Annotated in this window: 41 protein-coding genes (1 of these 41 running past the window's edge); 22 read left to right on the forward strand and 19 right to left on the reverse strand. The window is 65.8% G+C overall.

Annotated elements, in window-relative coordinates; translation table 11 throughout:
- From VM621_RS08900 to VM621_RS08915, 4 genes are all read left to right on the forward strand, one after another.
- On the forward strand, positions 1-104 hold the final stretch of the coding sequence (locus VM621_RS08900; RefSeq protein WP_325468611.1) for a carbohydrate porin. Its footprint begins 1,285 nt before the window's first position; 104 of the gene's 1,389 nt are visible here — the last part of the coding sequence; its start codon lies off the left edge, out of view; the stop codon is at positions 102-104.
- Positions 105-378: 274 nt separating this feature from the next.
- The gene (locus tag VM621_RS08905) at positions 379-717 is read left to right on the forward strand and encodes a hypothetical protein (RefSeq protein WP_325468612.1); all 339 of its coding nucleotides are present in this window, start codon (positions 379-381) and stop codon (positions 715-717) included.
- Positions 718-847: 130 nt separating this feature from the next.
- The gene (locus tag VM621_RS08910; RefSeq protein ID WP_325468613.1) at positions 848-1,537 is read left to right on the forward strand and encodes a carbonic anhydrase; all 690 of its coding nucleotides are present in this window, start codon (positions 848-850) and stop codon (positions 1,535-1,537) included.
- Positions 1,538-1,552: 15 nt separating this feature from the next.
- On the forward strand, positions 1,553-3,070 hold the full coding sequence (locus tag VM621_RS08915; RefSeq protein ID WP_325468614.1) for a SulP family inorganic anion transporter: 1,518 nt from the start codon (positions 1,553-1,555) through the stop codon (positions 3,068-3,070).
- A gap of 333 nt (positions 3,071-3,403) precedes the next feature.
- On the opposite strand, the gene nth is transcribed toward VM621_RS08915, so the two are convergent.
- The 4 genes from nth to VM621_RS08935 form a co-directional block, all read right to left on the reverse strand.
- Complete coding sequence (gene nth / locus VM621_RS08920; protein ID WP_325468652.1) at positions 3,404-4,018, reverse strand: endonuclease III; 615 nt, start codon at positions 4,016-4,018, stop codon at positions 3,404-3,406.
- Positions 4,019-4,038: 20 nt separating this feature from the next.
- Complete coding sequence (locus VM621_RS08925) at positions 4,039-4,647, reverse strand: RnfABCDGE type electron transport complex subunit B (RefSeq protein ID WP_325468615.1); 609 nt, start codon at positions 4,645-4,647, stop codon at positions 4,039-4,041.
- Between the two features lie 25 nt (positions 4,648-4,672).
- A complete protein-coding gene (metG, locus tag VM621_RS08930) occupies positions 4,673-6,781 on the reverse strand; it encodes a methionine--tRNA ligase (protein ID WP_325468616.1) in 2,109 nt (702 codons plus the stop codon).
- A gap of 278 nt (positions 6,782-7,059) precedes the next feature.
- On the reverse strand, positions 7,060-7,512 hold the full coding sequence (locus tag VM621_RS08935) for a DUF2147 domain-containing protein (protein WP_325468617.1): 453 nt from the start codon (positions 7,510-7,512) through the stop codon (positions 7,060-7,062).
- A 164-nt stretch (positions 7,513-7,676) separates the two neighbouring features.
- On the opposite strand from VM621_RS08935, the gene apbC reads away from it, so the two are divergent.
- The 3 genes from apbC to VM621_RS08950 all read left to right on the forward strand — a co-directional run bounded on the left by apbC (position 7,677) and on the right by VM621_RS08950 (position 9,983).
- Entirely contained in the window at positions 7,677-8,762 is a 1,086-nt protein-coding gene (apbC, locus tag VM621_RS08940) for an iron-sulfur cluster carrier protein ApbC (RefSeq protein WP_325468618.1), read from the forward strand.
- 57 nt (positions 8,763-8,819) lie between these two features.
- A complete protein-coding gene (gene dcd / locus VM621_RS08945) occupies positions 8,820-9,386 on the forward strand; it encodes a dCTP deaminase (RefSeq protein WP_325468619.1) in 567 nt (188 codons plus the stop codon).
- An 87-nt stretch (positions 9,387-9,473) separates the two neighbouring features.
- Positions 9,474-9,983 carry a hypothetical protein gene (locus tag VM621_RS08950; RefSeq protein WP_325468620.1) on the forward strand — a complete coding sequence of 170 codons (510 nt, stop codon included), beginning with the start codon at positions 9,474-9,476 and terminating at the stop codon, positions 9,981-9,983.
- A gap of 288 nt (positions 9,984-10,271) precedes the next feature.
- Here VM621_RS08950 and VM621_RS08955 read toward each other — a convergent pair whose 3' ends face one another.
- Entirely contained in the window at positions 10,272-10,685 is a 414-nt protein-coding gene (locus VM621_RS08955; RefSeq protein WP_325468621.1) for an HIT domain-containing protein, read from the reverse strand.
- The gene (locus VM621_RS08960) at positions 10,682-11,353 is read right to left on the reverse strand and encodes a dienelactone hydrolase family protein (protein ID WP_325468622.1); all 672 of its coding nucleotides are present in this window, start codon (positions 11,351-11,353) and stop codon (positions 10,682-10,684) included. The genes VM621_RS08955 and VM621_RS08960 overlap by 4 nt, the downstream gene beginning before the upstream one ends.
- A 549-nt stretch (positions 11,354-11,902) precedes the next feature.
- Here VM621_RS08960 and VM621_RS08965 point away from each other — a divergent pair.
- The 3 genes from VM621_RS08965 to VM621_RS08975 all read left to right on the forward strand — a co-directional run bounded on the left by VM621_RS08965 (position 11,903) and on the right by VM621_RS08975 (position 14,623).
- Complete coding sequence (locus VM621_RS08965) at positions 11,903-12,337, forward strand: DUF4288 domain-containing protein (RefSeq protein ID WP_325468623.1); 435 nt, start codon at positions 11,903-11,905, stop codon at positions 12,335-12,337.
- 157 nt (positions 12,338-12,494) lie between these two features.
- Positions 12,495-13,811: a 30S ribosomal protein S12 methylthiotransferase RimO gene (gene rimO / locus VM621_RS08970; RefSeq protein WP_325468624.1), complete on the forward strand. Its 1,317-nt coding sequence runs from the start codon at positions 12,495-12,497 to the stop codon at positions 13,809-13,811.
- A 5-nt stretch (positions 13,812-13,816) separates the two neighbouring features.
- Positions 13,817-14,623, forward strand: coding sequence for a DUF3025 domain-containing protein (locus tag VM621_RS08975; RefSeq protein ID WP_325468625.1), 807 nt, complete (start codon positions 13,817-13,819; stop codon positions 14,621-14,623).
- On the opposite strand, the gene VM621_RS08980 is transcribed toward VM621_RS08975, so the two are convergent.
- Positions 14,620-15,255, reverse strand: a complete 636-nt coding sequence (locus VM621_RS08980) for a response regulator (protein ID WP_325468626.1) — start codon at positions 15,253-15,255, stop codon at positions 14,620-14,622. The two genes, VM621_RS08975 and VM621_RS08980, sit on opposite strands and share 4 nt — an antisense overlap.
- A 106-nt stretch (positions 15,256-15,361) precedes the next feature.
- On the opposite strand from VM621_RS08980, the gene VM621_RS08985 reads away from it, so the two are divergent.
- Positions 15,362-18,889 carry an ATP-binding protein gene (locus tag VM621_RS08985; RefSeq protein ID WP_325468627.1) on the forward strand — a complete coding sequence of 1,176 codons (3,528 nt, stop codon included), beginning with the start codon at positions 15,362-15,364 and terminating at the stop codon, positions 18,887-18,889.
- A gap of 13 nt (positions 18,890-18,902) precedes the next feature.
- Here VM621_RS08985 and greB read toward each other — a convergent pair whose 3' ends face one another.
- The 3 genes from greB to VM621_RS09000 are packed head-to-tail and all read right to left on the reverse strand — an operon-like array spanning position 18,903 to position 22,167.
- Positions 18,903-19,403, reverse strand: a complete 501-nt coding sequence (gene greB / locus VM621_RS08990; protein ID WP_325468628.1) for a transcription elongation factor GreB — start codon at positions 19,401-19,403, stop codon at positions 18,903-18,905.
- On the reverse strand, positions 19,400-20,662 hold the full coding sequence (locus VM621_RS08995) for a hypothetical protein (RefSeq protein WP_325468629.1): 1,263 nt from the start codon (positions 20,660-20,662) through the stop codon (positions 19,400-19,402). The genes greB and VM621_RS08995 overlap by 4 nt, the downstream gene beginning before the upstream one ends.
- A gap of 2 nt (positions 20,663-20,664) precedes the next feature.
- Positions 20,665-22,167, reverse strand: a complete 1,503-nt coding sequence (locus VM621_RS09000; RefSeq protein ID WP_325468630.1) for a helicase HerA-like domain-containing protein — start codon at positions 22,165-22,167, stop codon at positions 20,665-20,667.
- A 133-nt stretch (positions 22,168-22,300) separates the two neighbouring features.
- On the opposite strand from VM621_RS09000, the gene VM621_RS09005 reads away from it, so the two are divergent.
- Entirely contained in the window at positions 22,301-23,845 is a 1,545-nt protein-coding gene (locus VM621_RS09005) for a transglycosylase SLT domain-containing protein (protein ID WP_325468631.1), read from the forward strand.
- A 10-nt stretch (positions 23,846-23,855) separates the two neighbouring features.
- Here the strand turns inward: VM621_RS09005 and VM621_RS09010 are convergent, their stop codons facing one another.
- The 3 genes from VM621_RS09010 to VM621_RS09020 all read right to left on the reverse strand — a co-directional run bounded on the left by VM621_RS09010 (position 23,856) and on the right by VM621_RS09020 (position 26,389).
- On the reverse strand, positions 23,856-24,302 hold the full coding sequence (locus VM621_RS09010) for a hypothetical protein (protein ID WP_325468632.1): 447 nt from the start codon (positions 24,300-24,302) through the stop codon (positions 23,856-23,858).
- Positions 24,303-24,429: 127 nt separating this feature from the next.
- A complete protein-coding gene (gene asd, locus VM621_RS09015; RefSeq protein WP_325468633.1) occupies positions 24,430-25,284 on the reverse strand; it encodes an archaetidylserine decarboxylase in 855 nt (284 codons plus the stop codon).
- Between the two features lie 163 nt (positions 25,285-25,447).
- Positions 25,448-26,389 (reverse strand): LysR family transcriptional regulator, encoded by a 942-nt coding sequence (locus tag VM621_RS09020; protein ID WP_325468634.1) that lies wholly within the window; start codon positions 26,387-26,389, stop codon positions 25,448-25,450.
- A 125-nt stretch (positions 26,390-26,514) separates the two neighbouring features.
- On the opposite strand from VM621_RS09020, the gene VM621_RS09025 reads away from it, so the two are divergent.
- On the forward strand, positions 26,515-27,249 hold the full coding sequence (locus VM621_RS09025; RefSeq protein ID WP_325468635.1) for an SDR family oxidoreductase: 735 nt from the start codon (positions 26,515-26,517) through the stop codon (positions 27,247-27,249).
- A gap of 8 nt (positions 27,250-27,257) precedes the next feature.
- Positions 27,258-27,470, forward strand: coding sequence for a tautomerase family protein (locus VM621_RS09030; RefSeq protein WP_046968935.1), 213 nt, complete (start codon positions 27,258-27,260; stop codon positions 27,468-27,470).
- Between the two features lie 265 nt (positions 27,471-27,735).
- On the opposite strand, the gene VM621_RS09035 is transcribed toward VM621_RS09030, so the two are convergent.
- The 6 genes from VM621_RS09035 to VM621_RS09060 form a co-directional block, all read right to left on the reverse strand.
- On the reverse strand, positions 27,736-29,688 hold the full coding sequence (locus VM621_RS09035; protein ID WP_325468636.1) for a CocE/NonD family hydrolase: 1,953 nt from the start codon (positions 29,686-29,688) through the stop codon (positions 27,736-27,738).
- A gap of 10 nt (positions 29,689-29,698) precedes the next feature.
- Complete coding sequence (locus VM621_RS09040; RefSeq protein ID WP_325468637.1) at positions 29,699-32,716, reverse strand: TonB-dependent receptor; 3,018 nt, start codon at positions 32,714-32,716, stop codon at positions 29,699-29,701.
- Positions 32,717-32,820: 104 nt separating this feature from the next.
- Positions 32,821-33,576: a DeoR/GlpR family DNA-binding transcription regulator gene (locus VM621_RS09045; protein ID WP_325468638.1), complete on the reverse strand. Its 756-nt coding sequence runs from the start codon at positions 33,574-33,576 to the stop codon at positions 32,821-32,823.
- Positions 33,566-35,224, reverse strand: a complete 1,659-nt coding sequence (locus tag VM621_RS09050; protein ID WP_325468639.1) for an ABC transporter permease subunit — start codon at positions 35,222-35,224, stop codon at positions 33,566-33,568. Before VM621_RS09050 ends, VM621_RS09045 begins: the two co-directional genes overlap by 11 nt.
- Positions 35,221-36,222 carry an ABC transporter ATP-binding protein gene (locus tag VM621_RS09055; protein WP_325468640.1) on the reverse strand — a complete coding sequence of 334 codons (1,002 nt, stop codon included), beginning with the start codon at positions 36,220-36,222 and terminating at the stop codon, positions 35,221-35,223. The genes VM621_RS09050 and VM621_RS09055 overlap by 4 nt, the downstream gene beginning before the upstream one ends.
- A gap of 28 nt (positions 36,223-36,250) precedes the next feature.
- Positions 36,251-37,252, reverse strand: coding sequence for an ABC transporter substrate-binding protein (locus VM621_RS09060; protein WP_325468641.1), 1,002 nt, complete (start codon positions 37,250-37,252; stop codon positions 36,251-36,253).
- Between the two features lie 170 nt (positions 37,253-37,422).
- Here VM621_RS09060 and hisN point away from each other — a divergent pair, with 170 nt between their 5' ends.
- The 8 genes from hisN (at position 37,423) to VM621_RS09100 (ending at position 47,515) form a co-directional block, all read left to right on the forward strand.
- On the forward strand, positions 37,423-38,214 hold the full coding sequence (hisN, locus tag VM621_RS09065; RefSeq protein WP_325468642.1) for a histidinol-phosphatase: 792 nt from the start codon (positions 37,423-37,425) through the stop codon (positions 38,212-38,214).
- A 7-nt stretch (positions 38,215-38,221) separates the two neighbouring features.
- Complete coding sequence (locus VM621_RS09070; protein ID WP_325468643.1) at positions 38,222-40,351, forward strand: phosphocholine-specific phospholipase C; 2,130 nt, start codon at positions 38,222-38,224, stop codon at positions 40,349-40,351.
- A gap of 90 nt (positions 40,352-40,441) precedes the next feature.
- Positions 40,442-41,362 (forward strand): 50S ribosomal protein L3 N(5)-glutamine methyltransferase, encoded by a 921-nt coding sequence (gene prmB / locus VM621_RS09075; protein WP_325468644.1) that lies wholly within the window; start codon positions 40,442-40,444, stop codon positions 41,360-41,362.
- 18 nt (positions 41,363-41,380) lie between these two features.
- Positions 41,381-42,496 (forward strand): chorismate synthase, encoded by a 1,116-nt coding sequence (aroC, locus tag VM621_RS09080; protein ID WP_325468645.1) that lies wholly within the window; start codon positions 41,381-41,383, stop codon positions 42,494-42,496.
- Positions 42,489-43,490, forward strand: a complete 1,002-nt coding sequence (locus VM621_RS09085) for a D-glycerate dehydrogenase (protein WP_325468646.1) — start codon at positions 42,489-42,491, stop codon at positions 43,488-43,490. The genes aroC and VM621_RS09085 overlap by 8 nt, the downstream gene beginning before the upstream one ends.
- A gap of 31 nt (positions 43,491-43,521) precedes the next feature.
- Positions 43,522-44,550 (forward strand): aspartate-semialdehyde dehydrogenase, encoded by a 1,029-nt coding sequence (locus VM621_RS09090; protein ID WP_325468647.1) that lies wholly within the window; start codon positions 43,522-43,524, stop codon positions 44,548-44,550.
- Complete coding sequence (locus tag VM621_RS09095) at positions 44,550-44,840, forward strand: hypothetical protein (protein WP_325468648.1); 291 nt, start codon at positions 44,550-44,552, stop codon at positions 44,838-44,840. Before VM621_RS09090 ends, VM621_RS09095 begins: the two co-directional genes overlap by 1 nt.
- 170 nt (positions 44,841-45,010) lie before the next feature.
- The gene (locus VM621_RS09100) at positions 45,011-47,515 is read left to right on the forward strand and encodes a FimV/HubP family polar landmark protein (protein WP_325468649.1); all 2,505 of its coding nucleotides are present in this window, start codon (positions 45,011-45,013) and stop codon (positions 47,513-47,515) included.
- Positions 47,516-47,943: the final 428 nt, after the last annotated feature.

Raw genomic sequence — 47,943 nt, forward strand, 5'->3', positions numbered from 1 at the left:
AGCTGGCGCTCGTCTACAAGCACAACAAGCTGGACGGCCCCTACGCAACCCCGTACCACTACAAGACCAACGAAGTGGGCTTCTGGGGCATGCTTAGCTTCTAACGAGCATCGGAACGGAGTTCTCCTCAAGGACGAACAAAACGGCGGGCGCAAGCCCGCCGTTTTTCTTTGTGTTGCGAATAGTCTCAGGCGGGTGAATCCCGTCCGGACGTCCAAATGCTGAACCGTCGTAGCGATAATTTCCTTTGAGAATCGGCGCGAGCCCTTGGCGCCCAAGGCCTTCGCGCTGGAAAGGCGTACAAGTCTGAATCTGCTGCACCGCCGCACTTGCGGTTGCCACGATGCCTCGCGTAGGTTCGGCGCCATGGGTACGTCGATGACATCCTCCTTGCGCCGCTTCGCGAACACGATTTTCGTGTTCCTCGCGTTGTTCGTCGCTTGCGTCGGTGTCCAAGCCGAACCCTGCACCTCTGCCACGGATCACCCGGCCGGCGTCGAGTTGTTGGCCCTGGCGGCCGACGACGCCTCCCAGTCGGCAGATGACGACGCCCTGCCTTCGCTCGAAGACAACAGCGGCAGCCTTGACGACACCTTCGACGTGCCACCCGAGCACGCGCTGGCCGTGCCGCGCCTTGCGGCCGCCGGTCACCCGAGCGTCGCCCCGGCGCCGCACGCGCATCACCCCAGTCTCGACCTGCGTCCTCCCATCGCCTGATCGAGCCCGCGCACGCGTTCTGCGTGCGCCCCGTGACACCTCCTATCAATGTCCCGCGCGCCGGTACGAGCCGGCCGCCAGCGAGCGTGCGCGCTCGCCACCTTATCCTCGCCACAGAGAGAGCATCGCCATGGAACGTCTCATCCAGGGTTTCGAAGAATTCCGTCGTGACATGACCTCGGAGCATCGCGAGCTGTTCGCCCGCCTTGCGTCCGTCCAGACGCCGCACACCATGTTCATCACCTGCGCGGATTCGCGCATCATGCCGGAGCTGATGTTCAACGCTCAGCCGGGCGACCTGTTCGTGTACCGCAACGTCGGCAACATCGTCCCTCCCTATGCGCAGCACGTGAGCGGTGTCGTGGCCGCCATCGAGTACGCGGTCACCGCGCTCAACGTCCAGCACATCGTCATCTGCGGTCATTCCGACTGCGGCGCCATGAAGGCGCTGCAGAATCCGGCCGCGCTGCGGGGTAAGCCATCCGTGGAGCAGTGGCTCAAGCACGCCGACGTGGCCCGCTACGTGGTCGAGAAGAACCGCCCGACCATCCATGGCGCCGAAGGTCTGCGTTACCTCACCGAGGAAAACGTGGTCGGACAACTGGAGAACATGCGCACCTTGCCTGCCGTCGCCGCCGCCATGGCCAACGGCAGCCTGCGTATCCACGGCTGGATCTATGACATCGCCAAGACGGAGATCACCGCCTTCGATCCGATCGAAGGGCGCTTCCGCCCGCTGGATTCGAGCGACGCCAACGTGCCGGACGCCACGCCGCACGCGCGCTTCTCGATCCCGCAGCCGGTCGCGTCCGCCGCTTAACTCAGGAAGCTTTTCATGCGCGCTTATTTTTCCCAGGGCCTGTTTGGCCGCGACCTCCTCGGATCGGTGGTCGTTTTTCTTGTCGCTCTGCCGTTGTGCATGGGTATCGCGATCGCCTCGGGCATGCCGCCCAGCGCAGGACTGATAACCGGCATCGTCGGTGGTCTTATCGTAGGTGCCATCGCCGGCTCGCCGCTTCAGGTCAGCGGGCCGGCGGCCGGCCTCGCGGTCCTGGTGTTCGAACTGGTGCGTGAGCACGGCGTGGCCGCCCTCGGCCCCGTCGTGCTGCTGGCCGGCCTGATCCAGGTCGTCGCCGGCCTGTGCAAGGTGGGCGTATGGTTCCGCATGACCTCGCCGGCCGTCGTGGCCGGCATGTTGTCCGGCATCGGTATCCTCATCGTGGCGTCGCAGTCGCATGTGCTGCTCGATGCCATTCCCAAGGCGCGTGGCCTGGAGAACTTCGCGGCGCTTCCCGCGGCGGCGTGGGAATCGGTGACCGGCGCCGCCGAAGGGCAGGCACCGGCTGCTCTGCTGATCGGCCTGGGCACCATTGCCATCATGCTGTTCTGGGAAAAGCTGCGGCCCGCGAAGCTGCGCTTCGTTCCTGGCGCGTTGCTCGCCGTGGTCGCCATGACGGCCGCCGCGCAGTTCGGCGGCTTCGACGTCAAGCGCGTGGACGTGCCGGCCAACCTCTTTGCGGCAGTGAGCCTGCCAAGCATGGGCAGCTTGTTCGGCCTGTTCGATTCGTCGTTGTTGATCGCGGCGGTCACCTTCGCCTTCATCGCCAGTGCGGAAACGCTGCTCTCGGCGGCAGCGGTCGATCGCATGCACCAAGGCGTTCGCACCAACTACGACCGTGAGCTCGCCGCGCAGGGCGTGGGCAACATGATCTGCGGCTTCCTCGGCGCGTTGCCGATGACCGGTGTGATCGTGCGTAGCGCGGCGAACGTGCAAGCAGGTTCGGCGACGCGCATGGCGACGATTCTGCATGGTGCCTGGCTGCTGGCCTTTGTCATGTTGCTGCCCTGGCTCATGCGGATGACCCCGGTGTCGTGCCTGGCCGGTATCCTGGTCTACACCGGTGTAAAGATGGTCAACCCGAAGCAGATCAAGGACCTCGCCGCCTACGGCAAGGGCACGGCGGCCGTCTACGTCGCTACCACCGTGGCCATCGTCGCCACCGACCTGCTCACCGGGGTCATCGTCGGGTTTGGTCTCTCGCTCTTCCGCCTCGCGCTGCTCTCGTCGAAGATGCGCATGGACGTGGAACACCACGACGAGCCGGGCAAGGCCACCCTGCATTTGGAAGGTTCGGCCACCTTCCTGAAAGTGCCGAGCATGGCCCGCACATTGGCCACGGTGCCGCCGAACACGCGCCTGAGCGTCGTGATGGATCGATTGCAGCACGTGGACCAGGCGTCGCTGGAGTTACTGCGCGAGTGGGGGCAGAACGCCTCCAAGCGAGGTTGCGAACTGATCGTCGACTGGAAGGAACTGAACCGGCGCGTCGAGGGCTCTCGGCAGGCCGCCTAGTGCAGGAGCGCTTCACTGTGGGAGTTGCCTCACTGTGGGAGCTGCCACACTGTGGAGCCGCCACACTGTGGAGCAACTCCATTGTGGGAGCTGCGTGCTTCATTGTGGGAGCCGCTTCAGCGGCGATGCTTGCTTGCCGAAGCCCCGCTCGCGGCCGCGTTATCGCCGGCGTAGCCGGCTCCCACAGGGTGCCGGCTCACAAAGGGTGCCGGCTTCCACAGGGTGCCGGCTCACAAAGGGTGCCGGCTCCCACAGGATACCGGCTCCCACAGGATACCGGCTCACAAAGGGCCGTTGCTCATGCGAAGCCGGCCCCTCACCGCGCTGCGGGTATCAGTCCGGCTTCGTCTTGTGCTTGTAGGCGCACAGATCGACGATCGCGCAGTTCGGGCACTCGGGCTTGCGCGCCTTGCACACGTAACGCCCGTGCAGGATCAGCCAGTGATGCGCGTCCTGGATGAACTCCTTCGGGATCACCTTTTCCAGCTTGTCTTCGACTTTGCGCACATCGGCACCGGGCGCAAGACCGGTGCGATTGGCGACGCGGAAAATATGCGTGTCGACCGCGATCGTGGGCTGGCCGAAGGCGGTGTTGAGCACCACGTTCGCGGTCTTTCGCCCGACCCCGGGCAGGGCTTCGAGGGCCTCGCGTGTCTGCGGGACCTCGCCGTTGTAGCGGTCGACGAGGATCCGGCTCATGGCGATCAGGTTCTTCGCCTTGTTGTTGTAGAGCCCGATGCTGCTGATGTAGGTCTTGAGCTTATCGAGGCCGAGATCGAGGATCTCCTGCGCGGTGTTCGCCACGGGAAAGAGTTTGCGCGTGGCCTTGTTCACGCCCACGTCGGTAGCCTGCGCCGAGAGCGCTACGGCGGACAGCAACTCGAATGGCGTCGTGTAGTCGAGTTCGGTTTTCGGGTGCGGGTTCAGTTCGCGAAGGCGGCTGAACATCTCGACCACGTCGGCCTTCTTCACGGAGTGTCCTTCTTTCGTGCCTTGGCGCGCGCGATGGCTTCGAGCACGGCGTTGCGTGCGGTGGGTGCGGCGACGTCGTTCTTGCTCGTGGCCAGCTGTGCCTCGCGTGCGGCGCGCTCGCGGCCCAGGCGCGCTTCACGACGGACGAAGTGACGGCGTGCGGCGTCGGCGTGGCCGCGATCGTCCGCCTGTGCAAGCGGCATTGGATCCAGCGTGATGCAATCGACCGGACACGCAGGAACGCACAGTTCGCAGCCGGTGCACAGGTCGTCGATCACGGCGTGCATCATCTTCGCCGCGCCGACGATGGCGTCGACAGGACAGGCCTGGATGCATTTGGTGCAGCCGATGCAGTCCGCTTCGATCACGCGTGCCAGCGTCCGCGGCTTTTCGATGCCGCGCGAGGTGTCCAACGGCACCATCGGACGATCGAGCAGGGCGGCCAGGCGTGCGATGCCGGCGCGCCCGCCGGGCGGGCAGCGATCGATCCCGGCATCGCCGGCGGCGATGGCCTCCGCGTACGGGCGACAGCCATGGAAACCGCACTGCTCGCATTGGGTCTGCGGGAGCAGCGCGTCGATCGTCTCGGCGAGCGTTGGCGTCATGGCTGGCGCGTAGTCGAGCGGTGGATCAGCGGACGGTGGCGCCCGGTGCCGCGCCCTGGTCGGCATCGAGCAGGAACAGGTCGGCGCCGCCGTCGCCCGCGGAGAGGATCATGCCTTCGGACAGGCCGAAGCGCATCTTGCGCGGCGCGAGGTTGGCTATGAAGACCACGTTGCGACCCACCAGCTTTTCTGGCTCGCCGTAAGCGGCGCGAATGCCGGAGAAGATCTGACGCTTGCCGAGGGGACCGCCGTCGAGTTCGAACCGCAGCAGCTTGTCGGAGCCCTCGACGAACTCGCAGGCGAGTACCTTGCCGATGCGCAGGTCGAGCTTGGCGAAGTCGTCGATCGAAATGGTGGCGGCCGTGTCGGCGGCGGGGGTGGTATCGGTCATGGGCTGGGAAGCTTCTTTGGATTTGAACGGTTTCTTGGTGGCCGGTGCATTGGCCTTCGCCTGCTCGGCGGGGGTCAACGACTCTTTCGACCCCTCGACCATCGCTTCGATCCTCTTCGGATCGAGACGGCCGAACAGCGGCGAGAATGCGTTGACCGTGTGTCCGTGCAGTTCGCGTCGGGCGTCGGCGAAGTCCGCGATCGGTGCGCCGAGGAAGGTTTCGGCGGCGGCGACCGTGGTCGGCAGGATGGGCTTGAGCATGCCCGACAGCAGGCGGAACGCGTTGATCGCGAACGAGCAGACCTGCTGCAACTCCTCGCGGCGTGATTCGTCCTTGGCGATCACCCATGGCGCCTTGGCCGCGATGTAGCCGTTCACGGCATCGGACATGGCAACGAACCGGCGGGAGACTTCCGCGAATTCGTCCGCTTCGTAGACGGCTTCGATGCCGTCGTACTGGGCAAGCAGGTCGCGCCAGATCGCGGCGGCCTCGTCGTCGAATCGATCGGCCAGCTTGCCCGCGAAGTGGGTGTGCAGGAATCCGGCGGTGCGACTGGCGATGTTCGCCCACTTGCCGACGAGGTGCGAGTTGACCCGTTCTTCGAAGGACTTGAGGTCGAGGTCGACATCGACCGGCGTGGCGCTGAGCATGGTCGCGAAGTAATAGCGCAGCGCTTCCGGATCCAGGCCCGATGCGAGATATGTGCGCGCCTGGATGAAGGTGCCACGCGACTTCGACATCTTCGCGCCGTTGACGGTCAGGTAACCGTTGACGTGCAGCGCCGTCGGCACGCGCATCCGCGCGCCATGCAACATCGCCGGCCAGAACAGCCCGTGGAAGTTGATGATGTCCTTGCCGATGAAGTGGTGCATCTCGGCCGTGCTGTCGGGGCCGAGGAAATCGTCGAAGCGCAGGTCCGTGCGATCGCACAGCGCCTTGAACGAGGCGAGATAGCCTACCGGCGCGTCGAGCCACACGTAGAAGAACTTGCCCGGCGCGTCGGGAATGGGAAAGCCGAAATAGGGCGCGTCGCGTGAGATGTCCCAGTCGCGCAGGCCGCCGTCGAGCCACTCGGCGAGTTTTGCCGACACGCTGCTGTGCGCCACGGCCTTGCCACCGGTGAGCTTGCCGGCGAACCAGTCACGCAGCAGTTGCTCGAACTTGCCCAGTTCGAAGAAGTAGTGCTCGGAGTCGCGCAGGATCGGCGTGGCGCCGGACATCACCGAATACGGGTTGATCAGGTCGGTGGGCGCATAGGTGGCGCCGCAGTTCTCGCAGTTGTCGCCGTACTGGTCGGGCGTGCCGCAATTCGGGCAGGTGCCCTTGATGTAGCGGTCCGGCAGGAACATGTCGCGCTCGGGATCGTACAGCTGCTGGATGTCGCGACGGGCGATGTAGCCGGCGTCGCGCAGGCGAGTGTAGATCGCGGTCGCGAGTTCGCGATTCTCGGGCGAGTGCGTGGTGTGGTACTGGTCGTAGCTGAAGTGGAAGTCGGTGAAGTCCGCTTCGTGACCGGCACGTATGTCCGCGATGTAGGCGTCGGGCGTCTTACCGACCTTCTCGGCGGCGAGCATGATCGGCGTGCCGTGGGCGTCTTCACCGGCGACATACCAGACCTCGTTGCCCTGCATTCGTTGCGCCCGCGCCCAGATGTCGGCCTGGATATAGCCGAGCATGTGGCCCAGGTGCAGCGGGCCATTGGCGTAGGGGAGGGCGTTCGTTACGAGGATGCGGCGGGCCATGATTCGCGCGGTCGGCTGATGGACCGGGGATTATGGCATGTGGGGCCAATGGGAGCCGCTTCGGCGGCGAAAAAGGAAATCCGGGAGCCGCTTCCGCGGGGAAGAAGGAAATGTGGGAGCCGCTTCAGCGGCGAAAAGCCAACAAAGCGGCTTAGCTACAAGTCCCATCGCCGATGAATCGGCTCCCACAGTTGCCGCACGTCCCATCGCCGATGAATCGGCTCCCACAGTTGCCGCACATCGCATCGCCGATGAATCGGCTCCCACAACCAGGCGCCTTACTCGGCGCGCACCCATTCCTGGCTGCGACCGATCAGCGAGAAGCCGATGTAGCCGTGGACGTCGAGCTTCCGTCCGCCGTCGATGAGCTTGAGCGTGACCTTGTAGATCTTGCCGTTGCCCGGATCGAGGATCTGGCCGCCGGACCACTCGTCGTCGTCCTTCTTCAGCCCCCACATGATGGTCATGCCTTCGATGGGCTTGTTCTTGCGCTCGCCGTCGCATTTCTTGCAAACCGGGTGCGGCTCGTTGGGGTCGTCGGGCTTGAGCACCTGGAGCACCTTGCCCTGAAGCAAGCCACCCACTTCGGCTATCTCCACGATGGACTTCACCTCCTGGCTCTTGTCGTCGATGGTCTTCCACTTGCCGATCGGTGTGTCGTTGGCGGCCAGGGCGGGGAGGGCGCTCGCGGCGAAGGCGAGGGCGAAGGTGGCGCGGAAAAGAGGCTTCATGTCGTGCGTGGCTCCCCATACGGTCAGGTATGGCCGGAGCCTGACGAGGACGATCGCGGTCGTCAAGCTGCATCGCGCCAGAACACGGTCCGGGTGGGTGCCACCGACGGGGCCGGGCAGGCACTGGCATAATGGGCGATCTTCGATTTCGCCCAAGTCTCCCCATGACCCAGCCCTCCGAAACCCTCGTACGCGGTCTGCTCGATCGTGTCATCGACCCTCATTCCGGGCAGGCGCTCGGCGCTTCGGTTCGCGCCGTGGGCGTGGACGGCAGCCGTGTGTCGGTCGACATCCAGCTCGGCTACCCCGCCGTGGGCTACGTGGAGCGGGCCGCCGCCGAGGCGAAGGCCGCCCTCGAGGCCGATCCGGCCATCGCGTCGGCAGCGGTCTCGGTCAGCTGGCGCGTCCACGCGCACAAGGTGCAGGGGCAGCTCGCCCCGCTGCCGGGCGTGAAGAACATCATCGCCGTGGCCTCGGGCAAGGGTGGCGTAGGCAAGTCGACGGTGTCGGTGAACCTCGCCCTGGCCCTGGTCGCCGAAGGCGCGACGGTGGGCATCCTCGATGCCGATATCTATGGCCCCAGCCAGCCGCGCATGCTCGGCCTCACCGGGAAGCCCAGCTCGCCGGATGGCAAGAGTATCGTGCCGATGCGTGCCCACGGGCTCCAGGCGATGTCCATCGGCGTGCTGATCGAGGAGGACACGCCGATGATCTGGCGCGGCCCGATGGTCACCCAGGCGCTGATGCAACTGCTGACGGACACCCGTTGGGAAGAACTCGATTACCTCGTCATCGACCTGCCCCCGGGCACCGGCGACATCCAGCTCACCCTGTCGCAGAAGGTGCCGGTCTCCGGCGCCGTCATCGTCACAACGCCGCAGGACATCGCGCTGCTCGATGCGCGCAAGGCGCTGGGCATGTTCCGCAAGGTGGAGGTGCCGGTGCTTGGCGTGGTCGAGAACATGGCCACGCACATCTGCTCCAACTGCGGGCACGAGGAACACATCTTCGGTCAGGGCGGCGGCGCGCGGATGGCGCAGGAGGCTGGCATCGCCTACCTGGGCGATCTGCCGCTGGACATCCGCATCCGCCAACAGTCGGACGACGGCAAGCCCACCGTGGCGGCCATCCCGGATTCCGACCTGGCTGCCCGCTACCGGTCCATCGCGCGCTCGACCGCGGCCCGGCTGTCGCTGCAGGCCCGCAACAAGACCATTTCGTTCCCCAAGATCGTCATCCAGAACACGTAAGTAGCGCGTTCGACGGCGTTCCTATACCTTTCCGGCTCCAGCGAGGGAGATCAGTTAGTGAGCATCAAGTCCGACAAGTGGATCCGCCGCATGGCCGCGGAGCGCGGCATGATCGAGCCGTTCGCCCCTGGCCAGGTCAAGGAGCGCGACGGCCACCGCCTGGTGTCCTACGGCACCTCGAGCTACGGCTACGACGTCCGCTGCGCCGACGAGTTCAAGGTGTTCACGAACATCAACTCGACCATTGTCGACCCGAAGGCGTTCGATGAACGCAGCTTCGTCGACGTGAAGTCGGATGTCTGCATCATCCCGCCGAACTCCTTCGCGCTGGCCCGCACCGTTGAGTACTTCCGTATTCCGCGCCAGGTGTTGACGATCTGCCTGGGCAAGAGCACCTATGCCCGCTGCGGCATCATCGTCAACGTGACGCCGTTGGAGCCGGAGTGGGAGGGCCACGTGACCCTGGAGTTCTCGAACACCACGCCGCTGCCCGCCAAGATCTACGCCAACGAAGGCGTCGCCCAGATGCTTTTCCTCGAATCCGACGAGGAATGCGAAGTTTCTTACGCCGATCGTGGTGGCAAGTACCAGGGCCAGCGGGGCGTCACGCTTCCGAGCACCTGAACGGCTCTTCACGTCGCAGACGCGCCCGACACGGGCGCGGGTTAAACTCGCCCCCTTCCACGTCTTACTGAATGCACGGAGACACGCATGATCCGAGTTCCCACCCTGATGGCCCGCGCCGCCGCGGCGATCCTTCTCGCCAGCATGCTCGTGCTTGCCGGCTGCCATCGTGGCGTCTCGAAGAACGACCACGTCGCCACGACGCAGGGTCAGTTCGACTACACCATCAAGGCGTATAAGAGCGGCCAGTTCGTCGTCGACGGCGCCGTGCTCTCGGCCGCCGACACCGGTAGCCACTTCGCCTACCTGAAGGACCAGGGCAAGCTGCCCAAGACCGTGCTCGTCCTGCCCAGCGACGACTCGAAGATCCGTGACAACCACCTCGGCTTCATGGCCCGCATGGCGCTGGATTACGGCTTTGCCGTGTACTACGACAAGAAGGGCGAGCTGGTTCGCCTCAATGCCGTGGAATCCGACGCCCGCCAGCTGGAAGACACGCCGAACAAGGGCGCCCTCCCGGACCGCATGGCCGGCAAGGAAGCGTCCAGCAGCCCGTATGACACCCAGAACGGCGGTGGCAACGCAGGCCAGCGCTAATCCTCACGGGTTCTCGTTCGAGGTAAACCGAGCCCTGCCAGCGACCGCGTTCCGCGGCTCGCGGCAGGGCTCGTTCTTTTCAGGGCGCTGGCGTGGGAGCCGCCCTGGTGTGGCAGCCGCTTCGGCAGTGTGGGAGTCGCTTCGGCAGTGTGCGAGCCGCTTCAGCAATGTGCGAGCCGCTTCAGCAATGTGAGCCGCTTCAGCAATGTGGGAGCCGCTTCAGCGGCGACAGCCCGGCCCCCGCAAGCCCCACCGCCGGCAGAGCCAGCTCCCACCGTTGCACTGGCATCAAATGGCCAGCTGACGCCTTATCGCCACGACAAGCTGCTCCGCCTCGCTCTCGGCGTAAGCCTCAGCCTTGCCGAAGCCCCACACGGGCCCCGGCCACGCGGCGTCGCCCTCACGCCGAGCCACCACATGCACATGCAGCTGGCGCACGATGTTGCCCAAGGCGCCGATGTTGAGCTTGTCGCACGGCGCGACGGCCCGGAGTGCCCCTCCGACGGCGTCGACTTCCCGCCACAGCCGTGCCCGCTCGTCTTCCGCGAGGTCGGCCACCTCGACCTTGCCCGGCTGGCGCGGCACCAGGACCAGCCAGGGGTACCGGCAGTCCCGCATCAGCAGCACGCGGCACAACGCCAGGTCGCCGACGACGAGGGTGTCGCCGGCAAGCCGTGTATCGAGTTCGAAGCCAGCGCTCATGCGAGCTCGCGGGCAAAGAACGAGAGGGTGCGTTCCCACGCCAGTCTGGCACTGGGTTCGTCGTAGCTGGGGCGCACATCGCAGTTGAAACCGTGGTCGGCCGGATAGACCCAGGTGTCCATCTCCGGCTTCAGCTCGCGGTGTTTTTCCACCATCTCCGGCGGAATGGAATGATCGCGCTCGCCAAAGTGGAAGATGACGTTGGCCTTCGCCGGCTCGGTCAGGAAGGGCACGTTGCGCGACCCGTAGTAGCTGGAGGAAGGCAGGCCCAGGCGCAGTGCGGCCAGCGCAGCCACGGTGCCGCCCCAGCAGTAACCGACCGTGCCCACCTTGACCTTGTACTGGTCGGCGATCAGGGCGGCCGCGATACCGACATCCTGCTGGGGGCGCAGCAGGCCCAGTTCGCCGATGTACTTCACGCCTTTCTGCATGCCATCCTGGTCGTAGCCAAGCTCCACGCCCTTCTGTACCGGATCGAACAGGGCGGGGGCGATGGCGACATAGCCTTCGGCAGCGAAGCGGTCGGCCACGCTGCGAATATGAGCGTTGACCCCGAAAATCTCCTGGATCACGACGATACCGCCCTTGGCCGCGCCCTCTGGCTCGGCCAGGTAGGCGTCCATGCTCTCGTGGGGGCGGGAGGTGTCGAGGATTAGCGTGCGGCCCATGGCTGGGTCTCCGTGGCTGTGAGAAGGGCTCCCAAGCGTAACCGGCAAAGAGTGTCCATGGCGTGGCGGCCAGAGGGCTATAACGCCCGGTTTCCCATCCCCGGTACCCACGGCAATGTCCCATGCCGCTCCCAAAGTCGCTTTCGTCAACCTCGGCTGACAACTAGCTAGCGAATGGCTGGCCGCCGGGGCGGAGCTTGAGCAAGCATCCTTTCGCTATCATCCGGGAGAGCTTCTGGGCTTAACCTGGGCCGCGCAGAAGCTAGCTGCTCAATCCGGGTGAGTCATTCGATCAGAACGCGCACGCCCGCTTCCGGCCCAACGTGGAAGCTGGGGTGTCGCTCTGTGGGCTGTCTGGCGACGCACTGGCAACGGGGTAATAGTCATGACCGACAAACGTATTCCCTGCGACGTAGTGGACTACCTCGGTAGCGTGGAGGCGATTGCCGAGTCCCTGTCCCAAATGGAGGTTCCGGTTCGATCCTCTGCGGCACGATGCGCGGCGGTAGCTCCGAGTCGCAGACGTCAGGGGAAACAGGTGCGATACCGATGAACAACGATGGCGCTCAAGGCTTCTCTGCTGAAAGCTCTCCGGTGGGATGGTACGTAGGCTCGTACCTCCTGCGCTTCGTTCAACTCAATGACTCGGGAAACGACGATCCGGACGCCAGCTTCCTCGCCTGGGAAAACACAGTGATTGTCCGGGCCAGCGATTTAGATGAAGCCTTTCGGAAAGTGGAGGCCGTTGGACGCCAGCAGACTGTGCCGTATGAAGGCGGTCCAGATGTTGTCCCGGTCCAATGGCTGTTTGAGGGAATCACAGACCTGCTGCCCATCTACGAGCCCCTGGAAGACGGGGCTGAGATCATGTGGGCGGAGCATGAATCGGTTGAACTGAGCAAGCTCAGAAGTCGATCCGTGTCCCTGGAGGAAATTCGGGATCGATTCCGGCGCAACCGCGCCGCGTCGGCGCCCGCGACGTAAGAGCCTTGAGGGCCTGTCTACCTGATGGTCGCTGCGCGGGGGGGCGGTACCGCTGACGCGCCCGGGGGACGGCAGGAAGGGGAGTGGAGGGCCGACCGGCCGTGTGGCCGCCAACCCGCTATAATAACCGGCTTCCTATACCCCGGTACCCACGGCAATGTCCCAGGCCGCTCCTAAAGTCGGTTTCGTCAGCCTCGGCTGTCCGAAAGCGCTCGTCGACTCCGAACGCATTCTCACGCAGCTCAAGGTCGAGGGCTACGAGATCGTCCCGAGCTACGGCGAAGCCGATGCCGTGGTCGTGAACACCTGCGGCTTCATCGATTCGGCCGTGCAGGAATCCCTCGATGCGATCGGCGAAGCGCTGCACGAGAACGGCAAGGTGATCGTCACCGGTTGTCTCGGCAAGCGCTCGGAGCTGATCCGCGAAAGCTACCCGGACGTGCTCTCGATCAGCGGTCCACAGGACTACGCCAGCGTGATGAGTGCGGTGCACACCGCCATCCCGCCGACGCGCAACAAGTTCCTCGACCTGGTGCCCGACATCGGCGTGAAGCTCACGCCCAAGCACTACGCGTACCTGAAGATTTCCGAAGGCTGCAATCACCGCTGCAGCTTCTGCATCATCCCGTCGATGCGCGGCGACCTCGTCAGCCGTCCCGTCGACCAGGTGCTGATGGAAGCCGAAAAGCTGGCCAAGGGCGGCGTCAAGGAACTGCTGGTGATCTCACAGGACACCAGTGCCTACGGTGTGGACGTTCGCTACGCCGAGCGCGAGTGGCGCGGCAAGTCTTATCGCACGCGCATGACGGAGCTGTGCGAGGGCCTTTCGGAACTCGGCATCTGGACGCGCCTGCATTACGTTTACCCGTATCCGCATGTCGACGAGATCATGCCGTTGATGGCCGACGGCAAGATCCTTCCGTACCTCGATATCCCGTTCCAGCATGCCAGCCCGCGCATCCTCAAGCTGATGAAGCGCCCGGGCAACGTCGACAAGACGCTGGAGCGCATCCAGAACTGGCGTCGCCAGGTGCCGGACCTCACCATCCGCAGCACCTTCATCGTCGGCTTCCCCGGCGAGACGGACGCTGAATTCCAGGAGTTGCTCGGTTTCCTTCGCGAGGCCGAACTCGACCGCGTTGGCGCGTTCGCCTACTCGCCGGTGGACGGCGCGAAGGCCAACGAACTTCCCGGCCAGATCGACGAGGAACTCAAGGAAGATCGCCTCGAGCAATTCATGGCGGTGCAGGCGGAAATTTCCGCGGCCAAGCTGCAGCGCAAGGTCGGCAGAACGATCAAGGTGCTGGTCGACGAGATCGACGCCGATGGCGCATGGGGTCGCTCCAGCGCCGACGCGCCGGAGATCGACGGTGCCGTGCGCATCGACGATGGCCAAATGCTCAAGCCGGGTCAGTTCGTCGACGTACTCGTCGAAGAAGCCGACGCACACGACCTCTACGGTCGTCTGGCTTAAGTTCCATGCGGTACGTGGCGCCCACGCGTGAGACGCTCGAACGGAGCGTGCTCGCGTCGCCGCCACTGTCCCATTGGAGCGACTTCGCCGCGTTGATCGACGGGCCCGTGTGGCCCGCGGTCGACGCGCTGAACGCCTTGCTTCCCGGCGATTCGGATGTTCGTTTCGTCACGCAGGATCCGTCGCTGCTCAGCGACGGCCTGCACTACGAAGAGCGCATCGCTCGCCACGGCGCCATCGCCACGCGCCCGGAGAATTGGCACGACCTGTTCAACGCCTTCGTCTGGCTGCGGCATGGCGCGCTCAAGCGTGCGCTGAATGCGCGACAGATGACCGAAATCGCCCTGATGGGGCCACGACAGCGTTCGCGGGCCCAGTGCGCGTTAACCCACTTCGATGAGGCGGGCATGGTCGTATCGCTGCAGGACAGCGCCATGCTCGACGCATGGGATGCACACGACTGGCACACCTTGTTCTGGACCCATCGCGACGCATGGCGGGATGGCCGGGCGCGAGTCGACGTTTTCGGGCATGCGCTGCTGGAACACGCGCTCACGCCAGGCAAGCTGCTGGTCGGCAAAGCCCTGGTGGTGATGGGCGAGGGCGACGCTAACGCGGTGTGTTCGCGTGCGATAGCCGCCGGCGCCGTCCTCAACGATCCGCAGGAGCTGCGTCCGCTACCCGTATCGGGCGTGCCGGGCTGGCACGCCGGAACGATGGAGGCATCGTTCTACGCGACGGCGCCCTGTTTTCAGCCGCTACGGGCAGGTCGGACGTATCCCGCGCCGTTGGTGGGGCGGATCGGCGCCTAGATCAGGCCGTGGTCGCGGACGAAGTCGCCAAGCACGGTGTCGTGGTCGACGCCGAGTTTACGCATGGCGTCGCGCTTCTGCCGGCTGATGGTTTTCACCGACTTGCCTTCCTGATCCGCGATGCGCTGTAGCGACATGCCGTTGACGAACATACGGATGACTTCCGCCTCGCGTGCCGACAGAGGGGTGCCCGGCATGGCGACCGAGGTTTCATCGGCCTCGTTGAGAATGTCGAGCAGGGTCTCGCTGAGGTAGGTTTCGCCGTCGTGCACCGCGCGGGCGGCGGTCGCCAGCTCGTCCATCGGCGCGCGTTTATCGACGATGCCGCGAGCGCCGCGGTTGAGCATGGACTGCAATGCGGCGGGGCGATTGATCATGGTCAGGACGACCAGCGCGACGTGCGGATAATCCTTGGTGATCTTCTCGAGGAGGGGGAAACCGTCGTCCTGCCGATCGCTCGGCATGAGAAAATCCGTAATGACGACGTTGCACTCGTGCTCGGCGAGCACGCTCAAAAGTTCGTCCGCCGCCTTGGCCGTCGCGACCACGTCGATGTGCGCATTCTCCAGCGCAAGCCTTCCCCCGACCAGAACGAGAGGGTGATCGTCTGCCAGAATGACCTTGAGTGGCATGCCTTGTGTTCTCCTGTTGGCGTGTGAACGCGCCGTATAGAACCGATTATGCCCCGAAGGTTCCCCTGACGAAGCCTGTGACGTGATTCGACGATTCCTCCTGTTAATGATGGTTGTGCTGGCGACGCCGGTCTCGGCCACGCCTGATACGCCACTGTCGCGCGATGACAGGGAATGGCTGCGCCACCATCCCGTGCTCACCGTGGGCGCCTATCGAGAGGGCTACCCGCCGTTCGAAGAGCTTCGCGACGGCGAGCTGGAAGGGCTGGGGCCCGACTACCTGCGCGAGATCGCCGGGGAACTCGGGGTCACCCTGCAGACCCGGGTGTTCGCGACGTGGCCGGAGCTGCTGAAGGCGCTCGCTCGTGGCGAGATCGACGTGGCGACATCGGTCACCCCGCTCGAGCAGGGCATGCCCGGCATCCGCGTGGGCGCCACCTATTTCGAATCGCTGCCGGCCCTGGTCGAACGGGTCGACGTGCCTATCATCCATCGACCTGGGGAGTTGAGTGGCAAGCGCCTTGCCGTGCATACCGGCTATTTCGATATCGGTGCGCTCCGTCGCGAGCTGCCCGATACGACCCTGGTCGAGACGGCCTCGACGGCGGAGGCGCTCAACCTCGTGCGCTCGGGCGACGTCGTGGCCTATATCGATAATCCCTATTCGGCGCGCGAGTTCGTCGCCCGGCTGGGGCTGGAGCGGGAACTGCGCGTCGGCGGCCCGCTGGCCTTGCCGATCAGTGCGCTCGCCTTCGCCGTGCCGGCCGATCGTGCGCCGCTGGGGGACGCCATGGACCATGCCCTGGGTGAACTCACGGCGGCCGATCATGGTCGACTCCGGGCGCGCTGGGTGGGTCGCGATATCGCGCCGCGGCCGCGCCAGGCCGGTATCCCGCTCAGTGAGCGCGAGAAGGCCTGGCTGGGTACGCTGCCACCGCTACGCCTCGGCGTGGATCCGAGCTACGCACCCTTCAGCCTGATCACCGGACAAGGCGAGGCGGAAGGCCTGTCGCTGGATTACGTGCGTGAGATCGCCGCGGAACTCGGCATCCGGATCACCCAGGTACCCAGCGAAAACTGGGTAGGTACGGTGGATCGGGTGAAAAAAGGCGAGGTGGACCTCGTCGCCGCGATCAATCCGCAGAGCGCGACATTTCCCTATCTCGAAGCGAGCGTGCCGTATCTCGACTTCCCGATCATGATCGTGACCCGCGAAGGTGCGCCGACGATCGCCGGCCGCGACGACCTGGCCGGCAAGCGCGTGATCGCCAACATGACTCGCGAGCCGATCCGCCGCTTGCTGGCGCGCATTCCCAATGTGCAAGCGGTTCCCGTGGACACCGAAGCGGAAGGTCTGCGCCGGCTTGCAGCTGGCGAGGGCGATGCCTTCGTCGGCAACCTGGCCTCGATCGACTATCTGATCCGTGAGAATTTCCTTGGTCAGCTGAAAGTCGCCGCGCCGACGGGTGACTCCGAGGCGATCGCGATCGGCGTGCGTCGCGAACTGGCGCCGCTGTTGCCCCTGGTCAATCGCGTGCTGGTGAATCTGTCCACGCATCGCCAGCAGGAAATCCGCAATACGTGGTTCGCCTCGCACTATGTGGTCGGGCCGACCTGGCGCGAAGTGGCAGGCCGCGTGCTCCCTTTCGTCGCGGTCCTGCTTTTCTCGCTCATCGCGATCAGTTACGCCTACCTCAACCTGCGTCGCGAAACGCGACGCCGCGAGCGCACGGAGCGCCGGCTGGCCGAAGTCACCGCCCATGTCCCGGCGGTGGTCTATGAAGCTGTCCGCGGTACGGATGGCAGCTACGTCATGACGTACGTCGGTGGCGATCCGCAGCGCGTGCTCGGTATGGAGGCGGAGGAGCTGCTCGGCGGCGGGGAGGCGATGCTGGCGCCCTTGCCGGCGGAGGACCGCGAAGCCCTGCGCGCCGCCTTCGAGCGCTCGGCACGCGAACTCACGTCCTTGCACGTGACTGTCCGCGCGCAGATCGGGGGCCGCGTGCGCTACCTGAGTTCGGACGCCGTGCCGCTGGCTGCCGCCGACGGCACGGTTCGCTGGAACGGTTACTGGGTGGACGTGACGGCACAGGAGCAGGCGGCCCGCGGGCTGGCCCACGCACGCGACGAGGCGGAAGCCGCGACGCGCGCGAAGAGCGATTTCCTTGCCACGATCAGTCACGAAATCCGCACGCCGATGAACGGCGTGATCGGCCTGCTCGACGTGCTCGAACGCACGCGGCTGGATGGCGAGCAGCGCCAGATGGTCTCGACTATCGAGCACTCCGCTGAGGCCTTGCTGCACATTCTCGACGACGTTCTCGACTTTTCGAAGATCGAGGCCGGGCACCTCACGTTCGATCCGCGGCCCGCCGACCCACGCAGCATCGTCGATGGCGCCGTTGCCATCCTCGCCACGCAGGCGGAGGCGAAGGGGCTCTGGTTACAGACGCGGTTCGACGAGGCGCTTGCTACGGGGATTCTCGTCGACGACGGCAGGCTGCGACAGGTCCTGCTCAACCTCATCGGCAACGCGATCAAGTTCACGGTATCCGGTGGCATCGATGTCGAGGTCCGGGTCGACGAAAACCTCGCTGCGCGTCAACGGCTGCGCTTCATCGTCGCCGACACCGGCATCGGTATCCACGCCGCCAAGCTGCGTCATGTGTTCGCCCCTTTCAGCCAGGCGGAGTCGTCGACAACGCGACGCTTCGGTGGCACCGGTCTCGGCCTGAGCATCTCGCGGCGGCTCATCGAGCGCATGGGCGGTCATATCGCCATCGAGAGCGAGCCAGGGCGGGGCACCACGGTCACCGTGACGCTCGACCTGCCTGTCGCCGAGCTGCCACCAGCGCCTGTCGATATGCGTACCGACATCGTGCTTCCGGCAAAGCCGGCGCGGCCGGAGGCGCGCATCCTCCTGGCGGAAGACCATCCCGTGAACCAGGCGCTGGTCCGCGTGCAGCTAGGTCTGCGCGGCTACACATGCGACATCGTCGAAGATGGTGTCGCGGCGTTGGAGGCAATGGACGCCCAGCGCTACGATCTGCTTCTGGTCGATTGCCATATGCCGCGCATGGACGGTTACGCGGTGGCGCGCGAAGTGCGTCGCCGCGAGGCCGGAACCGGGCGACGCCTGGCGATCGTCGCGATGACCGCGGACGCGCGTACGGATCAGCGCGAACTCTGCCTCGCCGCCGGCATGGACGACCTGTTGCGCAAGCCGATCCGCCTCGAGGCCTTCCACGCCGTGGTCGCGCGCTGGCTCGAGCAGGATGCGGTCGCGGAGCCGGCTATCGACATGCCACGCCTGCGCCGTGCGTTCGGCTCGGACGAGAACATCGCCAGCGTGATTCGTGCGGGCGTGGACGCGACGCGGGAGGCGCTGGGGAGACTGGCGCCTGTCGTCGCGCACGGCGATCGCGACGAAGTGGCGGGGTGGATACACCACGTGCTGGGTGGGGTGAACGTTTTCGGCGCGTCGGCGGTTGCCGAGGATGGCGAGCGGATGGAGTTGGGCCTGCGCGAGGGGGGCGATGTCGACCGCGCGGCCGTCGAGGCGTTCGCGTGCGATGTGGCGCGCTTTGCCGACGGTCTGGACGCGATCGCCAGTCGGCTGGGCGTCGCTTCGTAACCATCGCCGCCAGTCAGAGGTACGCGACGGCGATCACGGCAAAGCGCGTGCGGCCGCCGGGCAGGTCGGCATCGAACTCGTCGTCGACGCGCTTCTTCAGCACCGCGCGGGCCATGGGTGAATCGATACTGATCCAGCCCTTGCGGGCGTCCGTCTCGTCGGGACCGACGATGCGGTAGCGCATCGTCTCGCCGGTCTCGACGTTCTCGATATCCATCGTCGCGCCAAAGAAGACGGCATCACGCTGTGAAGCCACCGCTTCGACCACCTGCAGCACCGGGATACGCTTGCTCAGGTAGCGCGCACGACGGTCGATCTCGCCGAGCTGCTTCTTGCGGTAGGTGTACTCGGCATTCTCCGAACGATCGCCTTCCGCGGCGGCAGCGGCCAGTGCCTTGACCACCTCGGGTCGCACCGTGTGCCAGAGGTGGTCGAGTTCACTCTTCAGCCGTTCGAAACCGTCGCGCGTGATGATCGCGGTCGACGAGGGGGCGGGCGGACGCCAGCGACTCATGTCGACACCTTGCGTACCGTGCCTAGCGTATCGAGCAAGGCCTCGATGTCCACGCGCAGCGGGTGCTCGGGATACGCGGCAAGCAGTCGACGTCCGAGGGCGGCGGCTTCGGCCGCTTCGCGCTGGCGCTCGTGCATGCGCAAGGCGAGCAGCCCGTAGTGCGGCGCGCCCATGTCGCCGGGCCACTGGCGCAGGTAGCCGAGCGCGAGATGGAGGGCGAGGCGCGTCATCCCGCCGTGAGCGGCCGTATCGGCGAGTGCGCCGCAGGTGATCGTCGCATCGGGAAGAAAGGCGGGGTCCACGTCGATGCAGTCCTGGACGACGCCGAGCGCGCGACGCTCTTCGTGCGACTGCACGAGGGCCGCGATCCAGATCTGGCCATGCACCAGGAGTTCGGGCAGGCGTCCCTGGACGCGGAGCAACTCGCGATAGCGCGTGTGCAGGGCGACCGGCGCGATGCCTTCGCGAAGTCGCTCGGTGAGGATATCGGTGGCACCGGGAATGTCGTCGCGCGCGATGAGGTTCACATGCCCCAGCAGCGCCATGTCGTCGTCTGGATCGATTGCCTCGGCGATGACCTCGGACTCGGGCCGATAGCCGAGGCTTTCGTGCCGGTGGTGGATGAGCGCGCCCATCAGGTGGAAGTTGTAGATGGTCAGGTAGTTGGCGACGAGGTAGAACGCGGCCGTGCCGAAGAACGTCGGGCCATGGTCCTTCATCGCGTACTGAGCGCCGGCCTGGAGCAGGCTGGACATCATGACGATGACGAACAGCAGCACGTAGTCGCCACCGAGCCGACCGACCACGGCGATCCAGGTGAGCGGATTGAGCGCCGCGCCCACGCCGTCGAATGTCAGCGACATGGTGATGATCGGCAGCACGAATGCGAACACGAGCGATACCAGCAGCCCCGGTATACCCAGGAAGAGCGGGGCGAGCACGGCGATCGCATTGCCCGTGAGCTGGATCAGGATCAGCGCGACGCTCGTCCGGTCGTCCGTATTGACTGCCAGCTCCGGCGGATCGGCGAAGCCATCGGCGGTGTGGCGCAGGCATTCGATCGCATACGTATAAAGCGCGATCCAGCCGATGAATACGACGAGCAGGCGCAGCCCGGTGATCGGAAAGAACGACAGCAGGTCGAACGCCGCCACGGCGAGAATCGTGAGCGGCGCAGCGCCGCGGAGGGGGTAACGCACGCCGATGAGGATGCGTTGGGCGAACGGTGTGTCGGCGTCGGCGAGTGCATGTCGTGGCATGGTCAGCGCTTTCCGCCGAAGATGCTGCCGAGGATGCCGCGCACGATCTGCTGGCCCGCGCGCGAGCCTGCCGTGCGGACCATGGACTTGGCCACGGTTTCGATCATGCCCTGGCGGCGCTTCGTGCCGAAGACGGCATCGCGAATCGCGCCGCTCCAGCCGGCGTCGGCCTCCGCGTCGTTCGCATGGCCTCCCTTCGGTGACGTCGCATCGGGAGCACGGGTCTGCGCGGCACGCGCAGCCAGCATTTCCTCTGCCGATGCCCGATTCACCGTGCTGTCGTACTTCGCACCGACCGGCGAGCGCGAGCGCACGGCGGTGCGCTCCTCCATGGTGATCGCGCCGATACGGCACACCGGCGTGGCGACGAGCACTTTCTGCACCGGCGAGGGCACACCGCCTTCGCCCAGTGTCGAGGCCAGGGCTTCACCGGTACCGAGGGTGCCGATGGTCTCGACCACGTCGAGCTTCGGGTTGCGCGCGAAGGTTTCCGCCGCGGCCTTCACCGCTTTCTGGTCGCGCGGCGTGAACGCGCGCAGCGCGTGCTGTACACGATTGCCCAGCTGGCCGAGGATCTCGCCCGGCACGTCGTCCGGATTCTGCGAGCAGAAGTACACGCCCGCGCCTTTGGAACGGATCAGTCGCACCACCTGTTCCACGCGCTGGCGAAGCGCCGCCGGCGCGTCGTCGAAAAGCAGGTGCGCTTCGTCGAAGAAGAAGACCATCTTCGGCACGTCCAGGTCGCCCACCTCGGGCAATTGCTCGAACAGCTCCGAAAGCAGCCAGAGCAGGAAGGTGGAGTACAGGCGCGGTTTCATGATCAGCGTTTCGGCAGCCAGCACGCTGATGACGCCGCGGCCGCTCATGTCCTGGCGCATCAGGTCGGCGAGCTCGAGCGCCGGCTCGCCGAAGAACGAATCCGCGCCGTCCTGCTCCAGCCGGAGCAGGGAACGCTGGATGGCGGCGACGCTCTGCGCACTGATCAGGCCGTAGCGCGAGGAGATGTCCTTGGCGCGATCGGCGGCGAAGCCCAGCATGGAGCGGAGATCGGCGAGATCGAGCAGGAGCAGCCCTTCGTCATCGGCGACGCGGAAGATCACCTCGAGCACGCCTTCCTGGGTGTCGTTGAGTTCGAGGATGCGCGAGAGCAGGGTCGGGCCCATTTCCGACACCGTGGCGCGAACCGGATGGCCCAGCTTGCCGTAGATATCCCAGAACACGACCGGATTGGCCTGGGGCTTCCAGTCTGCCAGGCCGAGTTTTTCCAGACGGGCCTTGAGCTTGTCGGACGGCGCACCCGCCGCCTGGGAAAGGCCGGCGAGATCGCCCTTGGCGTCGGCCAGGAAGCAGGGCACGCCGAGCCGGGAGAAGCCTTCCGCCAGCAGCATCAGGGACACGGACTTACCCGTGCCGGTGGCGCCGGCGATCATCCCGTGCCGGTTGCCGTAGCGGGAGTCCAGTTCGACGGTGGTCTCGTCATTGCGGCCGATCAGGATGTTGGGCATGGCTTCGTCCTTAAGGATGTCCTGAACAAGTTTACGCAACAGCATGCCGTTACGGAGAATTTCGCGTCAGGGCGCTTGAGTCGCGACGGCGCCAGGGGTAACGTGGCGGCCATTGTCTTACCCCGAGTCCCGCATGCCTGTTCGCGTCCCGCGCCCCCTTCTCTTCCTGCCGCTGGCGATCCTCGCTGGCTGTGCTTCCGGTGGCGGCGCCCCGCGCCCGGGCAAGGCGGCAACGCCCGAGGTCAATGCGTTGTACGACCGGATGAACCAGGCAAGCAAGGGTTACGAGTCCTCGATCGACCAGGCGCGACGCGGCGACACCCCGCAGGCGGCGCAAACGCGCAAGCAGGCCCTCGACCAGCTCAAGGATGCCTCGGCCCGCTGCGGCCTGACCCCGGGCTGCGATCCGCAGCGTTTCGCCGCCGTCTTCGATCGCCTCCTGCGCCTGAAGGACGGCAGCTTCATCGAAGGCGAGGACGCCGACGACACCGAGCAAGGGGCCGAGGTCGGTGCCCAGCCAGGCGACACCTCCGGCGCCGTGGCGATCGGCAACCTGCCGCAGGCACAGCGCAGCGTGACCATGCTTCGCGGCCAGCAGTTTTCCGACATGATGGTGATGAACGGGCCGGTAAAGGCCGCGCTGGAGATGTGGCTGACCCAGCTGCGTCCGAACCTGATGGACGCGTACGTCAACTACCAGATGATGCGCTACAAAATGTGGCCGGCCTACAAGAAGGCCGACCTGCCCGAAGCGCTGCTCTTCGGCATCATGGCCAAGGAATCCGGCGGCAAGGTGCACGCCGTGTCGCGCTCGGGTGCGTCCGGCCCCCTGCAGTTCATGTACGCGACCGGCCTGCGCTTCGGCCTGTCCAACGCCGACGGCTTCGACCAGCGCTTCGACCCGACCATGGCCGCGCAGGCCAATGCCGAATACATCGACGAGCAGCTCGGTGCGTTCAACAACAATCTGGAGATGACCCTGGCCGCCTATAACGGCGGTGAAGGGCGCATGCGCCGCATCGCCGCCGGCAGTCCCGGAGCCAGCTTCTACGATCCGCAGATCTACGGGCAGATGTCCGCGGAAACCCGCGACTATGTGCCGATGGTGCTGGCCGCCGCGTGGTTGTTCCTGCATCCGGATAGCTACCACCTCAAGTGGCCGAAGATCGACGGCGAAGGCGGCCAGATCGTACTCAAGCGCCCGGCATCGCTATCGGAGCTGACGGTCTGCCTGGGCTCGGCCGAAAATATGCCGCAGGGCTGGTTCCGCACGCTGCGCAACCTCAATCCGCGCCTCGACCCGCAGGTGAGCCAGCCCGTCGGCGCGCGCCTGGAGGTGCCCAAGCAGCTCGAGAAGGCTTACGCCTCCAGCTGCGCCGATGGCCCGTGGCCGATCCTCGCCAGCGATCTGCATAACGCGGTGAAGATCATCGCGCCGCCGCCGCCGGCCGCGACCTCGGCGGCACTGGCCAGTGGTCCGTCGACGTCGCCATCGTCGTCATCGTCGAAATCCCAGGGAAACGCGTCGAAGAGCTATACCGTTCGTCGTGGCGACACGCTGGTCAGCATCGCGCGCAAGAGCAGCTGCGCGGATGTCGAGGACATCGCGAAGATCAATGGTCTCAGGGGCCATGCACTGAAGGTGGGTCAATCGATTCGCGTCCCGGTCTGCCGGTGACGCGGGAGTCTCAGGCGACGGCGTGGGGTTCCATCCAGCGGTCGCTGGCATCGCCGGTACGCCCGGGGGCCGAGAGCTCCTTGATCTGACGCATCAGCCGGAGGATCTGGCGATGCAGGTCTTCCATGTTCGGCCGGCGGGCGTCGAGCGTCTCGTGGTACACCGAGGCGATCCACAGTGCCACGCCACGCGTGGCGATCAACGGATTCTCCGACCGGGCCTTGCCCAGGCCGATGTCCGGACCGTGTCCGTAGGTGCTGTAGCGTTCTTCGGGTGGGGTGCCGTAGAGATGGGGGAAGTCACAGGCGGCAGCCTGTTCCATTTCGCGCCGGACGAGCTGCTGCAGGTCGGCATGGGCGCGTACCGGCAGGGCCAGGACGACGCGCTCGATATCGGCAAGCTGCCTGCGAAGGCGAATTTCCCGATTGACGGCAATGAGATGGCTGACAAGACGCATGGACGACTTCCCCTAGACGGATGCTTCTTCGATCCGAGCCCTTCCCCCGAGGGGCACCGGAAGCCCGAAGCATACGCTGCCCTTACGTCAAATGTAAGACGTTTTCGTCACAAAGTGACGCCCGCCGTCACGTATGTGACGGGGTGCCGATCCAGCGACCGATACGTTGTCCGACCACCACTTGCTGTTGCGGCTGCAGGGCGTCCAGTTCATAGCCGTCCGGCAACAGCAGGATAACCGTCGACCCCATGTTGAATCGGGCCATTTCGGCAAATCTTTCGAGATGGATACCCCGGCCCGCGCAGTCCACGCGGATGATGTCGGAGGCGTAGGGCGGTATGGCCATGCCGTCCCACACGGTCGCCACGCTCGACACGAGAATGGCACCCACCATGACCGAGACGAATGGGCCGTGCTCGCCCTTGAACGAGCAGACCAGGCGTTCGTTGCGCGCGAACAGGCGCGGGATCTCGGCAACCGCGAAGGGCGCCACGCTGAAGATGCGTCCCGGCACGTGGGTGGTCCCCGTGAGTTCGCCAGCCAGGGGCATGTGTACCCGATGGTAGTCGCGGGGGGAAAGGTAGATCGTGGCGAAACTGCCGTTACGGAACGGCAGGGCGGCCGCTTCGTCGCCAAGCAGTTCGGCGGCCGTGTATTCCTGCCCCTTGGCCTGGAAGATCCTGCCGTCGCGGATACGTCCCGACTGGCTGATCCGACCGTCGGCAGGGCACAGGATCGTCTGCGGATCCGGATCGGCGCTGCGCGCCCCAGGCTTCAACTTTCGGGTGAAAAACGCATTGAAGTGGGCATAACTCAGCGGCTCCGGCTGGGCCGCCTGGCTCATGTCCACGTCGTACCGCTGCACGATCTCCTTGATCAGGAAGTTCTTCCATGGGGTCCACTCCCAGCGGGTCGCCCAGTAGACGATGCGCGACAGGAAGCGGTGCGGGAGGATGTACTGCAGCAGGACGTTTGGCTTCATCGGCGGGAGTATAGGGGAGGTTGCAACGGGGTTCAGCCCGCCCGTCACGTTCACCTTTCGTGACCGGTGCGCCTACGTTTCCATCATCTTGGCCGTCGGCTGTCGATCCATGGCGAGGCGGATTGCAGAAAAATCTGGGCACGCGGGGACGAGGGGTGGGGGCTCAAGCTGGGGGCGCGTTGGGAGTTCTAACGTCTGCCGCCACCCGCGCCGTCAGGAAGTCGATGAATGCCCGCACCCGCAGGGGCACGAAACGGCTGTGCGGATAAAGCAGGTTGAACGGGCGCGACCGCCCGGCGAGCTGCGGCAGAAGTTCGACGAGCGAGCCGTCCGCCAGTTCGCGCTCCACGATGTAACGGTAGGTCTGGAACACGCCTGCGCCCGCACGGGCCAGCGTCACGCCGCCCAATACATCCTCACCCACCGTGAATGCGCTTTCGGCTTCGAATTCCACGTCTTCGCCGTCCTCGCGAAACAGCCAGGGAATGCGTCGTCCGCTGCTGGGCAGATCGAACTGGATGCACTCCAGCGTGGCCAGTTCGGCCAGCGTGTTCGGCGAGCGCCGGCGTTTCATGTAAGCGGGAGAGGCGATTACTACAAGCGCGGCGTCTTCCAGGTGGCGCACGATCATCGTCGAATCCGCCTGCGCGCGAACGCGAATGGCGAGATCGAACGCGTCGTCGGCGAACGCGATGTTGCGATTGCTGATATGCACGTCGAGTCGGACATCCGGATGCTCGCGGTGAAACGCGGGCAGGAGCGGGAGCAACCGGTAGTGCGCGTAGGTCGTCGGCACACTGATTCTCAGCCGCCCCGCGGCACGGCCCTGCTGGCCCGTGGCCATCTGTTCGGCTTCGGCGAACTGGGCGAGGGCCTGGCGGCTCTGCTCGAGGTAGACACGGCCCGCCTCGGTGAGGCGGATATGCCGGGTGGTGCGCACGAACAGGCGAACGCCGAGCCGTGCCTCGAGACGCGCCACGGAGCGGCTCACGGCGGCGGGCGTGACGCCGGCCGCCGTCGCGGCGGCGGTAAAGCCGCCCAGCTCCCCCGCCAGGCAGAACAGTTCGACGCTGCCCAGCATCAGGTCGTCGAACTGCCTCTGCATGTCGTTACACCGTGTAATGAGTCTTGTGTCCCGGATCTTATTTATCCCCGCCTTTCGCAGCAATAGATTGTGTTCAGCCCGACGCCACTTCCGGCGCGGAACACGACCTTCAGGAGTTCGCACTCATGGGCAACAACAAGACAGTCATCGTCACCGGTGCCTCGAGCGGCCTTGGCTTCGCCATCGCCCGGGCGTTCCTCGCCCTCGGCTATAACGTGGTCGGCAATGCCCGCACCCAGGAGCGCCTCGACGCCGCGGCCGCCGAACTGGGCAATCCTGACCGCTTCCTGGGCGTCGCCGGCGACATCGGCCTGCCCGAAACCGCCGAGCGTCTGCTCGACCACGCGCTCGAGGCCTTCGGCAAGGTGGACGTGCTGGTCAACAACGCCGGTATCTTCGTGGCGCGCGACTTCGTCGACTTCTCGATCGACGAGATCGACGCGGTGATCGACACCAACCTACGCGGCTTCATCTACCCGACGCAGGTCGTGGCGCGTCACATGGTGTCGCGTAAGGAGGGCAGTATCGTCAACGTGACGGCGTCGGTAGGCATGCAGCCCGACCGCACTGTCCCTGGCACGATGGCCGTGCTCACCAAGGGCGGTCTCAACGCCGTGACTCGCGGCCTTTCGATCGAACTGTCGCGTCACAACGTGCGCGTCAACGCGGTGGCGCCCGGCGTCATCGATACGCCGATGCACTCGCCCGAGACGCACGCGTTCCTCAGTGCCCTCAATCCCGCGGGTCGCTTGGGTACCCCCGAAGAAATCGCCGAGGCCGTGGTCTATCTAGCGCAGGCCTCCTTCGTCAATGGCGCGGTCCTGCCGGTCGACGGCGGTGCCACCGCCGGTCGCTGGTAATCGCCGACATGCCCTACGTCAACGTTCGCATCACCAAGGAAGGCAACACGCCTGAGCAGAAAGCCCAGGTCATTGCCGAAATCACCGAAACCCTCGAGCGCGTCCTCGGCAAGCCGCCGGAGGTGACCTTCGTGGTCATCGACGAGGTACCCATGGAGGACTGGGGCTACAAGGGATTGCCCACCTCGAAGCTACGGCCTCCGAATCCCGGACCGGTGTAGACGCTGTTGTAATGCCAGACCCTGTGGGAGCCGCTTCAGCGGCGAACGGGGCGGGAAATGTGGGAGCCGATTCATCGGCGAAAAGCCAGGGGGGGGGGATGTGGGAGCCGATTCATCGGCGAAAAGCCAACGGAGCGGAGATGCCCCCCCATTCGCCGATGAATCGGCTCCCACATTTGCCCATTCGCCGATGAATCGGCTCCCACATTTGCTCATTCGCCGATGAATCGGCTCCTACATTTCCTGTTTCGCCGATGAACGGCTCCTAGCGAGGCGCAGCGACTATCGGTAGTTCCACGTACGTACCCTTATCGGCGTCGCGGACGATTCTCTGCGTGGCCTTGCGATAATCGCCGGGTTTCGCGTTGAAGATGTTCGGGACGAAGGTTTGCGGGTTGCGGTCGTAGAGCGGGAACCAACTGGACTGGATCTGCACCATCACGCGGTGACCCGGTTGGAATACGTGGTTCACCGTGGGCAGTGGGAACCGATAGTCCACGGCCTTGTCCGGCGTGAGCGCCATCGGTTTGTCGTAGCCCTCGCGGTAACGGCCGCGGAAGATCTCCATGGCGATCGGCAACTGGTAACCACCCATCGACGGCTTGTCTTCCACTTCGTCCGGGTAGACGTCGATCAGTTTGACCACCCAGTCGCTGTCCGTGCCGCTGGTCGAGGCAAGCAGATGGACCAGCGGCTCGCCGGCGACACCCATCGGCTGGTCCAGTACCGGCGAGACATAGGTGAGTACGTCGGTGCGCGTGGCGAACTGGCGCTGGTCGTCCACCAGCCACTCCGGCCAACTGTCGACCTGGTCGGGTGCGCCATGCGACCAGGCCTGGATGGGACGCACGCGGTAGGGCACAGGCTTGGCAGGATCGGAGACATAGTCGTCGGCGCCCTGCGTCGGCATCGCCACACCGAGGCCGCCATCCGCTTCCACATACCAGCGTTGCATGGTCGGTGCACAGCCCGAGCGGCAGGCCGATGGCCATGCATCCAGCTTGCGCCACGTGTTGTCACCGGTGACAAAGGCATTCACCGGTGCGATATCGGCTTTCGGGGCGTCGTCCTTCAGGTACTGCGCCAGGAAGGGACGCAGGATGTCCTGACGGAATGTCGTACCCGTATCGCTGCCCAGATCCAGTGCGCCGATGGTGTTCGCCTTCTCCCAGGTCTTGGCATGCCGCCACGGGCCGATCACCAGCCATACCTTCTTATGCTCCGGATCGCGTGGGGCGAGCGCGCGATAGACGGCCATGTCGCCGTAGTTGTCTTCCTGGTCCCACAGGCTATGCACGAGCATGGTCGGCACGGTCATGGGTTCCTTGGCGGCGATCTTGTCCAGTGCCTGTTCGGACCAGAAGCCGTCGTACGCCGGGTGGGCGAGTACCTTTTGCCAGAAACCGAGCGCCTCCATGCCGTAGGCACGGCCGATATCGCCGGCCGATCCACCGCGCAGGTAGAGGTCGTAGTCGTCGCGATAGCCGCTGGTCCAGCCGATGTTGCTCTCGCGGGAGTTCACCATGCCGTAGATGTACGGAATCATCTGCTGGCGGAACGCACCGCGGTGGAACCAGTCGTCGCCCATCCAGCCGTCGATCATGGGGTTGATCGGCACGGCCACCTTGAGCGCGGGATGCGGATGGATCGTGGCGATCATCGCCTCGAAGCCGTCGTACGAGATGCCGATGATGCCGACCTTGCCATTCGACTCCGGCACGTGCTTCACCAGCCAGTCGATGGTGTCGTAGATGTCCGAGGATTCGTCGACCGGCGTGGGGTTGCCATGCCCGATCGGCGGCCGGTTCATCACGAAGTCGCCTTCGGAGCCGTGCTTGCCGCGGATATCCTGGATAACGCGAATGTAGCCGTCCTGGACGATCACGTCCGCCGGGTTGTCGTAGCCACGCAGTGTCGGTCCGAGATGCGGGCTGTCCCCGCGATGGCCCATGCCATCGGCGCCGTACGGCGTGCGCGTGAGCAGCATGCCCGCGCGCTTCGCACCCTTGGGCAGCAGGATCACGGTGTGCAGCTTCACGCCGTCGCGCATGGGAATGTCGCCGGTACGGCGTTCGAATTCGAACCCGGTATTCGTCGGCGTGAAATGGGCCGGCGTTTCCGTCGGCAGGTCCTTGTAGGTCTTCTCGCCGCCGACCGCCGGGGTCGCGAGGACCCCGGCGGCGAGCGCGACGATACCCAGTCGCAGTAGTGCGTGCATGACCTCTCCGTCAGAAGTCGTAGGTGATGCCGAAACGGGCGTAGCGCGGCTGCGTATAGCTGATGACCTGGTTATAGCCATCGTTCACCGATTTGCTGCTGCCCGAGACCGGGTTGAGTGCCTGCGCGCGTTGCTGGTTGAGCAAGTTGAACACCGAGACGTTGAAGGCCAGCTTGCGGTCGGCCCACAGCGGACGGTACTCGACATTCGCATCGATGAGCTCTTCCCACGGGTTGCGGCCCTTGTCGCCGGGACGCGACGGCACGCCGAAGCAGTAGTGGTAGTAGCTGCCGTAGCCGGACGGGTCGCTCTCGTCCGAGCCGTAACGACCCAGGCAGGACTTCGGCGTGCCCGACTGCACGGTGAGGTTGGCCGAGACCATCCATTCCGGAGTGATCTGGTACGAACCGTAGATCTTGAACTGGTGCTTGCGGTCGTTGGCCAGGTCACCGTTGGCGTACTCCATCAGCGTGGCGTAGTCCCAGTCACGCGACGCGGACACCGAGCCCTGGCCTACATCCGAACGCACCTGGCCTTCGGTGTTGCCGTAGCTGCGCGAGTAGAGGTAATCGGCCTTGAGCGACCACGTGCCATCGAACGGATGGGAGAGGTAGGTGTCCAGACCGTAGTAGTTGCGCTTGAGCTGGGTGAAGCCGAAGTCGTCGTTGGTGACCGTGACGTCGTAGTAGCCGCCACCCTGCTGGGCCAGCTGGTACACGTTGGCGCGGCCCGGGTTGGACAAGTAGCAGCTGCCCACCGTCGTCGCATCGATGTTGGCGCCCTGGGCGACGGCGGCGCGGGTGATCGCACCGTTGTCGCAGACGTCGTCGAGCGCGTTACGCAGCTTGCGCACGGTCGCCTTGGTGCCCCAAATCCACGACGCATTGAGCTGCTGGTCGAAGCCGAGGATGAACTCGTCCTGGTACTCGGACTTGATGTTCTTCGCGCTGACCGTGCGCGGGTCGGGCGGCTGGCCGTATTCGCCGTTCGGGGACACGGCGCCACCGGTGGCCGACTTCACGAAGGTCATGCCCGTGGGCATGCCGTTGGCGTCGATGCCGGTGTACGTGAAGTACTGGTTGGTGGCAAGCGAGCCAGCCGAGGTGCGCAGCGCGACGGAAGCAGGCATGGCCAGGAAGTAACGGCCTGCATTGCCGTAGATCTTCATGCTGGAGTCGCCCATCACGTCGTAGCTGAAGCCCAGGCGGGGTGCCCACTGCGGCTTGGTCAGGCGCAGGTACGCCTGGCCGGCCGGGTTGTAGTTGGTGAACTGGTCGTTGCGCAGGCCGAGCGAGAGCAGCAGTTTGTCGCTCACCTGCCAGTCGTCCATGAGGTACTGCGCGCGCTGTTTCACGCGCACCGAGGCCAGGGTGTTGTAGTGGCGGATGTAGCCGTAATAGCCGGTCTCGCCGCCCGGGTAGTTGCCCGGCTTGTCGACGAAGGGGCTGTCGCTGATGTTGAGGTTGGGGTCCTGCTTCGCGTACCACAGCTCGTAGCCGTCGCCGCCGATGGTGGTGCCATCGTCGATATCGTGCGAATCCTGGTTGTCGATACCCGCCGTGATCGAGTGGCTGCCGACCTTGTAGTTCAGGTCGACGCGCAGGTTGCGGTTGGTCGAGGTGTGGTCAGGGTTGTCGACCGTATCCAGTGTCTGGCCGTTGGTGATCGGCGCACCGCCGGTCAGTGCCGGGTTTTCCGCGCTGGAGTTGCCGATGAACGGTCCGGTGACGCCGGTATTCGGCGGCTCGTTGTAGTACGTGAGCTTGGACTTGCCGTAGAGCGCGGTGAGCGTCAGGTCGTCGGTGATGTAGCTGGTGAACTTGGCGGTATAGACCATTGCCTTGGTCTTGTACGTCGAATCCGTGCTGACGAAATCGCCCGTGGTGTTCGTCGTGTAGTCGTAGTCGTACTTGTTACCGGTCGAGCGATGCGTCTGGCTGACACCGGTGAGCTCTAGGATGTTGCTGTCGTTGATGTTCCAGTCGATCTTGCCGTACCACTTCGGATCCTTGTACGTGTACTTGGTATCGTAGGAGTGGTTGAGGTCGCCGACGGTGTTGCCTTCGCTGCGCGCCATTTCCACGGCGGTGAAGACATACAGCTTGTCCTTGATCAGCGGGCCGCCGGCGTAGGCGCTGACGGTAGACGTCCATTCGTTGTTGCGGTCGTTGCGTTGTTCGATCGTACCCGGCGGATGCGGGTTGTTCTGACCGAACGTGATGTTGCGTGCGTCGGCGCGGGTGAAATCGGGTTCCCACAACACCTGCGCGCCGAAATGCCATTCGTTCGTGCCGCGCTTGCCGACCTGGCTGATCACACCGCCGTCCGAGCGGCCGTACATGGCGGAATAACCGCCGCTGAGCACTTCTTCCTGGTCCACGGCGCCGTAGGGCAGGGTGATGCCGCCGAAGCCGCTGAGCGGATCGGTGGTGTTCATGCCGTTGATGTAATACGCGTTCTCGGTCACCGAGGAACCGGAGAAACTCACCAGCGAATTGCCCATGGCCCCCTTGAAGCCGCTGTACCCGGCGACAGCGCCCGGAGCGAGCAGGGCGACACCTTCGGCGGTGCGTGCCAGCGGCAGGCGGGCCATTTCGGCAGCGGTGATGACCGTGCTCGAGGCCACCGTGGCGACGTCGATCTTCGGCAGGTTGGTCGCGGAGACGGTGACGCCCGAGAGATCCTGGGCATTGGCCGCGGCAGGTGCGCCGCCGTCGAAGGACACGTCGGTGGCGGCGCCGACACGAAGTGTGACGTTGTCGCGCGAGTCGACGACGTTGCCGTTGGACTTGAGCGAGACCTTGTAGGTTGCCAACGGCAGGGCTTCGGCGACGTAACGACCACGCGAGTCGACGTTGACTTCGCGCACGATGCCGTTGCTGCCTTCGATGAGGACGGTTTCGCCGGCGGCGACAGGGGCCTGGCCGGCGATGCGACCGGAGGTCGCCTGGCCGTGGGCGATGCCGGTCAGAGAGGCCGCGACGGCGGCGCAGAGAAGGGTGCGTCGGAGGGTGATGCGGGAACTCATGGGGATGCTCCGGAAGGGCTATAAGGTGACAGTGAGGTTTGGATCGATCTAAATGGCGGGCGGAACGTGGCCTTCCTGGCGCGTTGTTGTTTCAGGCGGTTCGATCAGGCATACGCGATCTCGCCGATGGCCTTGCCGATAGCGGCGATGGCGCGCGATTTCTCCGAGCGCCGGTCGGTGACCAGCACGTCGATGCGATCCGCGGGACACCAGGCGACGCGGCTGCGTACGCCGATCTTCGAATGGTCGGCCGCGATCACGATGCGGCGTGCGTTCGCGCACATGGCCCGTGCGATTTCGGCTTCTTCCATTTCGAAACTGCTGGCACCGGCTTTCGCCTCGATGCCCACCGGCGACAGGATCGCCAGGTGCGGCTGGTAACGGGCGATTTCGGCGATCGTCGCCGAGCCGCCCGTGCAACCGATCTGTGCGTTGAAGCGGCCGCCGAGCAGGTGCACTTCGTTGCCCGTGCGGGCGGCGAAGCGCGCGGCGACGTCGACCGCATTGGTGACGATGGTCAGGCCGCTGCGGGTAGCGAGCGCTTCGGCCACCAGGGTCATCGTGCTGCCGGCATCCATGAAGATGGTCTGGCCACTTTCGACCAGGCTGGCGACTTTCTTCGCGATGGCGCGTTTCTCGCGGACGCGGGTGGCGTGGCGTACGTCGATCGGCGGCTCGTCGCCGGTGAGGACGGCACCGCCGTGCACGCGACGTATCTCGCCGCGCTCGGCGAGTTCGACGAGGTCGCGGCGGATGGTCTCGCGCGACACGCCCAATTCGGTGACGATGCGTTCGACGGAAACCTGGCCGCTCGTGCGGAGCAGGTCGCGGATACGGGTATGCCTTTCTTCATGCCACATGGCGTCGGTCCTTGAGTACGTGGAGGAGGAGGCGCATCAGCCCGAGGGCGAGCGCGCCGGCCACGACGACGCACATGGCGTACGCCGCGGCCTGGGCAAGGAACCCGTTTTCGTCCAACCGCATGACGGCGACGGAAGCGAGGCCCAGGCCCGGTGTAACGAGGAAGATCACGCCCGACAACGTCACCAGCGAGCGCATGAACAAATAGAAGAACGCCGAAACGGCTGCCGGCATGGCGAAGGGGAGCACGGCATCGCGGAGCACGTGCCGCGTGTCGCCACCGAACGAGGCCACGGCGTCTTCCAGTGCATCCGGTACCTGGCGCATGCCGGTCTGCACCGTCAGGAAGGCCTGCGCGTGGTAGTGGTACAGGCTGCAGGCGGCGACGATGGCGGCACTCCCATAGAACCAGCCCGAGAGGGCGCCATGATTGAACGTAAGGACGTAGCCGAGACCGAGCACCATCCCCGGCACCGCGGCGGGCAAGGACGCCAGCACCTGTAGCGGGCGCGCGAGGCGCGGCGAGGCGCGCCGCAATCCGGCCGACAGGGCGAAGATCACGATCACGCCGACGATGGCGGCAAGCAGCGACACCTCGAGCGAGGTCGCCACCGGACCGTAGCCGTCGGGCATGCCGCCGGCGTAGTTCGCGACGGTGAGGGTACGGTCGTAAGGCCACAGCTTCACGACACTCACATAGGCCACCGTGCCGACCACCGCCACGATGGGCATCAGCGCAAGCATCGCGATGGCGCCGAGCAGGATGTCGCGCACGCGATGCACGGCGGGAACCAGTGCGCGTCCCGGGCTGGCATCGCCGCTGTCTTGCCGGCGTTTGGCCAGGCGACCCAGCCACCCCGACAGCAGGGCCGGCGCCAGCAGGACCACGCCCAGTGTCGCACCCATGGCGAAGTCGAGTTGGCCGACCACCTCGCTGTAAATCTCCATGGCCAGCACGCGATAGCTTCCACCGACGACCACGGCGCTGCCGAAATCCGTGAGCGTTTCGGTGAAGACGAGGAAGGCCGCGGCAAGCAGCGCGAAGCGCAGGCGCGGGATCGTGACGTCGAGGAACTGCCGCCAGGGTGTCGCGCCCATCGATTCCGCGGCGTCGTAATGACGTGCCGGCGTGCGCTCGAGCGCGGCCGAGACGATGATCACGACCTGCGGCAGGCCATAAAGGGTGTTGGCGACCAGTAAGCCCCAGAACCCGTAGATGTCGGTAGGCAGGCCGGTAAGGCGATGGACGAGACCGTTTCGACCGAGCAGGCAGACCAGCCCCAGGCCAAGCACCAGCGACGGCGCAAGCATCGGCAGCAGCAAGGCGCCACGAATGAGGAACTTGCCCGGAATCCGGGAGCGGTGCAGGGCCATGGCCAGGCAAAGGCCGAATGCCATCGTGGTGAACGTCGTGGCGATGCCGATGCTCAGGCTGTGCAGCGCGGAGCGGGGAAGGCCGGGGTCTTCGAACAACCGGGCGTAGTTGGCCAGGGTCAATGCGCCGCTCGCGTCGGTGACGCTGCGCCACAGCACGGTGAACAACGGGTATGCGAAGAACGCAAGCAAGCCCAGCACCGGCAGCGCCAGCAGAAGCGCCGGGCCAAAGCGCGGGCGGGCGACGGCCAGCGGTGCGGCGACGCTGCTCACGTGCTCACCCAGGCGCCGCGCACGGCATCGATGGAGACGGTTTCACCCCGAACGAGCGGGCTGCGACCCGGCAGTTCCGCGAGAACCCGGCGACCACGCCAGGCGACGTTGGCCCGGGCCAGGTTGCCGAGGAAGGTGATGTCCTCGATCACGCCTTCACCGCGCGGGTCCGCATCGACGAGCAAATCTTCAGGGCGCAGGCAGAGTTCGAATGTCGCATCGGGACCGGGCGGCCGGCGCTCGAGGAACGCCGGGAGCGTCTCGCGGACGAACGTGGTCGGCAGCAGGTTGGCCTGACCGATGAAGTCGGCGACGAAGCGCGTCCGCGGTCGCTCGTACAGGCAGCGCGGCGACCCGATCTGCTCGACGCGTCCCTGGTTCATGCAGACGATGGTGTCGGCCATGGCCAGTGCTTCGTCCTGGTCGTGCGTCACCATGATGGTCGGAATGCCGAGCGAACGCTGCAGCGCGCGGATTTCGCCACGCAGCTGCGCACGGATGGCCGGATCCAGTGCGGACAGTGGCTCGTCGAGCAGGAGCATGGAGGGGTTGGCGGCCAGCGCGCGGGCAAGGGCCACGCGTTGCTGCTGGCCGCCGGAGAGCTGGTCGGGAAACCGCGCGGCCAGCGTGTCCAGGCCGACGCGTTGCAGCCAGCCGGCCGTATGCGTGGCGATGTCGGCAGGCGATTCGCCGCGCAGTCGCATCGGGTAGGCCACGTTGGCGGCCACGGTCATGTCCGGAAACAGCGAGTAAGACTGGAAGACCAGCCCCATGCGCCGTTCGCGCGCGGGCAGGGCGGTGATGTCGCGACCGTCGAGGACGATGCGTCCGCGATCCGGTGCGGTCAGGCCGGCAACGATGCGCAACAGTGTGGTCTTGCCGCAGCCGCTGGGACCGAGCAGGCAGACGAAGTCGCTTTCGCCGGCGTTGAACGACACACCGTCGAGCACGGTGTGTCCGCTCCAGGCCTTCGCGATGTCGTCGATGCGAAGATGCATTCCCCTCGTCTCCCCCGCAGCCGACGCGTCAACGCGTCAGTTGCTTGAACCTGGCAATGAGCGCCGCGCGTTCGCGCGCAGCGGTGGCGAAGTCGCGCGCGGGTAGCGTCGCGACGAGATGGGCGGGCAGGCCTTGCCGCAGTTGTTCGTCCGTGGGCTCGCTTCCGGGTGTGGCGACGATTTCCTTGAAGCCGCGATACAGCGCGGCAGCTTCCGGCGAGGCGGTCCAGTCGAGGAAGCGCTTCGCATCTTCCGTATGGGCGGCATGCTTCATCAACGCCGAACCCTCGAGCTCGTAGCCCATGCCGTCACTCGGGATCACCATGGTCACCGGATAGCCCTGGCGGATCGACTGCATCGCCGAGAAGGCGAACGAGATGCCGATGGGGAACTCGCCGATGCGCGCCAGCTTGCAGGGCGCCGAGCCGGAAAGCGTCTCCTGGCCGACATTGCGCGCGATATCGGTGACAAGGCGCAGGCCCTCCGCATGACGGCCGGCATCGGACAGCGAAGCGAGCACCATGTAGCCCGTTCCCGACGATGCGGGATCCGGCATGGCGATCTGCCCGCGGTACATGGGCGAGGTCAGGTCGCGCCAGGTGCGTGGCATCGGCAGCCCACGCTCGGCGAGCGCCTCCCGGTTGACGCACAGTGCGGCGAGGTAGCCCGTGGGCGCGAACCATAGGGCATCGCCGCCGCGAAAACTCGCCGCCATGCGGTCGATGTTGCTACCGTGCACCGGGCTGAGAAGGGCCGCGATACGTGGATCGAGCATGTCGGTGACGGCCATCCCCCAGATCGCATCGTTGCGCGGTTCGGCCGATTCGGCCAGCAGCCTCGCGGCGAGATCGCCGCTGGACAGGCGCAGCACGTGTACGTCGATATCGGGCAGGGACTTCTTCGCCGCCGCGAGATAGATGGCTATCTCGTCGCTTTCGAGCGCCGAATAAACCGTGACGTCGCCGGCACGCACGGCGGCGCATGCCGCGAGCAGCGCGAGGACGCTTCCGATTTGGCGGGTTGGACGCATGATGGCCGGCTCGATCCCCAAGGTTGAAAGATGACACATCCGTGTGGCGATTTGGGTATATTTGCAAACATGGGGCATCCGGTCCAGTAGAGAATTTTCGTTTTTGTCATCAATCCGAAACGTGCAAACGCTAGACGGCGCACGTTTTTTTCAGTCAAGGAGTGTCATTGATGGAATCGTTGTCCGCCGCGGAGCGGAAGGAATTCGAGGTGTTTGCCACGGGCATCGCCGACAATGCACGCGCCTTCTCGTTGCCTCGCTTCCGCCAGCCGGTCGACGTCACCCTGAAGGGTGACATGAGTCCCGTGACAGCCGTGGACCGGGGCGTGGAATCCATGCTGCGCGAACGTATCGGGAACGCCTGGCCGGAACACGGCCTGCTCGGTGAGGAATACGGCGCGACGCGTACCGACGCCGAGTTCGTCTGGTCGATCGATCCCATCGACGGCACGCGCAGTTTCATTTCGGGCTGGCCGCTCTGGGGCACGCTGCTTGCGCTGCTTCATCATGGCAAGCCGATGCTCGGCATCCTCGATATGCCGGCGCTCGACGAACGCTGGATCGGTCACGTGGGCATCGGTACGACGATGAATGGCGCTCGTTGCCGGACCAGCGGGTGCACGACGCTGGAAGCGGCCACCTTGTACACCACCACGCCCGATATGTTCACCGCCGACGAGTGGGCGCGTTTCGACCGTACCAGCCGTGCCGCTTACGCCCGCCGTTTCGGAGGAGACTGCTATGGTTACGGCATGCTGGCGTCCGGCCATATCGACGCCGTGATCGAAGCCAATCTCATGCCGTACGACTACCTCGCCATCGCGCCGGTGGTCCAGGCGGCCGGTGGCGTCATCACCGACTGGGAAGGCCGCACGCTGGGCCTCGACAGCGGCGGTCGCGTCGTCGCCGCGGCGACTCCGGCCCTGCATGCCGCCCTGATCGAATCGCTCGCCAAGGACTGAATCCTCCATGTTTTCCCGCGATCGTCGTCGTTTCCTCCATGCCGCCGGAGCCGCGGCGACGGCGTCACTGATTGGCCAGGCATTTCCGGCCGCCATTGCGCGCGCGCTGGCGACACCGCCCGACCGCCGAACGGGCACGATCGCGGATGTCGCCCACGTGGTGATCCTCATGCAGGAGAACCGCTCGTTCGATCATTACTTCGGGAGTCTGCGTGGCGTACGCGGCTTCGCCGATCCCCGCGTGGTGGAGCTGGCGAATGGCGATCCCATCTGGCGCCAGCCGGTGGCGACGACGCATACGAAGTACTGGAAGTCGCGTGGCGTGGCCGACGACATCGCCTGGGTCTATCCCTTCCACCTGGATACGCGTGCCAGTGGCGATCATCACGAGGGCACCGACCATGGCTGGAGCACGGGCCACGGTGCATGGAACCTGGGGCGCGGCGACCGCTGGATCGAACAGAAGCAGGACGTGCTGACCATGGCGCATCTGCGCCGCGAGGATGCCGCGTTTCATTACGCGCTCGCGGATGCGTTCACGGTCTGCGACGCCTACCACGCCTCCGCGCTCGCCGACACCGCGATCAATCGCATCTACCTGTGGAGTGGCACCTCCGATCCGTCCGGGCGCCTCGGCAGCAAGGCGAACGGACCCGGTAGCGAAGAGCGCCCGGATGCCAACGGGTATACATGGACGACGTACCCGGAACGGCTCGAAGAGGCAGGCGTGAGCTGGCGTGTCTACCAGGGTGGCACCGGCGAGCCGGGTTCGCCGACGGATAACTACACCGACAATTCGCTCGAGTTCTTCGCGAAATACCAGATCAAGGAGGGCGCCGATCCGACCGGTCCGCTCGTCCGTAACGGCGTGTCCACGCACACCCTGCGCGAGCTCCGCGCGGACGTGCTGCACGATCGTCTGCCGCAGGTGAGCTGGATCGTCGCGCCCTACAAATACAGCGAGCACCCTACCTCGTCGCCGGCCGACGGAGCGTTCTACATCCGCAGCGTGCTCGATGCCCTCACGGCAAACCCGAAGGTGTGGGCACGTACCGTGCTGTTCCTCAACTACGACGAGAACGACGGTTTCTTCGACCACGTCGTACCGCCGGCGCCGCCGCTGGCGAGCGGGCAGGGTGGCGAAGGCATGGTCTCGGACGATCTGCTCGACGGGCTCGACGACGAGATCATGGATCTGGATGCCCATCCCCGGATCGTCGCGCCCCTGGTTCCTGGCAGCGATCCCGCAGGGGAGCAGCCGGTGGGTCTGGGCAATCGCGTGCCGATGATCGTCGTCTCGCCCTGGACCCGTGGCGGCTGGGTGTGCTCGGAAACCTTCGATCACACGTCGGTGTTGCGCTTTCTCGAGCGTCGTTTCGGTGTGCGGGAACCCAATATCGGCAGCTGGCGTCGTTCGATCTGTGGCGACCTGACGAGTGCGTTCGATTTCGCCGGCACGACCGACAACCACGTGCCCACGATCGCCTTGCCCGCAGGCTCGGCGGGCAAGACGCCGATCCACGTGCCGTCGGCACAATCGATGCCCGCGCAGGAGCCCGGCGTACGGCCGGCACGCGCGCTCGGCTATGCGTGGACCGTGGAACATCGCCTCGACGGCGGTAAGAGTCGCATCGCGTTCACCAACTCGGGTACGTCCGGCGCCGCCTTCCTCGTCTACGACGGGCTTGACCGCGACGCGCCACCGCGACGCTACGCCGTCAGCGCCGGGGCCAGCATCGTCGACGAATGGACGCTCGCGAGCGCAGGCGAGGCATATGACCGCCGCATCCATGGGCCGAACGGATACTTCGCCGCGATGCGCGGTTTTCCCAGCGATGCGCTCGAGGCCGTCGTCCGCGGGAAGGCCGGTGCGCGTGCCGTGGACGTGGTGTTGAGTAACCGGGGCGCGGTGCCTGTCGTCTGCCGCCTCGCCAATGCGTACGACCGCGACCCGCCGCCGTCGCTGACACTCGCGCCCGGCGCAAACCAGGTCGTGTCCCTCGACCTGGCTTCCAGCGCGGGCTGGTACGACATTGCCGTCGTAACGCCCGATACCCCTCGCTATCTCCGGCGATTCGCCGGCCATCACGAGGACGGCCGGCCGGCAACGAGCGATCCGGGGCCCATGGCAGGGTGATCGGGTTCTGCGATGGGAGCCTCCCGCACAGAACCCAGCGCGGCCGCGGCCGCTATACTCACGAGCCAGCCACACCGAAAGCCCCAGCCCGTGACCAGCGAACTATCCTCCATCATCGATTTCATCCGCTACGGCGCCAGCCGTTTTTCGGCCGCCGGCCTGACCTTCGGGCATAGCCACGACAATCCGATCGACGAGGCCACGCACCTGGTCCTGGCTGCGCTGCATCTGCCGCCGGACCTGCCGCCCGCTTACGGCGCCGGCAAGCTGGTGTCCGAGGAGCGCGAGAAAGTCCTGGCGTTGATCGAGCGCCGGGTCGTCGAGCGCGTGCCGGTGGCCTACCTGGTGGGCGAGACCTGGTTCGCCGGCCTCAAGTTCAAGAGCGACCGCCGAGCCCTCGTGCCGCGTTCGCCGATCGCCGAGCTGATCGAGAGCCGCTTCACCCCGTGGCTGGACGACCGCCACGTGGAGCGCGCGCTCGACCTGTGCACCGGCTCGGGCTGCATCGGTATCGCCATGGCCGAGTACAACACGGATTGGCAGGTCGACCTGGTCGACGTGAGCGACGACGCGCTGTCGCTGGCGAACGAGAACATCGCCTACCAGCATGTGGAAGACCGCGTGCGTGCGATCAAGTCGGATCTCTTCGCCGGCGTCAAGGACGAGGTCTACGACCTCATCGTTTCCAATCCACCGTACGTGACCCATGACGAATACGCCGCCATGCCGGCCGAATACAGCCATGAACCGGTCCTCGGCCTGACATCCGGCGATGATGGACTGGACATCACGCTGCGCATCCTCGACGAAGCCGCCGACCATCTCAGCGAAGACGGCCTGTTGATCGTCGAGGTGGGCGACAGCGAGCACGCACTGGTCGCGTTGCTGCCGCGCCTGCCTTTCGTCTGGCTGGAGTTCAAGGTCGGCCAGATGGGCATCTTCGCGCTGGAACGGCGCGACCTGCTCGAGCATGCCGCTGATATCTCCGCTGCGCGCGCCGCGAGAAACTAAACCCCTATCGGAAGCACCGTGTCCTCCAATACGTTCGGCAAGCTCCTCTCCGTCACCACGTTCGGCGAAAGCCACGGCCCGGCGATCGGGTGTGTGATCGACGGCTGTCCTCCCGGCCTCGCACTCGAGGCGGCCGAGTTCCGCGCCGATCTCGAGCGCCGCGCCACCGGGCGCTCGCGACACACCTCGCAGCGCCGCGAGGCGGACGATATCGAGATCCTGTCCGGGGTTTACGAAGGTGTCACGACCGGCACGCCGATCGCCTTGCTGATCCGCAACACGGACGCCCGCAGCAAGGACTACGGCAACATCCTCGACACCTTCCGTCCGGGCCACGCCGACTACACGTACTGGCAGAAGTACGGTGTGCGCGACCCCCGCGGTGGTGGCCGGTCCTCGGCCCGCGAGACCACCATGCGCGTTGCCGCCGGTGTCGTCGCCAAGAAGTGGCTGGCCGAACGGTACGGTGTCACCGTGCGCGGCCATGTATCCCAGATCGGCGATGTCGTGCCCCGCGGCTTCGACGCGGCGGCGATCGAGACCAGCGCCTTCTTCTGGCCCGATGCCACGCAGATCGCCGAACTCGAGTCCTACATGGATGCCCTGCGCAAGTCGGGCGATTCGGTGGGTGCCCGTGTCACCGTCGTCGCGGACAACGTGCCGGCCGGCTGGGGCGAACCCATCTACGGCAAGCTGGACGGCGAACTCGCCGCCGCGATGATGTCGATCAACGCGGTGAAAGGTGTCGAGATCGGCGACGGCTTCGCCGCCGTGGCCCAGCGGGGCAGCCAGCACCGTGACGAGATGACTGCCGAGGGTTTCCTTTCCAACCACGCGGGCGGCATCCTCGGCGGCATCGCCTCGGGCCAGCCTGTCGTCGTCTCGATGGCGTTCAAGCCGACCTCGAGCATTCTCATTCCCGGCCGCAGCGTGGACCGGGCAGGGGAGCCGACCGAGGTCGTGACCAAGGGGCGCCATGATCCCTGCGTCGGCATCCGTGCCGTGCCCATCGCCGAGGCCATGCTGGCCCTGGTCCTGATGGACCAGGCCCTGCGTCATCGGGCCCAGTGCGGTGACGTGGGCGTGGTACCGCCGCGGATTCCCGGCACGTTGCAGGGAGGAACCGATGACTGACAAGCCGAAGGTCTGGATATCCCGGCCCTTCTTCCCGGACATCGTCGACCGCCTGCGCGATCGTTTCGAGGTGCATGCCGAGGCGGAAGAACGCGCTTTTTCTCCGGCCGAACTCGCCGAACGGCTTGCCGGCTGCGAGGCCGCCATCGTCGGTCTCGCCGACAAGATCGACGGGAAGGTGCTGGAACGCGCCCCGAGGTTGCGCTTCGTGGCCAATCTCGGCGTCGGTTATAACAACCTGGACATCGATGCGCTGACCAGGCGCGGCGTGGGTGCGTCCAATACGCCGGACGTGCTCAACGAGACGGTGGCCGACTACGCCTGGGCCCTCATGCTCGCCGCGGCCCGTCGGGTCGGCGAGGCCGAGCGCTGGTTGCGCGACGGCCAGTGGCATGGCTCGCGTTTCGAGGGCTGGCTCGGGGCCGATGTGCATGGCAAGACCATCGGCATCCTCGGCATGGGCCGCATCGGCCAGGCCATCGCCCGCCGCGCGGCCGGCTTTCGGGCGCGGGTCATCTATCACAACCGTTCGCGGCTCGATGCCGCGCTCGAGCGGGAATGCGCGGCGAACTACGTCGACAAGGCGGGGCTGCTGGCCCAGTCCGACCACCTGATCCTGGTCCTGCCGTATACGCCGGCCAACCATCACGCCATCGGCGAGGCCGAGCTGAAGGCGATGAAGCCGACCGCGGTCCTGGTCAATATCGCCCGTGGCGGCATCGTCGACGATGCGGCACTGGCCCGCGCCCTGGCTGCGGGGACCATCGCCTCGGCGGGCGTGGATGTGTTCGAAGGCGAGCCTTCGGTCCACCCGGACCTGCTGAAAATCGAAAATATCGTACTCAGTCCGCACATCGCCAGCGCAAGTCGCGACACACGTCGCGATATGGCGGCGCTGGCTGTGGACAATGTGCTGGCGGCGTTCGGACATGGTCCTCACGCCGGCCGGCCACCCACGATCATCAATCCGGGTGTACTGGCCGACGCCAGCTGACCTGTTTCTCCACGCCCTGACGAAAGCGAAAATGAGCAAGAAGACGAGTTACAAGGTGGCCATGGTGGGCGCGACCGGCGCGGTCGGCGAAACCCTCCTTTCGATCCTCGCCGAACGGGACTTTCCGGTCAGCGAACTGGTACCCCTGGCGAGCGAGCGCTCGGCGGGCGGCACGGTCGACTTCGCCGGAAAACCTTATGTCGTCCAGGATCTGGCCAAATACGATTTCGAAGGCGTGGACATCGCTTTCTTCTCGGCGGGCGGTTCGGTCAGCCGGGAGCACGCGCCGCGCGCCGCCGCGGCCGGCGCCGTGGTGATCGACAACACCTCCGAGTTCCGCTACCAGGACGATATTCCGCTGGTGGTGGCCGAGGTGAACCCGCACGCGATCGTCGATTACACGGTCCGCGGCATCATTGCCAACCCGAATTGCTCGACCATGCAGATGCTGGTCGCACTGGCGCCGATCCATCGCGAAGTGGGCATCGAACGGATCAACGTCGCGACCTACCAGTCGGTGTCGGGCGCCGGTCGTAGCGGCGCGGAAGAACTCGGTAAGCAGACCGCCCAGATGCTCAATTTCCAACCGGTGGAAAGCGCCAAGTTCCCGGCCCAGATCGCCTTCAACGTCATCCCGCAGATCGACGACTTCCAGCCCAATGGCTATACCAAGGAAGAAATGAAGATGGTCTGGGAGACCCGGAAGATCCTCGAGGATCCTTCGATCCAGGTGAACCCGACCGCCGTTCGCGTGCCTGTCTTCTACGGGCATGCGGAAGCCGTGCACATCGAGACGCGCGAGAAGATCACGGCCGAGCGCGCCCGCGAGCTGCTCGAGCAGACCCCCGGCCTGGTCGTGAAGGACGAGCGCAAGCCGGGTGGTTATCCGACCCCGGTCGGCGATGCCGCCGGCAAGGATCCGGTCTTTGTCGGCCGTATCCGCGAAGACATTTCCCATGAGCGCGGCCTGGACCTCTGGGTCGTGGCCGACAACATCCGCAAGGGTGCGGCGCTGAATGCCGTGCAGATCGCGGAGATCCTGATCGAGGACTATCTGTAATGAACCACCGCGCCGCCATCGCCAGCCTGCTCGTCGTGCTCTCGCCCCTGGCGAGCGCCGCCCAGCAAAGTCAGGCGAAGGCGGCGCAGGCCGATCCGGCCGCCGCGACCCGTGCCAAGGTCGCGGCGGTGCAGGGGGAAGCCAAGGCCGAAGACGTCAACGTGAGGCAGCTCAAGGCCCGGGTCGATGCGCTGGAGTCCGATTCGAAGGCGGCGAGCCGCCAACTGGACGACCGGGACCGGAAAATCGCCGAACTCGAGCGCCAACTGGATGCTCAGCGCAAGCCATAAACATGTCAGGGGGGCGTGTACGGGCCTCGCGAACGACTCAACGTTGTTTCGTAACTGCCCGTAGTCGCTATTGTTAGTTGTTGCTGGGGTGCACTACAGTGGCGCCTTCGCGGCCGACCGCCCGAAAGAGGCGCGCCGTCAGCATGGTATTAGTTCGGGGGAAGCGAGTAATGAACCGTACGTTGAAGCTGTCGATCATGCTGGCGCTTGCCACGGGGGGCGGTCATGCCCTGGCGCAGGACCTGGGCCCGGTCCAGGTGCGCTCGACCATGGACCAACCGCTGGTAGCGGAAATCCCTTTGAATGGCGTATCGGGCAAGATCGATAACGTCCATGTCGCTCTCGCCTCGGAAGAGGCGTTCTCCCGTGCGGGCCTCAATCGCGGCGGCCTGCCCGTGGCGCTGAGCTTCGCGGTCGGCAAGAACGCCAGCGGCCAGCCGGTCATCAAGGTGACCAGCGCGGCACCGGTGCGCGACACCTATCTCGATTTCCTTGTCGAGGTCTCGACCGACGGCAACAAGGTCGTCCGTGAGATCACGATGCTGCTCGATCCGCCGGGGACGCCGTCGTCGGCCGCCGGCACGGTGGCCAGCGCACCGGCCGCCAAGCCATCGCGGACATCGGACGTGCCACCCCGCGTGCCGACGCAGAGCGAGTCGCGTCCGTCGCGCAGCGAATCGGCCACGGCGCCGGAACGCGCCACCCCGGCGCCTTCCCACGCGCGCGCTGCCGCGACGCCCTCGGGCGCCGGTGACAGCTCCGTCACGGTCCAGCGCGGCCAGAACCTGTCGACGATTGCCCGTGATCACTTGAGCGGCGCCGACATCAACCAGGTATTGCTGGCCCTGCATAAGGCCAATCCCGATGCCTTCTATCGCGACAACATCAACGCACTGAAGACCGGTGCGGTCTTGCGTATTCCTTCGGCCGACGACGTGCAGGCCCAGTCGGCCGCGGCCGCGCTGGTGGAAGTGCGCCGTCAGAACGAGGCATGGCGTTCGGGGGCGGCACGGTCGCCTTCGGTGGTCGCCGATGCGGCCTCCACGGGTGCCACGCAGGCCCCGGCCAAGGCTGCCGCCCCGGCCAACGATCGCCTTGCCATTGTCCCGTCGAAGGACGGCGGCGATGCCGCTTCGACCCGCGCCGGCAGTAAGGACGGCAAGGGCGACGCGCAGGTCGCCGGCCTGAAGCAGGAGCTCTCCAGCTCGCAGGAGTCGGTCGCCTCGCTCAAACAGCAGGGTGCCGAACTGAAATCGCGGATCGGCGATCTCGAAGAAATCAACACGAAGAACCAGCGGCTGATCAGCCTGAAGGACTCGGAAATCGCCGAGCTCCAGCGCAAGCTGGCGGAAACGCGCAAGGCGTCGGGTCAGCCCGCGACGGCGGCCACGGTGGCGTCGCCAGCGGCTGCCGCACAAGCCCCGGCAGTTGCCCAGCCCTCGCCGGCCGCGGCGTCGACGGCGACGGCGGTCGCCGCTGCGCCCGCCATCCCGGCGCACGCGGCCACCGCTGCTTCGCCGGCGGTCGTCACGACGCCGATTCCGGCACCGGCAGCGGCGAATCCCGCCGCGGTCGCCAAGCCGCCTGTGCACCCGTTCACGCCGCCAGCGGTCGTCGAGGAAGATCCCTGGTACCTGCAGACCTGGGCCTGGGGCGGCGGCGCGATCGTCATCCTCCTGCTCCTGGTCGCCGCGGTGTTCGGCCGCAGGAAGACGGTCGCAGCCGGCCCGGCGTCCGCCTCGCTGGCGGATCGCTTCGCCCGTGAACCGAACTTCGACACCCTCGGCCATAACGATGCGATGGATCAGGACCAGCGCGAAATCCTCGACGCGCTGGCCGAGCATCCGGACGACATCGGCCTGCACCTCGAACTGGTAGGCCTGTACTACCACCGTCGCGACGTGGAGCATTTCGAGGCTGCCGCCGAGGCGATGTTCGCCCATGTCGCCGATCCCGAGCAGCCGGAATGGCGCGAAGTGGTGACGATGGGCGAAGACCTCGCTCCCAGCCATCCGCTGTTCGGCGGCGTTCCGACGGACGAACTCGACGAGCCGTATGAGCACGAGCATGAGCACGGCCTGGACGAGCACGACCGTTACAAGCCGGGCCACGTTCATCCGGACGACGAAGCCGCTGCCCTCGAGAAGTTCGATCTGGGTACCTACGTGACCGCTGCGGACGAGGAAGAGCATCCCGCCGTACCGACGCCGCAGAAGCACAGCGAATACCATTTCAATTTCGACCTGACCCCGGTGCAGCGCGCCGAGGCCGAGCATCGCCCCAACGCACCGGATGTGTTCGATGTCGACGCGCCGGGCTCCCTCTACACGGAGGTGCCGACGCACGGTTCGAGCGGGCACGACGCTGGCAACGCGGTACCGCTCAGCGACGATCGCGCGTCCTGGTCGTTCAATGACGAGACCGAAGCGGCCGCCACGTCCGCGCATGACCTTCCTCGCTTCGACGAGCCGACCTTCCCGGACGAGGAGCCGATCGCCGATCACAGCCCGGAAAGCTTCAGCGACGACCCGGTCGACACGAAGCTCGACCTGGCTCGCGCCTACCTCGACATGGGCGACGCCGAAGGCGCCCGCCTGATGCTCGACGAGGTGATGTCGGAAGGCACGCAGATGCAGAAAGACACGGCCAAGCGAATCCTCAACGACATCGTCTGAGGCGATCGTTCCCAGGCATCCCTGTAGGAGCCGCTCCAGCCGCTGTTGGAGCCGCTCCAGCGCTGTGGGAGCCGCTCCAGCCGCCGTAGGAGCCGCTTCAGCGGCTGTGGGAGCCGCTTCAGCGGCGATAGCGTCACCGAAGCCCCGGCCAGTCCGGGGCTTCTTTTTTGCCGCTTTTCGTACCTGTGGGAGGGGGCGGGGCGGGCGGGCTCGCCTTCGGCTTCGCGTTCGTTCGGCTCGCGTTGCGTCGCAAGAGCCGGCGGGTGCCACCCTCGGGGCCCCGTCTACGGCGACCCGCGTCGGAAGGGCCGCGTGCCGCGGCCGTGTACTTATTGCCCTGCGGGCCGGGTCGGGCTCCGACTGGGGGTTTTCGACGCGACTCCTGTCGCGCGAAAACGGCCGGCCATCCCTGGCCGGCCCCCTGCGGG

Source organism: Luteibacter sp. (assembly GCF_035539195.1).
GTDB lineage: Bacteria > Pseudomonadota > Gammaproteobacteria > Xanthomonadales > Rhodanobacteraceae > Luteibacter.

Bases quoted from the DNA above. Each gene is read 5' to 3' on its own strand.
- VM621_RS08905 (WP_325468612.1), top strand. From the start codon at position 379: ATGACATCCTCCTTGCGCCGCTTCGCGAACACGATTTTCGTGTTCCTC.
- VM621_RS08910 (WP_325468613.1), top strand. From the start codon at position 848: ATGGAACGTCTCATCCAGGGTTTCGAAGAATTCCGTCGTGACATGACC.
- VM621_RS08915 (WP_325468614.1), top strand. From the start codon at position 1,553: ATGCGCGCTTATTTTTCCCAGGGCCTGTTTGGCCGCGACCTCCTCGGA.
- nth (WP_325468652.1), bottom strand. From the start codon at position 4,018: ATGTTCAGCCGCCTTCGCGAACTGAACCCGCACCCGAAAACCGAACTC.
- VM621_RS08925 (WP_325468615.1), bottom strand. From the start codon at position 4,647: ATGACGCCAACGCTCGCCGAGACGATCGACGCGCTGCTCCCGCAGACC.
- metG (WP_325468616.1), bottom strand. From the start codon at position 6,781: ATGGCCCGCCGCATCCTCGTAACGAACGCCCTCCCCTACGCCAATGGC.
- VM621_RS08935 (WP_325468617.1), bottom strand. From the start codon at position 7,512: ATGAAGCCTCTTTTCCGCGCCACCTTCGCCCTCGCCTTCGCCGCGAGC.
- apbC (WP_325468618.1), top strand. From the start codon at position 7,677: ATGACCCAGCCCTCCGAAACCCTCGTACGCGGTCTGCTCGATCGTGTC.
- VM621_RS08950 (WP_325468620.1), top strand. From the start codon at position 9,474: ATGATCCGAGTTCCCACCCTGATGGCCCGCGCCGCCGCGGCGATCCTT.
- VM621_RS08955 (WP_325468621.1), bottom strand. From the start codon at position 10,685: ATGAGCGCTGGCTTCGAACTCGATACACGGCTTGCCGGCGACACCCTC.
- VM621_RS08960 (WP_325468622.1), bottom strand. From the start codon at position 11,353: ATGGGCCGCACGCTAATCCTCGACACCTCCCGCCCCCACGAGAGCATG.
- VM621_RS08965 (WP_325468623.1), top strand. From the start codon at position 11,903: ATGAACAACGATGGCGCTCAAGGCTTCTCTGCTGAAAGCTCTCCGGTG.
- rimO (WP_325468624.1), top strand. From the start codon at position 12,495: ATGTCCCAGGCCGCTCCTAAAGTCGGTTTCGTCAGCCTCGGCTGTCCG.
- VM621_RS08975 (WP_325468625.1), top strand. From the start codon at position 13,817: ATGCGGTACGTGGCGCCCACGCGTGAGACGCTCGAACGGAGCGTGCTC.
- VM621_RS08980 (WP_325468626.1), bottom strand. From the start codon at position 15,255: ATGCCACTCAAGGTCATTCTGGCAGACGATCACCCTCTCGTTCTGGTC.
- VM621_RS08985 (WP_325468627.1), top strand. From the start codon at position 15,362: ATGATGGTTGTGCTGGCGACGCCGGTCTCGGCCACGCCTGATACGCCA.
- greB (WP_325468628.1), bottom strand. From the start codon at position 19,403: ATGAGTCGCTGGCGTCCGCCCGCCCCCTCGTCGACCGCGATCATCACG.
- VM621_RS08995 (WP_325468629.1), bottom strand. From the start codon at position 20,662: ATGCCACGACATGCACTCGCCGACGCCGACACACCGTTCGCCCAACGC.
- VM621_RS09000 (WP_325468630.1), bottom strand. From the start codon at position 22,167: ATGCCCAACATCCTGATCGGCCGCAATGACGAGACCACCGTCGAACTG.
- VM621_RS09005 (WP_325468631.1), top strand. From the start codon at position 22,301: ATGCCTGTTCGCGTCCCGCGCCCCCTTCTCTTCCTGCCGCTGGCGATC.
- VM621_RS09010 (WP_325468632.1), bottom strand. From the start codon at position 24,302: ATGCGTCTTGTCAGCCATCTCATTGCCGTCAATCGGGAAATTCGCCTT.
- asd (WP_325468633.1), bottom strand. From the start codon at position 25,284: ATGAAGCCAAACGTCCTGCTGCAGTACATCCTCCCGCACCGCTTCCTG.
- VM621_RS09020 (WP_325468634.1), bottom strand. From the start codon at position 26,389: ATGCAGAGGCAGTTCGACGACCTGATGCTGGGCAGCGTCGAACTGTTC.
- VM621_RS09025 (WP_325468635.1), top strand. From the start codon at position 26,515: ATGGGCAACAACAAGACAGTCATCGTCACCGGTGCCTCGAGCGGCCTT.
- VM621_RS09030 (WP_046968935.1), top strand. From the start codon at position 27,258: ATGCCCTACGTCAACGTTCGCATCACCAAGGAAGGCAACACGCCTGAG.
- VM621_RS09035 (WP_325468636.1), bottom strand. From the start codon at position 29,688: ATGCACGCACTACTGCGACTGGGTATCGTCGCGCTCGCCGCCGGGGTC.
- VM621_RS09040 (WP_325468637.1), bottom strand. From the start codon at position 32,716: ATGAGTTCCCGCATCACCCTCCGACGCACCCTTCTCTGCGCCGCCGTC.
- VM621_RS09045 (WP_325468638.1), bottom strand. From the start codon at position 33,576: ATGTGGCATGAAGAAAGGCATACCCGTATCCGCGACCTGCTCCGCACG.
- VM621_RS09055 (WP_325468640.1), bottom strand. From the start codon at position 36,222: ATGCATCTTCGCATCGACGACATCGCGAAGGCCTGGAGCGGACACACC.
- VM621_RS09060 (WP_325468641.1), bottom strand. From the start codon at position 37,252: ATGCGTCCAACCCGCCAAATCGGAAGCGTCCTCGCGCTGCTCGCGGCA.
- hisN (WP_325468642.1), top strand. From the start codon at position 37,423: ATGGAATCGTTGTCCGCCGCGGAGCGGAAGGAATTCGAGGTGTTTGCC.
- VM621_RS09070 (WP_325468643.1), top strand. From the start codon at position 38,222: ATGTTTTCCCGCGATCGTCGTCGTTTCCTCCATGCCGCCGGAGCCGCG.
- VM621_RS09085 (WP_325468646.1), top strand. From the start codon at position 42,489: ATGACTGACAAGCCGAAGGTCTGGATATCCCGGCCCTTCTTCCCGGAC.
- VM621_RS09090 (WP_325468647.1), top strand. From the start codon at position 43,522: ATGAGCAAGAAGACGAGTTACAAGGTGGCCATGGTGGGCGCGACCGGC.
- VM621_RS09095 (WP_325468648.1), top strand. From the start codon at position 44,550: ATGAACCACCGCGCCGCCATCGCCAGCCTGCTCGTCGTGCTCTCGCCC.
- VM621_RS09100 (WP_325468649.1), top strand. From the start codon at position 45,011: ATGAACCGTACGTTGAAGCTGTCGATCATGCTGGCGCTTGCCACGGGG.